Source organism: Bradyrhizobium manausense (assembly GCF_001440035.1).
In the GTDB taxonomy this organism is placed as follows: domain Bacteria; phylum Pseudomonadota; class Alphaproteobacteria; order Rhizobiales; family Xanthobacteraceae; genus Bradyrhizobium; species Bradyrhizobium manausense.
Window position 1 is genome coordinate 309,777 of record NZ_LJYG01000116.1, and the last position, 54,216, is coordinate 363,992.

At 64.0% G+C, this 54,216-nt stretch carries 58 protein-coding genes, 2 tRNA genes and 2 pseudogenes (1 of these 62 cut by a window edge); 20 read left to right on the forward strand and 42 right to left on the reverse strand.

Annotation, left to right across the window (positions count from 1 at the left end; translation table 11 throughout):
- Nucleotides 1–188 precede the first annotated feature (188 nt).
- The 5 genes from AOQ71_RS41645 to AOQ71_RS41665 all read left to right on the forward strand — a co-directional run bounded on the left by AOQ71_RS41645 (nt 189) and on the right by AOQ71_RS41665 (nt 3,846).
- Complete coding sequence (locus AOQ71_RS41645; protein ID WP_057759688.1) at nt 189–1,199, forward strand: aldo/keto reductase; 1,011 nt, start codon at nt 189–191, stop codon at nt 1,197–1,199.
- A gap of 397 nt (nt 1,200–1,596) precedes the next feature.
- A complete protein-coding gene (locus AOQ71_RS41650; RefSeq protein WP_057759954.1) occupies nt 1,597–2,175 on the forward strand; it encodes a hypothetical protein in 579 nt (192 codons plus the stop codon).
- Between the two features lie 246 nt (nt 2,176–2,421).
- Nucleotides 2,422–2,769 carry a DUF3088 domain-containing protein gene (locus AOQ71_RS41655; RefSeq protein WP_057759957.1) on the forward strand — a complete coding sequence of 116 codons (348 nt, stop codon included), beginning with the start codon at nt 2,422–2,424 and terminating at the stop codon, nt 2,767–2,769.
- Nucleotides 2,770–2,851: 82 nt separating this feature from the next.
- Nucleotides 2,852–3,427: a cysteine hydrolase family protein gene (locus AOQ71_RS41660; RefSeq protein WP_057759690.1), complete on the forward strand. Its 576-nt coding sequence runs from the start codon at nt 2,852–2,854 to the stop codon at nt 3,425–3,427.
- A gap of 110 nt (nt 3,428–3,537) precedes the next feature.
- Nucleotides 3,538–3,846, forward strand: coding sequence for a hypothetical protein (locus AOQ71_RS41665; RefSeq protein ID WP_057759693.1), 309 nt, complete (start codon nt 3,538–3,540; stop codon nt 3,844–3,846).
- 34 nt (nt 3,847–3,880) lie between these two features.
- Here the strand turns inward: AOQ71_RS41665 and AOQ71_RS41670 are convergent, their stop codons facing one another.
- The 7 genes from AOQ71_RS41670 to dctA form a co-directional block, all read right to left on the reverse strand.
- Nucleotides 3,881–5,152, reverse strand: coding sequence for a flavin monoamine oxidase family protein (locus AOQ71_RS41670; protein WP_057759696.1), 1,272 nt, complete (start codon nt 5,150–5,152; stop codon nt 3,881–3,883).
- Nucleotides 5,145–5,861, reverse strand: a complete 717-nt coding sequence (locus AOQ71_RS41675; protein ID WP_057759698.1) for a RibD family protein — start codon at nt 5,859–5,861, stop codon at nt 5,145–5,147. The genes AOQ71_RS41670 and AOQ71_RS41675 overlap by 8 nt, the downstream gene beginning before the upstream one ends.
- A gap of 22 nt (nt 5,862–5,883) precedes the next feature.
- Complete coding sequence (locus tag AOQ71_RS41680; RefSeq protein WP_057759701.1) at nt 5,884–6,543, reverse strand: FABP family protein; 660 nt, start codon at nt 6,541–6,543, stop codon at nt 5,884–5,886.
- Nucleotides 6,544–6,700: 157 nt separating this feature from the next.
- Nucleotides 6,701–6,940 carry a hypothetical protein gene (locus tag AOQ71_RS41685; RefSeq protein WP_430648685.1) on the reverse strand — a complete coding sequence of 80 codons (240 nt, stop codon included), beginning with the start codon at nt 6,938–6,940 and terminating at the stop codon, nt 6,701–6,703.
- A gap of 128 nt (nt 6,941–7,068) precedes the next feature.
- Complete coding sequence (locus AOQ71_RS41690) at nt 7,069–7,908, reverse strand: bifunctional allantoicase/(S)-ureidoglycine aminohydrolase (protein WP_057759708.1); 840 nt, start codon at nt 7,906–7,908, stop codon at nt 7,069–7,071.
- Nucleotides 7,909–7,910: 2 nt separating this feature from the next.
- Complete coding sequence (locus AOQ71_RS41695; RefSeq protein WP_057759710.1) at nt 7,911–8,417, reverse strand: ureidoglycolate lyase; 507 nt, start codon at nt 8,415–8,417, stop codon at nt 7,911–7,913.
- A 24-nt stretch (nt 8,418–8,441) separates the two neighbouring features.
- The gene (gene dctA, locus AOQ71_RS41700) at nt 8,442–9,770 is read right to left on the reverse strand and encodes a C4-dicarboxylate transporter DctA (RefSeq protein ID WP_057759714.1); all 1,329 of its coding nucleotides are present in this window, start codon (nt 9,768–9,770) and stop codon (nt 8,442–8,444) included.
- A 219-nt stretch (nt 9,771–9,989) separates the two neighbouring features.
- On the opposite strand from dctA, the gene AOQ71_RS41705 reads away from it, so the two are divergent.
- A complete protein-coding gene (locus AOQ71_RS41705) occupies nt 9,990–10,886 on the forward strand; it encodes a LysR substrate-binding domain-containing protein (RefSeq protein WP_057759717.1) in 897 nt (298 codons plus the stop codon).
- An 87-nt stretch (nt 10,887–10,973) separates the two neighbouring features.
- Here AOQ71_RS41705 and AOQ71_RS41710 read toward each other — a convergent pair whose 3' ends face one another.
- The 6 genes from AOQ71_RS41710 to AOQ71_RS41735 form a co-directional block, all read right to left on the reverse strand.
- Nucleotides 10,974–11,891 (reverse strand): MurR/RpiR family transcriptional regulator, encoded by a 918-nt coding sequence (locus tag AOQ71_RS41710; protein WP_057759720.1) that lies wholly within the window; start codon nt 11,889–11,891, stop codon nt 10,974–10,976.
- A gap of 14 nt (nt 11,892–11,905) precedes the next feature.
- Nucleotides 11,906–12,964 (reverse strand): C45 family autoproteolytic acyltransferase/hydrolase, encoded by a 1,059-nt coding sequence (locus AOQ71_RS41715; protein ID WP_057759723.1) that lies wholly within the window; start codon nt 12,962–12,964, stop codon nt 11,906–11,908.
- Entirely contained in the window at nt 12,954–13,682 is a 729-nt protein-coding gene (gene glnQ / locus AOQ71_RS41720) for a glutamine ABC transporter ATP-binding protein GlnQ (protein ID WP_057759726.1), read from the reverse strand. Before glnQ ends, AOQ71_RS41715 begins: the two co-directional genes overlap by 11 nt.
- On the reverse strand, nt 13,679–14,335 hold the full coding sequence (gene glnP / locus AOQ71_RS41725) for a glutamine ABC transporter permease GlnP (RefSeq protein WP_057759728.1): 657 nt from the start codon (nt 14,333–14,335) through the stop codon (nt 13,679–13,681). The genes glnQ and glnP overlap by 4 nt, the downstream gene beginning before the upstream one ends.
- A 58-nt stretch (nt 14,336–14,393) precedes the next feature.
- On the reverse strand, nt 14,394–15,149 hold the full coding sequence (glnH, locus tag AOQ71_RS41730) for a glutamine ABC transporter substrate-binding protein GlnH (RefSeq protein WP_057759731.1): 756 nt from the start codon (nt 15,147–15,149) through the stop codon (nt 14,394–14,396).
- A 230-nt stretch (nt 15,150–15,379) separates the two neighbouring features.
- Nucleotides 15,380–16,363, reverse strand: a complete 984-nt coding sequence (locus tag AOQ71_RS41735) for a LacI family DNA-binding transcriptional regulator (RefSeq protein WP_057759734.1) — start codon at nt 16,361–16,363, stop codon at nt 15,380–15,382.
- A gap of 331 nt (nt 16,364–16,694) precedes the next feature.
- Here AOQ71_RS41735 and AOQ71_RS41740 point away from each other — a divergent pair, with 331 nt between their 5' ends.
- From AOQ71_RS41740 to AOQ71_RS41760, 6 genes and pseudogenes are all read left to right on the forward strand, one after another.
- Nucleotides 16,695–17,987, forward strand: coding sequence for an ABC transporter substrate-binding protein (locus AOQ71_RS41740; RefSeq protein WP_057759737.1), 1,293 nt, complete (start codon nt 16,695–16,697; stop codon nt 17,985–17,987).
- Nucleotides 17,988–18,022: 35 nt separating this feature from the next.
- On the forward strand, nt 18,023–19,054 hold the full coding sequence (locus AOQ71_RS41745; protein WP_430648686.1) for a carbohydrate ABC transporter permease: 1,032 nt from the start codon (nt 18,023–18,025) through the stop codon (nt 19,052–19,054).
- Between the two features lie 10 nt (nt 19,055–19,064).
- Nucleotides 19,065–20,120, forward strand: a complete 1,056-nt coding sequence (locus AOQ71_RS41750; RefSeq protein WP_057759740.1) for a carbohydrate ABC transporter permease — start codon at nt 19,065–19,067, stop codon at nt 20,118–20,120.
- Between the two features lie 18 nt (nt 20,121–20,138).
- On the forward strand, nt 20,139–20,489 hold a 351-nt coding region (locus AOQ71_RS49505), incomplete at its 3' end, for an ATP-binding cassette domain-containing protein (RefSeq protein WP_245317439.1).
- Between the two features lies 1 nt (nt 20,490).
- Nucleotides 20,491–21,218 (forward strand): annotated as a pseudogene (locus AOQ71_RS41755) (ABC transporter ATP-binding protein); the annotation flags it as partial.
- 21 nt (nt 21,219–21,239) lie between these two features.
- Entirely contained in the window at nt 21,240–23,552 is a 2,313-nt protein-coding gene (locus tag AOQ71_RS41760; RefSeq protein ID WP_057759746.1) for a glycoside hydrolase family 31 protein, read from the forward strand.
- Nucleotides 23,553–23,900: 348 nt separating this feature from the next.
- Here the strand turns inward: AOQ71_RS41760 and AOQ71_RS50525 are convergent, their stop codons facing one another.
- Nucleotides 23,901–24,311 (reverse strand): avidin/streptavidin family protein, encoded by a 411-nt coding sequence (locus tag AOQ71_RS50525; RefSeq protein WP_083514893.1) that lies wholly within the window; start codon nt 24,309–24,311, stop codon nt 23,901–23,903.
- Nucleotides 24,312–24,397: 86 nt separating this feature from the next.
- Nucleotides 24,398–25,138 carry a zinc-binding dehydrogenase gene (locus AOQ71_RS44525; RefSeq protein WP_162268472.1) on the reverse strand — a complete coding sequence of 247 codons (741 nt, stop codon included), beginning with the start codon at nt 25,136–25,138 and terminating at the stop codon, nt 24,398–24,400.
- A gap of 50 nt (nt 25,139–25,188) precedes the next feature.
- Here AOQ71_RS44525 and AOQ71_RS41770 point away from each other — a divergent pair, with 50 nt between their 5' ends.
- The gene (locus AOQ71_RS41770; RefSeq protein ID WP_057759751.1) at nt 25,189–26,010 is read left to right on the forward strand and encodes a class I SAM-dependent methyltransferase; all 822 of its coding nucleotides are present in this window, start codon (nt 25,189–25,191) and stop codon (nt 26,008–26,010) included.
- Between the two features lie 200 nt (nt 26,011–26,210).
- Nucleotides 26,211–26,627, forward strand: coding sequence for a type 1 periplasmic-binding domain-containing protein (locus AOQ71_RS41775; RefSeq protein ID WP_057759754.1), 417 nt, complete (start codon nt 26,211–26,213; stop codon nt 26,625–26,627).
- Between the two features lie 306 nt (nt 26,628–26,933).
- Here the strand turns inward: AOQ71_RS41775 and AOQ71_RS41780 are convergent, their stop codons facing one another.
- Nucleotides 26,934–27,272, reverse strand: a complete 339-nt coding sequence (locus AOQ71_RS41780; RefSeq protein ID WP_057759758.1) for an H-NS histone family protein — start codon at nt 27,270–27,272, stop codon at nt 26,934–26,936.
- A gap of 343 nt (nt 27,273–27,615) precedes the next feature.
- Between AOQ71_RS41780 and AOQ71_RS41785 the strand changes: the two genes are divergently transcribed.
- Nucleotides 27,616–28,347, forward strand: coding sequence for a hypothetical protein (locus AOQ71_RS41785; RefSeq protein ID WP_057759761.1), 732 nt, complete (start codon nt 27,616–27,618; stop codon nt 28,345–28,347).
- Between the two features lie 828 nt (nt 28,348–29,175).
- On the opposite strand, the gene AOQ71_RS41790 is transcribed toward AOQ71_RS41785, so the two are convergent.
- The 15 genes and pseudogenes from AOQ71_RS41790 to AOQ71_RS41860 form a co-directional block, all read right to left on the reverse strand.
- Entirely contained in the window at nt 29,176–29,808 is a 633-nt protein-coding gene (locus AOQ71_RS41790) for a LabA-like NYN domain-containing protein (protein WP_083514896.1), read from the reverse strand.
- A gap of 466 nt (nt 29,809–30,274) precedes the next feature.
- A complete protein-coding gene (locus tag AOQ71_RS41800) occupies nt 30,275–31,390 on the reverse strand; it encodes an ion channel (RefSeq protein ID WP_083514897.1) in 1,116 nt (371 codons plus the stop codon).
- A gap of 68 nt (nt 31,391–31,458) precedes the next feature.
- A pseudogene (locus AOQ71_RS44535) lies at nt 31,459–31,935 on the reverse strand (tyrosine-type recombinase/integrase); the annotation flags it as partial.
- Between the two features lie 10 nt (nt 31,936–31,945).
- Nucleotides 31,946–32,021 (reverse strand) — tRNA-Phe (locus AOQ71_RS41805).
- A gap of 174 nt (nt 32,022–32,195) precedes the next feature.
- Nucleotides 32,196–32,378, reverse strand: coding sequence for a DNA gyrase inhibitor YacG (gene yacG, locus AOQ71_RS41810; RefSeq protein WP_057759772.1), 183 nt, complete (start codon nt 32,376–32,378; stop codon nt 32,196–32,198).
- A 126-nt stretch (nt 32,379–32,504) separates the two neighbouring features.
- A complete protein-coding gene (locus tag AOQ71_RS41815) occupies nt 32,505–33,134 on the reverse strand; it encodes a Maf-like protein (RefSeq protein WP_057759775.1) in 630 nt (209 codons plus the stop codon).
- A gap of 147 nt (nt 33,135–33,281) precedes the next feature.
- A complete protein-coding gene (locus AOQ71_RS41820; protein WP_057759778.1) occupies nt 33,282–33,749 on the reverse strand; it encodes an arsenate-mycothiol transferase ArsC in 468 nt (155 codons plus the stop codon).
- 5 nt (nt 33,750–33,754) lie between these two features.
- The gene (locus tag AOQ71_RS41825; protein ID WP_057759780.1) at nt 33,755–34,252 is read right to left on the reverse strand and encodes a UPF0262 family protein; all 498 of its coding nucleotides are present in this window, start codon (nt 34,250–34,252) and stop codon (nt 33,755–33,757) included.
- Nucleotides 34,249–35,544 (reverse strand): histidinol dehydrogenase, encoded by a 1,296-nt coding sequence (gene hisD / locus AOQ71_RS41830; protein WP_057759782.1) that lies wholly within the window; start codon nt 35,542–35,544, stop codon nt 34,249–34,251. Before hisD ends, AOQ71_RS41825 begins: the two co-directional genes overlap by 4 nt.
- A 159-nt stretch (nt 35,545–35,703) precedes the next feature.
- Nucleotides 35,704–36,153 (reverse strand): DUF2948 family protein, encoded by a 450-nt coding sequence (locus AOQ71_RS41835; RefSeq protein ID WP_057759785.1) that lies wholly within the window; start codon nt 36,151–36,153, stop codon nt 35,704–35,706.
- A gap of 157 nt (nt 36,154–36,310) precedes the next feature.
- Entirely contained in the window at nt 36,311–37,135 is an 825-nt protein-coding gene (locus AOQ71_RS41840) for an alpha/beta fold hydrolase (protein WP_057759788.1), read from the reverse strand.
- 132 nt (nt 37,136–37,267) lie between these two features.
- Nucleotides 37,268–37,777, reverse strand: coding sequence for a hypothetical protein (locus AOQ71_RS41845; protein ID WP_057759790.1), 510 nt, complete (start codon nt 37,775–37,777; stop codon nt 37,268–37,270).
- A 266-nt stretch (nt 37,778–38,043) separates the two neighbouring features.
- Nucleotides 38,044–38,352 (reverse strand): EthD family reductase, encoded by a 309-nt coding sequence (locus tag AOQ71_RS41850; protein WP_057759793.1) that lies wholly within the window; start codon nt 38,350–38,352, stop codon nt 38,044–38,046.
- Between the two features lie 111 nt (nt 38,353–38,463).
- Nucleotides 38,464–40,128: an FAD-dependent oxidoreductase gene (locus tag AOQ71_RS41855; protein WP_057759796.1), complete on the reverse strand. Its 1,665-nt coding sequence runs from the start codon at nt 40,126–40,128 to the stop codon at nt 38,464–38,466.
- Between the two features lie 88 nt (nt 40,129–40,216).
- Nucleotides 40,217–40,399, reverse strand: coding sequence for a hypothetical protein (locus AOQ71_RS41860; protein ID WP_057759799.1), 183 nt, complete (start codon nt 40,397–40,399; stop codon nt 40,217–40,219).
- A 315-nt stretch (nt 40,400–40,714) separates the two neighbouring features.
- On the opposite strand from AOQ71_RS41860, the gene AOQ71_RS41865 reads away from it, so the two are divergent.
- Nucleotides 40,715–40,789: transfer RNA gene (locus AOQ71_RS41865), tRNA-Thr, on the forward strand.
- 1,194 nt (nt 40,790–41,983) lie between these two features.
- On the opposite strand, the gene AOQ71_RS41870 is transcribed toward AOQ71_RS41865, so the two are convergent.
- The 4 genes from AOQ71_RS41870 to AOQ71_RS41885 form a co-directional block, all read right to left on the reverse strand.
- Entirely contained in the window at nt 41,984–42,664 is a 681-nt protein-coding gene (locus AOQ71_RS41870) for an HAD family hydrolase (protein WP_057759802.1), read from the reverse strand.
- Nucleotides 42,661–43,149 (reverse strand): Crp/Fnr family transcriptional regulator, encoded by a 489-nt coding sequence (locus tag AOQ71_RS41875; RefSeq protein ID WP_057759805.1) that lies wholly within the window; start codon nt 43,147–43,149, stop codon nt 42,661–42,663. The genes AOQ71_RS41870 and AOQ71_RS41875 overlap by 4 nt, the downstream gene beginning before the upstream one ends.
- 752 nt (nt 43,150–43,901) lie before the next feature.
- A complete protein-coding gene (locus AOQ71_RS41880) occupies nt 43,902–44,522 on the reverse strand; it encodes a ferric reductase-like transmembrane domain-containing protein (protein ID WP_157083818.1) in 621 nt (206 codons plus the stop codon).
- 5 nt (nt 44,523–44,527) lie between these two features.
- Nucleotides 44,528–45,028 carry a peptidase associated/transthyretin-like domain-containing protein gene (locus AOQ71_RS41885; RefSeq protein WP_057759808.1) on the reverse strand — a complete coding sequence of 167 codons (501 nt, stop codon included), beginning with the start codon at nt 45,026–45,028 and terminating at the stop codon, nt 44,528–44,530.
- 185 nt (nt 45,029–45,213) lie between these two features.
- Between AOQ71_RS41885 and AOQ71_RS41890 the strand changes: the two genes are divergently transcribed.
- The 4 genes from AOQ71_RS41890 (at nt 45,214) to AOQ71_RS41905 (ending at nt 49,004) form a co-directional block, all read left to right on the forward strand.
- Nucleotides 45,214–46,221: an LLM class flavin-dependent oxidoreductase gene (locus tag AOQ71_RS41890; protein ID WP_057759812.1), complete on the forward strand. Its 1,008-nt coding sequence runs from the start codon at nt 45,214–45,216 to the stop codon at nt 46,219–46,221.
- A gap of 131 nt (nt 46,222–46,352) precedes the next feature.
- On the forward strand, nt 46,353–47,648 hold the full coding sequence (locus AOQ71_RS41895; RefSeq protein WP_057759816.1) for an O-acetylhomoserine aminocarboxypropyltransferase: 1,296 nt from the start codon (nt 46,353–46,355) through the stop codon (nt 47,646–47,648).
- Nucleotides 47,649–47,652: 4 nt separating this feature from the next.
- A complete protein-coding gene (locus tag AOQ71_RS41900) occupies nt 47,653–48,435 on the forward strand; it encodes an alpha/beta fold hydrolase (protein ID WP_057759819.1) in 783 nt (260 codons plus the stop codon).
- A 68-nt stretch (nt 48,436–48,503) separates the two neighbouring features.
- On the forward strand, nt 48,504–49,004 hold the full coding sequence (locus AOQ71_RS41905; RefSeq protein ID WP_057759822.1) for a DUF6496 domain-containing protein: 501 nt from the start codon (nt 48,504–48,506) through the stop codon (nt 49,002–49,004).
- 6 nt (nt 49,005–49,010) lie between these two features.
- Here AOQ71_RS41905 and AOQ71_RS41910 read toward each other — a convergent pair whose 3' ends face one another.
- From AOQ71_RS41910 to phnK, 7 genes are all read right to left on the reverse strand, one after another.
- A complete protein-coding gene (locus tag AOQ71_RS41910) occupies nt 49,011–49,964 on the reverse strand; it encodes an aliphatic sulfonate ABC transporter substrate-binding protein (protein ID WP_083514902.1) in 954 nt (317 codons plus the stop codon).
- A gap of 28 nt (nt 49,965–49,992) precedes the next feature.
- Nucleotides 49,993–50,187, reverse strand: a complete 195-nt coding sequence (locus tag AOQ71_RS41915; RefSeq protein ID WP_057759971.1) for a hypothetical protein — start codon at nt 50,185–50,187, stop codon at nt 49,993–49,995.
- A gap of 406 nt (nt 50,188–50,593) precedes the next feature.
- A complete protein-coding gene (locus AOQ71_RS41920; protein ID WP_057759826.1) occupies nt 50,594–51,205 on the reverse strand; it encodes a pyridoxamine 5'-phosphate oxidase family protein in 612 nt (203 codons plus the stop codon).
- A 23-nt stretch (nt 51,206–51,228) separates the two neighbouring features.
- Nucleotides 51,229–51,825: a phosphonate metabolism protein/1,5-bisphosphokinase (PRPP-forming) PhnN gene (gene phnN / locus AOQ71_RS41925; protein WP_057759828.1), complete on the reverse strand. Its 597-nt coding sequence runs from the start codon at nt 51,823–51,825 to the stop codon at nt 51,229–51,231.
- Nucleotides 51,822–52,979, reverse strand: a complete 1,158-nt coding sequence (locus AOQ71_RS41930; RefSeq protein WP_057759833.1) for an alpha-D-ribose 1-methylphosphonate 5-triphosphate diphosphatase — start codon at nt 52,977–52,979, stop codon at nt 51,822–51,824. The genes phnN and AOQ71_RS41930 overlap by 4 nt, the downstream gene beginning before the upstream one ends.
- A 5-nt stretch (nt 52,980–52,984) precedes the next feature.
- Nucleotides 52,985–53,683, reverse strand: coding sequence for a phosphonate C-P lyase system protein PhnL (gene phnL / locus AOQ71_RS41935; RefSeq protein WP_057759836.1), 699 nt, complete (start codon nt 53,681–53,683; stop codon nt 52,985–52,987).
- Between the two features lie 8 nt (nt 53,684–53,691).
- A protein-coding gene (gene phnK, locus AOQ71_RS41940; RefSeq protein ID WP_057759841.1) for a phosphonate C-P lyase system protein PhnK crosses the window boundary here: on the reverse strand, nt 53,692–54,216 show its 3' portion. 273 nt of this gene lie beyond the right edge of the window; the window shows 525 of its 798 coding nt (coding positions 274–798); its start codon lies beyond the right edge, outside the window — the gene reads right to left on this strand; it ends in the stop codon at nt 53,692–53,694.

The window sequence follows — 54,216 nt, forward strand, 5'->3', positions numbered from 1 at the left end:
GATCGCCCGATCAAGTCGGGCGCTGACACCTGATGTGTGGCATGGGTGTGCTCATCTCGTCATTGCGAGCGCAGCGAAGCAATCCAGCATCCCTCAGCGGACGCATCTCTGGCTTGCTTCGCTACGCTCGCAATGACGAGCGCGGCTGGCTATGGTGCCTGACGACAGGACCGTTGAGGAAACAGCGCATGCAGTACCGCCAGCTCGGCCGCTCTGGCCTGAAGGTTTCGCCGATTTGCCTCGGCACCATGATGTTCGGTGGGCCGACGGATGAGGCGACCTCGACGCGCATCATCGCCAAGGCGCATGACGCCGGCATCAACTTCATCGACACGGCGGACGCCTATTCGAAAGGCGGCTCGGAGGAGGTCGTAGGACGCGCGATCGGCAGCAACCGTAACGATTGGGTGCTCGCGACGAAGCTCGCCAACCCCATGGGGGACGATCCCAATCGCGCCGGGCTGTCGCGCCGCTGGGTGTTGCAGGCGGCCGAGGAGAGCTTGACGCGGCTCGGCACCGACCATATCGACATCTACTATCTGCACAAGGAAGACCATGCGACACCGCTGGAGGAGACGGTGCGCGCGATGGGCGATCTGATCCGCGCAGGCAAGATCCGCTATTTCGGCGTTTCCAACTACCGCGCCTGGCGCGTTGCCGAGATCTGCAACATCTGCGACCGGCTCGGCATCGACCGTCCCGTGGTCAGTCAGCCCTATTACAACGCGATGAACCGCATGCCCGAGGTCGAGCATTTTCCGGCCTGCGCTTATTACGGCCTCGGCATCGTGCCCTATAGTCCGCTGGCGCGCGGCGTGCTCACCGGCAAGTACAAGCCCGACGCTGCCCCCGAGAAGGACACGCGCGCCGGCCGCAACGATGCCCGCATGATGCAGACCGAGTGGCGCCCGGAGTCCCTGCAGCTGGCGCAGGAGATCAAGACTCACGCCGAGAAGCAGGGCATCACTGCGGGCCAGTTCGCAGTGGCCTGGGTGTTGAACTCCGCCTTCGTCTCGTCGATCATCGCGGGGCCGCGCACTGAAGAGCAGTGGGACGGCTATATCGGCGCGCTCGACTATCGCTTCACTGCCGAGGACGAGGCGCTGATCGACCGGCTGGTGGTGCCGGGCCATCCCTCGACACCAGGCTACAATGACCCCGCCTATCCGATCGAGGGACGTCGCGCGCGGACGGCGTGAACTTGCGGCGGCAGCGATGCCGTGGCGATGGCGGCGACCGCGCCCCGGAGGTGGTGCGGGAGACGAAGCGGCCGGATGTCGCCACGCTGGCGCTGCTGCGGGGGCGGGATTTTCGGCGAGCTGCCCGAGACTTACCCGGCTTTTGCGCTGACCATGATGCAGGCCGCGTGACGCCTCTCCCCTCCCTGCCACGAAAAAAACATCGGCCTGACGACAAGTGTCCGCCAGAACGGTTGGAGCGATCGGGGGCGAAACGCCGATGGGTGGCGCGGTGGTATTCCAGACGGGCTTTGTCGATCGGCTGGCCGAGCAAACGGGATCGCAACCAATTTGCGATTCGATGGTTAGTGGGCGGAACTCTCGCCCGTCCGTGGCCCCCTGGCAGATGAGCCTGACGATGCGCCTGCCCCGACCGGTTCTGGCTGCAATCCTCGTCTCTCTCGCAAGTCCTTGTTTTGCCGAGCCTTCCACCGCGATCGCGGTGAACAATCCGCCGGCCCAGCAGAATTCTCTTGTCGACATGCTGGCGCTGATGTCGGGCCACTGCAAGACGCTGAAGGTCGACGGGCGTCCCTTTGCCTGCAAGACCGTCGCCTTCGCCCATGACGACAAGGGCCGGGTCAATTTCGCCGTTGCCGTCGACGACCCCAGCGACGAGAACCACGTCGTGTCGTTCTCCGGCGAAAACGGCAAGCGCGCCGACGACAACTCCTACGAGCTGCCGGTCGATCGCATGCTGCTCAATTCCAAGAACCGGCCGAAGGTCGACGGCCTGCCGGTGCCGGCCGCGCAGGCCTCGATCGGCACCTGCCGCCAGACCGGCAATTTCGCGGCCAGGAAGGTGAACGACGTCACCTGCTCGGCGACCGACAGCGAAGGCCGGACATATGAACTGCTGTTCGTCTCCGACGGTAAGCCGGTGAGTGTGCGCCGCATCAGGAAGTCGTCGCATTCGATCCAGGATCCGTTCAAGTAACGAGCCCTCCTCGCACCGCCTGTTGATCGGGGCGCGACGCGCATGCGTCCGTTGAAACTCCGCTTCAGAGGCGCATGGCGGCCGCATCTGGGCCGAGAATGCTGCGACGAGGAAAGTTGCGCTGGATCAAGTGTCGCGGATGGTGCGTTTCAAATCGAATTGAAGGCGCTCACGCCTTGCCGTTGAATGGGCGGCCATGGCATGGAGCTCTCTCGCGACGGCCTCGATTCTCTCTCGGAGCGCCCCATGACGCGTGACCGCCTGTTTTTGCTGCGCCAGGGTTTCGAAGACCCTGCCCTTCCCGGCCGCCATTTCTTTTGCTGGCACTGTGCGCTGATCGAGGGCCTGCTCACCTCCTTTCCGACGCTTGCACAAAAACTGGACGTCGAACGCATCGCGTGGCCGAAGCCTCGGCAGGACGTGATCGCACTGGTCGGCGAGGAGAATCAATGGCTGCCACTGCTGGTCCTCGCCGACGGCACAACCTCGCCTCATCAGACCGGCAGCCGTCAGGGGCGCGCCTTCATCAACGACAAGGATGCCATCCTTGCCGCGCTGTCGGAGCGCCACGGCTTTCCCGAGCCGCATCCGTGAGACCGTCCCGAAACGAGGGATACGGCATTGCCTGAACCGGCGAGCGCCCAGCATAGTCTGCAAAATTGCGGAATCCGTTGCCATGCCCGATCCCCTTCCCGCCCTCATCGTCGTCGACGTCCAGCGCGCGTTCGATGAATGGGAGGCGGCGGGCAAGCGGCGCAACAATCCGGATGCGGTGGCGCGCATCGTTGACCTGCTCGCCGCGTTCAGGGCGAGCGGCGCGCCGATCTTTCATGTCCGCCACGAAGGCACCAAGCCGAACTCGACATTCCTGCCCTCGCGCTCCGGCTACGCCGTCAAGGACGAGGCGCGCGAGCAGGGCGGCGAGCCCGTGATCGTCAAGCGCGTCAACAGCGCGTTCATCGGCACGGATCTGGAGACGCGCCTGCGCGCAAGTGACATCGCCACGCTCGTGATCTGCGGCGCCACCACCAATCATTGCGTGGAGACGACGACACGGATGGCCGGCAATCTCGGTTTCAACGCGCAGCTGGTGCGCGATGCGACCTGGACGTTCGACCGCATCGGCGCTGATGGCGAAACGCATGCGGCCGAATCGATCCATGCGATGACGCTGTCGAATCTGAACGGCGAATTTGCCCGCATCGTGACCACGAACGAGGTGATCGCCTCGCTCAAAGCGGTGCGACAATAAATCTCAGCGCGATTTCGCGACGATCGCATGCGTCGTTTCGACACCCACTCTCGCCGGAACGCGGGTAGCGCCCATCTGTTGTCACGCGATATCTCAACTGGAGTGATGACATGAAATATCTCTTTGTCGCGATGACCATCGGCGCTGCTGCACTCACCGCGTCGGCGGCCAACGCGGCGAGCGGTGGAAAGGCCAGGCCGAACGCGCAACTCGGCCAATCAACCGACATCAGCGCGCAGCACAGACACGGTCATCGCCATCAGCACTGGCGTCCGCATCATTACGGCTATGATCGCCGGCACCATCGCAGTTATGGCTATTACCCGCGGCACCACGGCTATTACGGAGGCGGCCCCTACGGCTATTACGGCGGCCGCGGTCCCGGCGTGACATTCAGCTACGGCGGCAGCCGCTGGTGAGACGCCAGGCCCGCAGAGATGCGGGCCTGCTTTCTCAACATTGCGAAATGATCCCGGCCGTTTCCAGGCCGCTCGCAAGCGCGGCCTCGACCGTTCCCATGTCCCGCCCGCGGTAGAGCGCCTCGCCGGAAAACAAGATCGAGCCATCGGCGCGCGCGAGAATGTCTTGCGCCGCCCGCGTCCGCGGCGTCGCCCAGGAATAGGCGCCGCGGGCAAAGGGATCATTCGCCCAGTTGGTGGCGGCCGCCGCCACGAGGTCCCGCGCGATCTGCTCGCGCGGCAGGTCGAAGATGGCGGCGAGCGAGGCGATGCCGGCATCGATCAGTCCTTGCTGATCGAGATGCGCCAGCCCCGCCGTTCGCGGACCACCCAACCATCCCGTCAGGACGGGATGCTGATCCGGATGGCGCGTCCACCACACCGGAATGGTCTCGTCCGACAGCAGGAAGAGCATGTCGGCAAGCTCTTTGCGCCGTTCGCGCCACCACGCTTGTTTGAACCGCAGCAGGATCTTGATGACGCCGCCGAAGCCGATGTCGTCTGCGGCTGCCGCTTTCGCACGCGCGGCCGCGGGCAGCGCGATCTCGCGCAACAGCGGCAGCGGCACGGTGAGGATCACCCGATCGCAGGCCTGCAACTCACCGCCGGCACAACGGACGATGACCTTGCCTGCCTCCTCCTCGATGGCGGTGACCACGGCTCCGAGGCGGAGGACAACGCCGGACTTGCGGCACTCGGCGAGGAGAAAATCGATCAGGCCGCCATAGCCGCCGTCGAGGCGCGCCTGCATCGCATGTCCGTCGTTCATCCATTCGTCGCGCAGCGCCAGCGTCGAGGCGCGCGCGGGATCGGCGGCATCGTAGCCCTCGACCATGCGTTCGACCGCATGCCGTAGTCGCGCGTACTCCGGCCCGGCAAAATACCGGCGCAGGAACTCGGCGACGGTGAGATCGTCCTTCAAGTCCTTCACTGCCGCATGGAGCTGTTCGTCGTAGGGCTCGCGCGGATTCTCGCGCGAGAATGTCGTGCCGTCGAAGCTCCATTGCGCGCCGCCGATCATGCGAACCGTCAGCCCCGCCTCGCGCGCCAGGCTGCGCGTCACCGGCGCCTCACCATGGACGAACTCTGCACCGCCATCGGCAGCATAACCGAACTCCGACGCCGGCAGCGGATGGATTCGCCCGCCGCAGCGCCCGCGCGCCTCCAGGATCGTGACCCGTCTTCCCCCGCGCGCGAGCTCGCGCGCCGCCATCAGGCCGGCCGCGCCCGCGCCGGCAATGACGATGTGCTCGGACGTATCAGGCATGCTGCAGATGGCGCGCGGGATCGTTCTGGATCAGATAGCGCAGCAATAGGACGCCGCCGCCGAGATCCTGGGTGCTCTCCAGCGTCATCGCGCTGAGCGGCGCGCGCTTGTCGCTGTCGGCCTCGGTCGAATCAAACACGAAGGGCGCGCCCCTGGCGCCGTCGATCGCGGGGCTGAGGATCAAATTGAACTCGTCGATCAGTCCCGCGCGCAGGAACGCGCCATTGGCAACGCCGCCGCCCTCGACCAGCAGACGTCTGACGCCCAGCTCGCGATTGAGGATCTCGACCGTCATTGCGAGGTCGATCTCGGACTTGCCGGCGAAAATGTAGGACACGCCCTCGCCGCGCAGGCCGGCGAGATGCGAATCCGGTACGCTCTCGGTCAGCACCACGACGATCGGATCGCCGCCGATATCGGAGCGGCCCCAGCCGATCTTGCCATGCGCGTCGAGCACGACGCCGTAGGTGTCGGCATCGCGCCGCGCGAACCAGTTTTCGCGCGGGAACTTTTCGCCCGACGTTTCCGGATAGGGCTTGCCCTTGGCGAATTCCGAGCCGGTGACACGGCCGATCACCCAGGCATCGCCGCCGAGCCGGTCATGGATCTTCTCGAACCAGTCGGTGCCGGCGCCCTTCGGACGCCAGCGGCTGGGATGGGTGCGGCCATCGAGGCTCGCATGCATCAGGCAGATGACGTAAGGCTTCATGCACATTCTCCGCGACAGCGTCTCAAGCCGGCCCGTTGCCCTTCTCGCGATCATTCACGATCACCGCGAGCGGGTTGAGTTTTGGCGGCGCGACCAGCAGAAGCGTATTGCTGTCGTGATGATTGAACGGGGCGCCGCGGACGAACAACGCGGTCTGGATCTGATAGCTCCAGCTGCCGTCGTCGTTGAAGGTGATATCGCAGCGGTAAGAGTCGGTGCGGAAGGCTTGTTCCAGGAAGTCGGTCGAGCAGATCCCGTAAGTCGTGTCGCCGCGCTTCGCTGCAACCGAGATAGTCCTGTCGTCCGGCTTGGCATGACCCGAGGCGAGCAGCACCTGCCCGCGCGGGATCGCCAGTGTCTGCATGATCAAGCCGGTCGCCGGCTCCCAGAGCCAATAGCCGACCTGGTCGTGGAAGGTGATGTCTTCCTCAGGTGTATTGATGTGGATGTGATAGCGCAGGCCGTAAAACAGCTGCGGCCCGTTGGCCTGCGGGTCGATCGGGTCCATCCTGACGTGCTCGATGAAGGTCCGCCGCTCCGGTCCCTCCGCCTTCGGATTGATATCGATGCCCTTGTCGGCCTGCCAGGTGCCGGCGAGCCGGCGCAGCGGCCCGAGATTGGCAAGGCTGTCGGGGGAAACGTCCTCGGGCTCGGTGAAGATGTCGGCGGGAAGGGGGAGCATGGCGACCTCGCATCGTTGCGAGCAGCGGTCATAGCACACGAGTGGTGCGAAACACCTGTCATGGAACCGGAAGGCTGCCCCGCGCGCTGTGGGGTCTTGAGTGCATCCCCAAGGGCGAACCTGACGAAGCCTGGGCGGGAAAGGCAGCGAGGCGGCCTCAAGCCGCCTCGTGTGCCGACGCCGCGCGCTGCTCGAGCATGCCGATCGTCGCGACCAGATTGTCACGTCGCGCGCGTAGGCTCGCCGCGAGCGGCGGATAGGTCGGCTGTTGCGGGTCGAACACCCCGGCCTTGGCCTCTTCCTCCAGAATGTCGGTGTTGAGCAGCCGAACGCGCCACCACAAATCGGCGATCAACGCGTCGAGCTTGAGCTCTCCAACTGCACCAGAACGGGACATTGCCTGCATCGCTTGCCTCAACCTGAAACGGCCTCTCCAATGAGGCCTGGCTTTGGTGCGGACTGAGCAAGCGGAGTGCCAGAGACGGGCTGGGGGAGCGCTGACGACAGCGGCCGGCGCACACCACGTCAAATCAGCGGCGCGCCCTGCCGCAGATTCATGTGCCGGTTAACGTCCTTGTAGAGCAGATAGCGGAAGCGACCGGGGCCGCCTGCGTAGCAGGCCTGCGGGCAGAACGCGCGCAACCACATGTAATCGCCGGCCTCCACCTCCACCCAATCGCGATTGAGGCGATAGACCGCCTTGCCTTCGAGGACGTACAGCCCGTGCTCCATCACATGCGTCTCGGTGAAGGGGATCGTTGCTCCCGGTTCGAACGTCACGATGTTGATGTGCATGTCATAGCGCATGTCCGAGGGATCGATGAAGCGTGTGGTGGCCCACCGCCCGCCCGTATCGGGCATCGGCACCAGTGTCATCGAGTCTTCGTTGGTCACGATCGGCTCGGGGTCGGCCAGGCCAGGCACGCGCTGGTACAGCTTGCGGACCCAGTGCAGCTGGGCCGGCGCCTTCCCGCGATTGCGCAGGCTCCAGGCGCATCCCGGCGGCAGAAACGCGAAACCGCCAGCCTTCAGCTCTCGCTCCTTGCCTGCCAGCTTGAGCGTGATTTGCCCGCCCGCGACGAACAGCGCCCCTTCGGCGTCCTTCTCGGGCTCGGGAATTTCGCTACCTCCATTCGGCCCTATGTCCATGAGGTAATGGGAGAACGTCTCGGCGAAGCCGGAGAGCGGCCGCGCCAGCACCCAGACACGGCTGTTGTCCCAATGCGGCAGATGGCTGACGACGATATCGCGTTGCACGCTGTTCGGAATGACGGCGTAGGCGGTCGTAAACACCGCGCGACCGCTGAGGAGATCCGTCTGCGGCGGCAGGCCGCCCTGCGGGACGTGATAGGTGCGCGATGACATCGTCAGGCCTCGTGGCGGTCAGGCATGAGGTCGAGCTGCATGGTCTCGTCCAGCCAATATTCTTCGAGATTGTTGCCGTCGCCCTTGCGGTCGACGACGAGGAACGGGCTTGCGGCCTTGAGCACCAGAAGCGGATGGTGCCAGCAATTGCGCGCATAGTTCACGCCCTGTTTGCCCGTCGCCGCGAACGCCCGATAGCTCTCAGGCTTGCGCGGGTCCGTGCAAACGACGACCAGCCAGTCCGCGCCATTGAGCGGCATGAACAGCTGGCTTCCCAGCGGATGGCGCTCCATCAGGCGGATGGCGATGGGCGCCGGACGCATAGAGGCGAAAAACCAGCTGATATTGGTCTGTCCGCCTTCAGCAGTGACATCGATCTCGGCGAGGTCGTTGAATCGCTCAGCGAAACCCTGGTTGATCGACAGGGAGATCGCCCCGTCTATCTCGATGACCTCGCCGAACGGCGCGAATGCCTGCTTCGTCAGCGGCTCAATCGAAAGCCTTACCATTGCTAACCTCAACCGTTTCGGTACTCAGAGCGTTTGCAGCCCGGCGACGGGAGCAGTCGCACCATGAGGTTCGGCTTGCAAGGTCTGAGGATCGATCTCGCCGTCCAGGATGAGATGCGCCCTGGCGCGATCGAGGTCGCCTTCCCATGCGGCGACAACGACCGTCGCTACGCAGTTGCCGACATAATTGCCGAGCGCGCGAGCAATACCGATGAACCAGTCCACCGACAGGATCAGCACGAGGCCGATCGCCGGGATGGCCGGGATAGCCGACAGCGTCGCGGCGAGAACGACGATCGCCGAACCGGGGACGCCATGAGCACCCTTGGAGGTGAGCAGCGCGACGCCGAGGATTGCCAGAAGATCCCCCAGAGCCAGCGGCGTGTTGGTCGCCTGTGCAATGAACACCGCCGCCAGGGTCAGATAGATCGAGAACGCATCGAGGTTGAACGAGTACCCGGTCGGGATGACGAGGCCGACGGTCGATCGCTTGATTCCGAGCAGCTCGAGCTTGCGCATGGTCTGCGGCAGCACGCTGTCGCCGGCGGCCGTGCCGAGCACGATCATCAGCTCCTCGCGCAAGTACGCCAGCAGCTTGAACAGGCTGAAGCCGGACAGCCGCATGATCGATCCGAGCACGACCACCACGAACAGCACCACCGCCAGGTAGAACAGCCCGACGAGGCCGCCGAGCTGCTTCAGCGAACCGATGCCGTACTTCCCCACGGTGAACGCGATCGCGCCGAACACGCCGATCGGAGCGAGGCGGACGACGAAATTCATCATCTTGAAGATGATCTCGTTGACGCGCTCGATGAAATCGACCACCGGCCTTGCGCGCTCGCCGCACAACGACACCGCGCAGCCGAACATGATCGAGACGATCAGCACCTGCAGCACATCACCGGAGCTGAACGCGCCGACGATCGTTCCCGGGATCAGCTTCATCAGGAACTCGGAGACGCCGCCGCCGGCGACCTGGGCTGCGGTCTGGCTGAAGCCGCTGAGCGCCTTGGCATCGAGCGTCGCGGGATCGATGTTCATTCCGGCGCCGGGCTGGAAGTAATAGGCGAGCGCGATGCCGAACACCAAGGCGACGGTGGTGACGATCTCGAAATAGAGCAGCGCGCGGATCCCGACCCTGCCGACCTTCGAAAGGTCTCCCGCCGCCGAAATTCCGTGCACCACGACGCAGAACACGATGACGGGCACCAGCATCTTGATCAGCTTGATGAAGCCGTCGCCGAGCGGCTTCATCTGCAAGGCCGTATCGGGATGGGCCATGCCGAGCCCGATGCCGAGCGCGAGTGCGACAACGACTTGGAAGAAGAGTGACTTGAAGATATTGGGCATGGCTTTCCTCGGCTGGCGGGATTGGTGTCGGTCTGGCTTGGTCAGCGACTTGAGCCTTTCGCCTTTATTGTCGTTGGCGCCGCGACGCGCTGCGTGCAGGGCTACTGGCCGCTTGCGGGGCGGACGACGGCTGCATCGGTCATTCGTTGACCAGGTGCGACATCAAGTCCAATATATAGAACGACACGATTGATAGGCTTTCGCTATGGATCTTCGCCCATGGATCTTCGCCAGGTCAGGTACTTCATCGCGGTGGCCGAGGAGCGCAGCTTCACCCTCGCCGCACGGCGGCTGAACCTGTCGCAGCCGCCGCTGAGCCAGCATATCCAGGCCCTCGAGGCCGAGCTTGGCACGCCGCTGCTCTACCGGACCAGCCGCAAGGTGGAGCTGACGCAGGCTGGCGAAGCGATGCTGCTGCGCGGACGCGCCATCCTGCAACAGGTCAAGTCAGCGGAAGACGAGGTGCGCTCGATCGGCGCCGGCCTGGTGGGAACGCTGGATCTCGGCGCGACCGGGTCCATCCTGCGCGGTCCTCTCGCCGATCTGCTTGCGGCCTACCGGCAGGTCGCGCCCTTGGTGAAGATGACCGTGCACGAACAGGCACCGGCTCTGCAGATCGCGGCCCTGCTCAGCCGGACCACCAACATTTCTCTCATCCGCGGCGTGCCCAGCGAGCGCGACCTCACCAGCAGACTGGCATGGCGGGAAGAGGTCGTTCTCGCCGTCCCCCGCACTCACCCCTTGGCAAAGCGCAAGCGCGTCGCGCTTTCCGAACTGGCGTCGGAGGATCACGTCGTGCTCAACCCCGACAGCTCCGATTTCGCGCGCTATGTGCAGAGCTGCTGTGTCGATGCCGGCTTCCTGCCAAAGGTGTCCCAGCAGGTCGTCGACGCGCAGTCGATCCCGAGCCTGATCGCAGCCGGCTTCGGCGTCGCGCTCGTGCCGCAGTCGATCGCGCGCTTCACGACCTCGGACATCGCCTTTCGCCCCATCCGCCCCTCCCCGCCCGCCGCCGACGTGTTCCTGGTGTTCAGACAGGACGAGACCTCGATGGTGGTCCACAATTTCATCAAGCTCGCGCTGCGGTATTTGGGGCAGCGGAAGAAGGTGGGGTAGGGCGTAGGGATCAAACGGCGCAGCCGGGATCACAAGCCTTGCACGCTTGCGCAACTCATAAGGCCGGTGGCCTTGATCGCCGCGCCTTCAGCCGACCTCGATGTTCATCTCCGCGATCAGCCGTTCGCGACCCGCCAGCGAGTCGAGCGCCTTGTCACCCAATTCCCTCGCCACAAGGATCAGCAGCGCTTCACAGAATACGACATAGGCGCCCATGCTGTTCGAATAGAAGCTGCTGGCGTGGGGGATGAAAAAAGCATGCGCGGCAGGAGGCACGAGCGGCGACGACCGGGAATCCGTAATCGCGATGACGATCTGGCCGTTGGAAGCGGCGACCCGGGCCACCTCCGCGACGCTGCGCGTATAGGGCGCGCAGCTGGCGACGACGACGACATCGCCCCGATCGAGCTGTGACAATGCCTCGGCGACGCCAAGGCGCGGCGCGTCCAAAAGTGCGACGTCCGAGCGCACCATTCCCAGGCAATAGGTGAGAAAGCTCGCTAGTGAATGGAATTGGCGAACGCCATGGACACGAACACGGCGGGCGCGTGCCAGGAGCCTGGTGGCCCCTTGCAGAGCGGCTGCATCCAACTGTCCGAGAAATCCATCGACATTCGCCGCCGTTTCCCGCGCCAGCTGCGCGAACGCATCGACTTTGGGATTGCCGGCGGATGGCGCGGTCATGAGCCTTCCGGCCTGGCGGCTATAAAAATACTGCTGGTCGTCTGCGATGGCCTTGCGGAAGACCGCCTGGAAATCGCTGAAGCCTTCGAATCCGAGGCGCTTTGCCAGTCTGGTCAGCGTCGACGGGTTGATGCCGAACTGATCGGCAAGCTCCGAGATCGAGCGTACCGCCGACTGTTCCGGCGCTTCCACCAGCTTTGCGAATACGTCATGCGCTTTGGCGCCGAGCGAAAATCCTGCCTCGTCGCGGCCGATCGAGAGCGCGAGCGCCCTGAGATCCTCGATGGTGCGCGGCGGCTTCTCGGCGACTTGCCTTGGCATAACCCTGATCCTGTTTACGCCGCGAAGGGTATCAGCCCATCTCGCATATCGAAGCGAGCCGCTTCGTGCGCTCCATCGTAGACAGACCACTCGACCTTGTCAGCCCCGACCCGGAAGACGGCGCTTGCTAGAGTGTTCTCGACGTCGCTATCGGCCGGATCCGTGCGATAGATCGGCAATTCCGCGTCGGCTGCGTCCCACAGGATGCCAAGCGCGCGTCCTTGCGGTTCCGACTGGAGCATTTGGCCGAGCAACTCCTCGCCGCGCCGTTGTCGCACGCCGGACGAGCCGGTGACGATCTGCGACATGCGCCCGGTGTCGCCATGGATCAGATGATTAGAATGGACACGCGGCGCTTGGACCTGATCGACCGACAGGGCCCGGGCGGTGAACTCGACGCTGAGAAGCCGCTCGTCCCCGGCTTGCGCCAGCGTCAGGTGAAATGCGCCGGCGCGCGGGGCGGATTTGAGCACGGCGAGAGCCGCGTCAAGGTCAGATGCGTCGAGGATGGCGCGGGCGAGCACCATGCGCGGCGTTCCGGCGCCGCCGGCCAGCGGCCTGATGTTATTGACGGTCTGGACCACGCCCTTCGATGTCGCCGCAAATGTGTGTCCGGGCAACGAGCCAGGATACACAAAGGCTGTGAACGGCGTTCCTCCGTCGGGTGCAACGTGAGCAAGGGCGCAGTGGCCGGCAAAGTCGGGGTCGCCATCCTCGTTATGGCCGATCACGTGCGGACAGCCGGGCAATTGCACGGTCGTGCAGCCATCCGGCGCCATTGCCCAGATATCACCGCGGCAGTTCCACAGGAAAACATCGTCGAAGGGCAGTTCCAGCCCGGCGGCGAGGCCCTGTAGCTCAGCCCAGTAACTTGGAAACCGCTCCCGAACGATGGCCGCCATCTCGCCGAGCAAGGGATCGTCGCGGCGCGTGGCAAGTTCGCGCCACGCGGCGGAGATGCGGAAATGGTTCTGCAGGGCCGCTTGGCCGAAGCGCCCAAGGGCGGCTCCGACATCAAATGGCGAGCCTGCAACATGGATGAAGGAAAGCCGGCATCCGGCGTCATATGACATGTTGCAGAAACTCTTTCAGGCGTGGGTTCCGCGGATTTGCCAGCAGCTCCCGTGGCTCGCCATCGACTGCGATCTTGCCGCCTTCCATGAAGATTAGCCTGGTGCCGACCTCGCGGGCAAAGGCCATCTCGTGGGTGACCACGATCATGCTCATGCCTTCCTCGGCCAGCGCCTGCATGACGCGCAGCACTTCATGCCTCAGTTCCGGATCTAGCGCCGACGTCGGCTCGTCGAACAGCATCAGCTTCGGCTTGACGGCAAGGGCGCGGGCGATCGCGACGCGTTGTTGCTGGCCGCCGGAGAGCTCGCTCGGATAGTGGTGCGCGCGGTCGGCGAGGCCGACCTTGGCGAGCATGTCCAGCGCCTGCTTTCGCGCATCCTGATGCGACTCGCCGCGCACGCGGCGCGGACCGAAGGCGACGTTCTCGAGCGCCGTCATTTGCGGAAACAGGTTGAATTGCTGAAAGACCATGCCGGCTTCCTGGCGGATCATGCGGACCATGCGGCCGCCGGCCTTGACGCTGATGCCGTCGACGACGAGATCACCGCCGTTGATTTCCTCCAGCGCGTTGATGCAGCGGAGCAGCGTCGACTTGCCGGAGCCGGACGGACCGATCAGCACGACCTTCTCGCCTGCTTCGATCGACAGGTCGACCTGGTCGAGGATTGTGACCTGGCCAAACCGCTTGGTGACCTTCTTGAACTCGACGATGCTCACAGGATGCGCATCCTTTTTTCGGTCATCCTGAGGATAAGCGTGAGCGCGCCGGTCATGATCAGGTAGAACATCGCCACGGCAGACCAGATTTCGACGGCGCGAAAATTGGCCGCCATGATTTCCTGGCCTTGCCGCGTGAGTTCGCCGACACCGATGACGATGAAGAGCGACGTATCCTTGAGGCTGACGATGAACTGGTTGCCGAGCGCCGGAATCATGCGGCGGAAGGCGAGCGGGCCGATGATGTAGAGAAGCACCTTCCAGAGCGGCAGGCCGAGCGCCAGACCGGCTTCGCGCAATCCACGATGAACGGATAGAAACGAGCCACGCACGATCTCGGCGATATAGGCTCCGGCATTGACGATGATGGCCATGATCGCTGCAGCGAGCGGATAGATGCGAACATTCGCGAGGATCGGCAGCGCGAAATAGATGAACATCACCTGCACGATGATCGGCGTGCCGCGGATGAGCTCGATATAGGCGAGGGCAATGGCGTTGAGGACGGCATTGCCGTAGGCGCGCGCCAGGCCGGCGGCAAAGCCGATCATGAGTCCACCGGCGAGCCCGGCCAGCGCGATCAGCACAGTGAGGCGGGCACCCTTCAGGAGCTCAGGCAAGGCCTGCCAGATAACGGACCACTCAAAATCCATGGGAGCTTTCCTTCAAGGAGAGCGCGCTGGCGTGGCCGGCGCGCACCACGGCATTGGATCAGCTCTTCGGCGGCTCGGCGCCGAACCACTTCTTGTAGATGGCGGTGTAGGTGCCGTCGCCCTTCAGCTTGACGAGCGAGGCGTTGACCTTGGCGATCAGCTCGCTGCCCTTCGGGAAGGCGATGCCGTATTGCTGGGCCATCATCTGCGGGCCGACGGTCTTCACTTTCCCCTGGCCGTTGGTCTTGATGTAGTAGAGGACGTTGGGGGTGTCGTGCATTGCGGCATCCGCGCGTCCGGTCGCGACTTCGAGATAGGCGTTGTCGCTGTTGGGGAAGAGGCGAAGCTCCGTCTCCGTGAAGTGCGCCTTGGCGTAGTCGGTTGCCGAGGTGCCGGTCTTCACGGCAAGGGTCTTGCCGCCAAGATCTTCCGGACCCTTGATCGTGCTGTTCGCCGGCACCATCAGCAGGAATCCGCTATCGTAATAGCCGTCCGAGAAGTCGATGACCTTCTTGCGCTCGTCCTTGATGGTAATGCCGGCCAGCCCGACATCGACCTGCTTGGTCTGGAGCGCCGGAATAATGCCGTTGAAGTCCATCGGCTGCAGCGTGTAGGTCACGCCGATATCCTTGGCGATAGCGGCCCACAGGTCGATGTCGAAGCCGACATACTTGTCGCCCTCCTTGAACTCGAACGGAACGAAGGCCGTGTCCGTTGCGACGATCAGGTCGGCGGCACGAGCAGGCTGGCCGAGGACGAGAGTTGCCGCGAGGGCTGCAGCGGCGGCGGTCAGGCTTGCAAGCGTGAGCTTCATTTCAGCATTCCCCCTTTGTTGACGTTGCCGCGATCCTAACACCGGCGCAGAGGTTACGCAAATTCAGAATGCATTTTTCTCAGGAATGCACATTTTATTTGCGTTTGCTGGACAGACGATCACGGTCAGCCTGTTTCGGAAACCCGGGGCGTCACCTCAGGAGAGAATTGCGGACATCTTTGGCAGTGAAAGAGCGATACAATCCGCCTCGGCGGATGAACGTTCGCGTGTCAGCCGAACTTGTAGGGTAGCAGGCGTTCGCCGAAAGCTTCGCCGCGCCAGATCAATTGCAGGCCCGCGACGATTTCCGCCCCGTAGATGGCGTAGGGGATTTCAATCGACTTCAGCCAGGGTGCAACCCATTGGTTGAGAGGCGTGCCGTCGATGCTGACCAGTTCGCAATCGCCGGGGATTTTCAGGCCGCGTTCAAGCGCGCGCCGGTTCACGCCATAGGCGATCTGGTCGCTCACGCAGAGGATGGCGTCCGGCCTGTCGCGGCCGCCGAAAATTCGCGCGCCGGCATCGTAGCCTATCTGCAGATGCGATCGCCCTTCCCCGTCGGCCCGGATGATCGCGTCGTCGGACCATCCACGTTCCCGCAGTCTGGCCAGGAAGCCCGACACGCGGTCACGCGATGCGGACGAGCCGAGGCGCGGAAAAACAACGGCCGGGGCGCGCCGTCCGAGATCGGCGAAGTGGTCGGCGACGGCGGCGCCGGCTGCGGAATCGTCGATGCCGACGAACGGACCGTTGCCGCTCGGATTGCGGCGGGTCACGAAGACCATCGGGGCGCCGGATGCGGACAACTCGCTCAAGGCGGGGCTGGCGACGGCCGCAACGAGGACATAGCCGCGCACCATCTGGGCCCGCATCGCGTAGAGATATTCGTCCTGAAGTTCGGGTCGGTCGTGCGTATCGCACAGGACCATGACATAGCCGGCCTCGCGCAGTGCGGCCTCGGTCGAGCTCGCGATGGTCGCCATGGCCGGATTGTCGAGATTGGCCGCGATCATCGCCACAAGCTGGCTTTGTCCGCTCTTGAGCGCCCGTCCCACCGGGTTTGGCCGGTAGCCGACCGCCTCGATCGCATCGAGCACCCGCGCCACCGTCGCCGGGGAGGCGCGGCGCATCTCACCGTTGACGATCCGCGATACGGTCGAAACCGAGACGCCGGCCCGGGCCGCGACGGTGGCAAGTGAGACGTCTTCCGGCATCGGCCTCCATGGGGACTGGTCCGGGTGCAACCTATAGCGACAGTTGAGCCTGCTTCCGAGGCCCGCCATGACGATTTAAACCACGTTGACAGTTTGGCAAACGTTTGCCAAGATCGTTTTGCCCTTGGGAACCCCCCTCGGGACGGCCCCCCTGCTGTCCGCCTCAGCGGAGCGGGCGCCCAAGCGTGAAAAAATGGCATCCGCCGCCCAGGGGGCGGACGCCGATGTGGAAGGAAACGTCTGGTGCTGCAGGATCCGTCGGAGAACGGACCCGTTGCGCCTGTCTCACGCGGGCCCAGCAGGGCCGGCGAGTGTGGAGGAAGGAACGATCATGCGTGCCATCACCCCCGTCATCGCGTCTCTTGCGCTGTCCCTTCTGTCCGCCAGCGTCCTCGGCGGGCCCGCCGCGGCCGAAACGACGACTCTCCGAATGGCCTGGTACTCGGACGGCAACGAAGGCGAGGTGATGGCCGACCTGCTCAAGCGCTTCCACGAGCAGAACCAGGACATCGACGTCGTTCTCGATCAGGTGCCCTACAAGGCGGTCAACGAGAATCTGCCGGTGCAGCTGGCCTCAGGCCAGGGCCCCGACATCGCGCGTGTCGTCGATATGGGCGGCTTGTCGCGCTTCGCGCTCGATATGCGTCCCTTCCTCAAGGACCCCGGCTATTGGGAGGCGAATTTCGGCCCCTTCCTCGAATGGATGCGCCCGGCGGGCGACACGCAGGCCATTCCGGGCTTCATGACCCAGCTCACCGTCACCGGCCCCTTCGTCAACAAGACCCTGTTCGAGCAGGCCGGGGTCGCGATGCCGGGCGAGAAGGCGACCTGGGAGGACTGGGCGAAGGCGGTGAAGGAGGTTGCGGGCAAGGTCCAGGCGCCGTTCCCGCTCGCGCTCGACCGCTCGGGCCATCGCTTCTATGCGCTTGCCGTGTCGCAAGGCACGAAGGTTTTCGCCGCGAACGGCGAGCCTGATGTCGTCGACGATGGCTTCAAGCGCGCCGCGCAGCTGGTCTACGACTGGCACAAGTCCGGCGTCATGTCGAAGGAGCTGTGGGGCTCGGTCTCCGGCACGGCCTATCGCGGCGCCAACGACGAATTCAAGAACGCGCAGGTCGTCATGTACCTGTCCGGATCGTGGCAGATCGCCCAGTTCGCAAAGACCGTGGACAACGCCTTCGACTGGGTGGCGGTCCCCAACCCTTGCGGGCCGGGGGGATGCAGCAGCATGCCCGGCGGCGGCGCTCTCATGGCCTTCAAGTCGACCCAGCATCCCAAGGAAGTGGCGCGGCTGATGGATTATCTCGCAAGCGAACCGGTGCTGGCGGAGTTCTGTGCGCGCTCGCTGTTCGTGCCCGGCCATCTCGGGCTCGCCAAGAAAGGCCTCGACTATCCGACCGCGAGCCCCGAAGCCGCCGCGGCACTGAAGATCTTCACCGCAAGCGCCGCCCAGGTTTCGCCACTCGCTTACCGGATCCAGGGCTACATCAACAGCCGGATCATCTTCAACGCCGTCATCAGCCGGCTCGGGCAGGCGGTGTCAGGCGAAACGAGCCTCGAAGACGCCGAGAAGCGCATCACCGCCGATGTCGCGCAGCAGATCGCCGAGCGCAACAAGAAATGACGGCGACCGGATCACAGGATCAAGGGATCGCCGCGATGTCGGACACTCCGTCCGCTGCCCGACTGCAGCCCGGCAGCGCTGCAACAGCGCTTGCGCGCGTCGCGGTCCTGCCCGTGGACCTCGCGCTGCGCCTGTTCGATCCGCCGATGCGATGGCTGCAGCGCGCGATCGGCGTGCGGCGCATGGCCTATGTGTTCCTGCTGCCCAACTTCGCCTTCTTCGGCCTGTTCGTGTTCCTGCCGATCGGCATCAACATCGTGTTCTCGGTGACCGGCGGCGCGGCGCTGTTTCCGTCCGAGCGGCCCTATGTCGGCAGCAACCAGTTCGCCTATCTGTTCGACTGCGGCTCATTTCTCGATCCGGCCAGCTGCCGCGAGGATCACTTCTGGCGTGGCGTCGCCAATACGGCAAAGTTTGTCGTGTTTCAGGTGACCGCGATGGTGCTGTTCTCGCTGATCACCGCGCTGGTCCTCAACATGAAGATCCGCGGGCGCGGCTTTTTCCGCGCGGTGTTTTTCTTCCCGGTCCTGCTGTCGCCCGTCGTCGTTGCACTGATCTGGAAATGGATTCTGCAGCGCGACGGGCTCCTCAACGCGGCCATCACCACGCTCGGCGGCCAGAAGATCCTGTTCTTCGTCGATCCCAGCTGGGCGATGTTCTGGGCGGTGTTCGTATCGGTGTGGGCGCATATGGGGTTCTACACCTTGATCCTGCTCGCCGGCCTGCAGGCGATCCCCGCGGACCTCTACGAGGCGGCGGAGATGGACGCAACGCCGCGCTGGCGCGTGCTGACACGGATCACGCTGCCGCTGCTGTGGCCGAACATGATCGTCGTGATCGTGCTCGCACTCATCAAGGGCGCGCAGACCTTCGACGAGGTCTTCGTGCTGACCGGCGGCGGTCCGGGCACCGCGACACTGATGGTGGTCCAGTACATCTACGAGACCGGCTTCGCCAGCCAGGTGCAGAATTTCGGTCTCGCCGCCGCCGCGTCGGTCGTGCTCGGTCTGGTGCTTTTCATCCTGACGCTCCTGCAATTCGCCGCCGCGCGGCGCAAAGAGATCTGAGGTAGCCGCCATGCGCCTTGGGATTTTGCTTGGTCAACGTCGGGGCGGCCCCGGACGGCCGCTGCATTGGACCGACATCGCAGCCTATGCCTATCTCGCGCTCGGCGTCGTGCTGATGTTCGGGCCAGTAGTGTGGCTGGTGCTGTCATCGTTCAAGACCCAGAGTGCGCTCCTGGAGTTTCCGCCGTCGCTGCTGCCTGTCGCACAGGTCGAAGTGACGGTATCAGGCCAACCCCAGAAGCTGCCGCTGTTCCGCACGACGCTTCCCGACGGCACGGTGCGCGAACTGGCGCAGGTTCGGCGCATCGGGCTCCTCGCCCAGATGGTCGATCCCGCCGATCCCTCGAAACAGTTTCGCGTGGCGATCGACAAGCGCGAACCGGTGCGCCGCGTCGCACTCGCGACCGAGAACTACACCGAGCCGCTGCAGCGCTTCGCCTTCATCCGCTTCCTGTTCAATTCGGTCTTCGTCACGGTGGTCGCCACGCTGATCACGCTGCTCATCAATTCCATGGCCGCCTATGCGCTCGCGATCTACGCGTTTCCCGGCAAGCAGGCGGCGACGCTTGCCGTGATCGGAACGCTGATGATCCCGATGACCATCATCCTGGTGCCGGTCTATCTGGTGGTGACCGAGCTCGGCCTTTCCAATTCGCTCTGGGCGGTGATCCTGCCGGGTGCGGCGACGCCGACGGGCGTGTTCCTGCTCCGGCAATACATGCTGACGCTGCCGAAGGATCTGATCGAGGCGGCGCGGATGGACAAGGCTTCCGAGTGGCAGATCTATTGGCGCATCGTCATGCCGCTGACCCTGCCGGCGCTGGCGGTTCTTTCGATCTTCTCGATCATGTGGCGCTGGAACGAATTCCTGTGGCCGCTCGCGGTCCTGACCAAGACCGAGGTCTACACGCTCCAGATCGGCCTCAATGCCTTTCAGGGCGAGCTGCAGACCCAGTGGCACTACCTCCTTGCGATGACGGTGGTGACGCTCGCCCCCGTCGCTCTCGTCTTCGTGTTCCTGCAGCGCTTCATCACGACGGGCATCGGCTCGACGGGAATGAAATGACCAATCGGGCAATCGATCATGGCTGACCTGAAACTCACCGCCGCGCGAAAATCCTTCGGCAGCATCGACGTGCTGCACGGCATCGATCTCGCCGTGAAGGATGGCGAATTCGTCGTCTTCGTCGGCCCGTCGGGCTGCGGAAAGTCGACGCTGCTGCGCGTCATCGCCGGCCTCGAAAACGTGACGAGCGGCGAGATCCATATCGACGGCGAACGCGTCACCCACCTGCCCGCCTCCGAACGGGGGCTGGCCATGGTGTTCCAGTCTTACGCGCTCTATCCGCATATGAGCGTCCGCAAGAATATGGGCTTTGCGCTCGAGAACATGGGGCTGAAGCCGTCCGAGATCGCGGCGCGGGTCGACCGCGCCNCCGCCATGCTGCGTCTGGCGGACTATCTCGACCGCAAGCCCAAGGCGCTCTCCGGCGGCCAGCGGCAGCGCGTCGCCATCGGCCGGGCCATCGTGCGCGATCCGAAGATTTTTCTGTTCGACGAGCCGCTGTCGAACCTCGACGCCGAACTCCGCGTCGCGACGCGCAAGGAGCTTGCCGCTCTGCATGCCAATATCGGCGGCACGATGATCTATGTCACCCACGACCAGGTCGAAGCCATGACGCTGGCGGATCGCATCGTGGTGCTCAAAGCCGGCCGCATCGAGCAGGTCGGCACGCCGCTCGAACTCTATAACCACCCCTCGAACGCCTTCGTCGCAGGTTTCATCGGCTCTCCCCGCATGAACTTCCTGCCCGGGACCGTGCTGTCCGATGACGGCACGCTGCGCCTCAGCGTTGGCGAACGCGACATCGCGTTGCCTCGCACCGCGTCCGGCCTCGCCACTGGGGCGCGCGTGACGCTCGGCATCCGGCCCGAACATATCGACGTCGTCCCCGATGCGGGCATGCTCGCCGTAACAGTCGATCTGGTCGAGCAGCTTGGCGGCGAGACCTTCATCTATGCCACGGCTCCCGGCCTGCCGCAGATCACGCTGCGCCAGAATGGCCAGTCGCGCTTTGACCGCGGCGATGCCGTCGCGATCCGCTTCGCACCCGACCATTCGCATATCTTCGACGCAACCGGCGCGGCTCTCGCCCGGCCGTGATCGTCTCCGGAGCCTGATCAAATGAAAGCCTTGACCCACGGCCGCTTCCGCGGCCTCGACGGCCACGCCGCGCTGTTCGACCTCGCGACCGGGCCGGCGGCGGCCCCACTCGCCAGCTTGCGTATCGCGATTCTCGAGCGCGACATCGGTCGCGTCACCCTGCGCCGGCCGGAGGGCTATCGGCTCGATCGCGGCTGGGCGATCGCGCCCGATCGAATGGAGCCGCCATTCGAGGGCCGGCCGCGCGACGACATCTCCGGCTTTGCCAATCCGGCCACGACCGCGTCGGAGGACGGCGGCATCGTCACGCTGGCCGCCGCGGGTCTTCGCGCACGCGTGCGGCTCGATCCGTTCGGCATCGCCTGGTACCGCGACGGCGAGGACCAGCCATTCCTGCAGGACCGCCCGACCCAGGCTTATCTCCTGTCGCGCAAGACCAATGCGTTGCTGCACGCGATGGAACGGCATGAAGACGAGCGCCATTACGGCCTCGGCGACAAGGCCGGTCCGCTCGATCGGACCGGCCGGCGCTTTTCGATCGATGCCGTCGATCCCTGCGGCTTCGACGCCGAGCTGTCCGATCCGCTCTACAAGATGCTGCCGTTCTTCATCGTCGACGGCGCACGCGGCGCGCACGGCATCTTCTACGACAACCTCGCGCTTGGCTCGGTCGACCTCGGCTGCACCATCGACAATTACCACGGCCTCTTCCGCTTCTATCGCGCCGAGGATGGCGACCTCGACTATTACGTGCTCGCCGGACCGACCGTATCAGAGGTCACGCGCCGGTTTTCCTGGCTGACCGGCGGACAGGCCTTCGCGCCCCGCTGGACGCTCGGCTTCGCGATGACGACGATGACCATCGCCGACGCGCCGGACGCGGACGCCCGCATCACCGGCTTCATCGAGGATTGCAGGCGCCACGGCATCCGTTGCGACAGCTTTCACTTCGGCTCCGGCTACACCTCGATCGGCAACCGTCGCTACGTCTTCAACTGGAATCGAGACAAATTCCCCGATCCGGCCGCGACGATGGCGCGGCTCAAGGCATCCGGCATGCAGCCGGTCACCAACATCAAGCCCTGCCTGCTCGATGATCATCCCCGACTCAGCGAAGCCAAGGCGCGCGGCATCCTCGTCGCGGACGGCGGGACCGGCGAGCCGGCGGTCGCGCAATTCTGGGATGGTCTCGGCTTCCATGTCGACTTTACCAACCCGAAAGGCCGGCAGTTTTGGGCGGACGGCATCCGCGACGCGCTGCTCGCCTATGGCGTGACGGCGGTCTGGAGCGACAACAACGAGTACGAGATCTGGGATGAGGATGCGGTCTGCAACGGCGACGGCCGTCCGTTCCCGCAGACACTCGCCCGCCCCGCGCAGGCGCTATTGATGCACAAGCTCGCCTACGAGACGCAGGCCGCGCAGGCGCCCGGCAAACGCCCTTATACGATCACGCGCGCCGGCGGCGCCGGCATCGCCCGCTACGGCCAGACCTGGAGCGGCGACAACGAGACCGCCTGGAAGACGCTGCGCTACAATCTCACCCAAGGCCTGAACATGAGCCTGTCAGGGTTTTACAACATCGGCCACGACGTTGGCGGCTTCCATGGTCCTTCGCCGGGGCCGGAACTGCTCTGCCGTTTCGTCGAGTTCTGCGCGCTGTGGCCGCGCATGGTGATGAATTCCTGGAAGTCGAGCGGCATCGTCAACACTCCGTGGATGCATGCGAGCGTGCTCCCGCAAGTCCGATCCGTCATGGAGCTGCGCCACAGCTTGATCCCTTATCTCTATACGCAGATGTGGCGTGCGGCCCTGGAAGACGTGCCGCCGGTGCGGCCGCTGTTGTGGGATTTCGCCTCGGACGCGATTGCTGCGACCGTCGAAGACGCGTTCATGCTTGGCCCCGATCTCCTTGTCGCCCCGGTTCTCGGTGAGGGGGCGACAACGCGCGAAGTCTATCTGCCCGCTCATCCCGGCGGCTGGTACGACTGGCATGACGGGACGCCATTCGAAGGCGGGCGAACCATCACCGTGGCAGCGCCCCTGGGGCGGCTACCGCTATTCGCGCGCGCGGGCTCGATCGTTCCGATTGAAGACGACAGGGGGCTGACCGCCATCGTGTTCGGCGCGCCCGATCGCGGTGGTTCCGGTCTTGTCTATATCGACGATGGCGAGACGTCGGATTGGCGCAAGACAGGCAGGACGATCGAATTCCACCTGCGCCGCGACGATAGTGGCCTCGTGCTCGACGTCAGCGGAGCGGAGCTCTCGGCACCAATCCGCCTCCGCGGCGTCGGCGTGCCGAATCTGCGGCTTGCCGGCACAGTCGAGTGAGCCGCGTCTGGCGCACTTGTCGCGAGATCCGAGGGACGTGGCGCCCGGGGGTAGAGAATCACAGAGATGGTGCGCCATTCAGAACAAAACTGCGAACTCGTATCATTGGAATGACTTTATGATTTTTGACGCAAGAGTATCACGGACATAGGCTCGGATCCGGCCGGTGTCCGTCTTGCCCTTCATCCGTCTTGCCCCTCACCAGGATCGGGATCTTGGTGTCGTCGCAATGGGCTTTCCGATTGGAATCTAACAATTACCTGAGCGGCCCGCTCACACCGGGGCCAGCGAAATCATAACGCTGCGGCCACAGTCGTATTGAGGGAAACGGAGAGCGTACGACAACCGCTACGGCACCCGACGAAAAACGTCGCTTCCTCGCAGAGTTTTCATAAGGCCGGTATTCCTGTCCACATAAGCAAGCTCCCAACCGGTCCTCAGAATATCATTGCCAATCAAGCTTCCGACCCATGCGGTGATAGAGTTGCAGGATTTCATGGCGTTCTTCCACACAACCACGAATCTAACCGCATTCGCGCTGGTCTCGCCAACCAAGTCAAACGGAATACCTTGGCAATCAAATCCAGCCGCATTGTTGGTATATACGCCTCGGAAGGAGCCGGCCGTCGTACCGGGCCATATCCTCATCTCGGAACCACGCGCATTCTTCCAAACCGAAGGAAGCGGTAGCGTTTGCGCAGAAGCACTTGAAAGGCTCAAGCCAACGACAAGCAAGAAGGCTGATATAAATCGAAGCATACAACAAGACCTCGGTTGTCATAGCCAAAAGCACAACCTTTAATATACGATCTCTTTTGTTGCGTCAAACGGATGCATAACGACAACTAGCACGTGACGAGGATTTTGCCTTGACGACCTTCACGAGCATTGTGCGCGAGCGCTTGGCCGATCTTGGCAAGAGGGTAGCAAGCTTCGACAGGGGTGGCTGCTACGCCACATTGAATGAGATTCGAAACAGCACTCATTTCCCGCGCAAGCTCGCCGCGCTCCACGAAATGTACCCAGTCGCGAAGCCGAAAAAAGCGAAGGTCGATATCGGGACGCGTCGTGGTCAATGACACGGGCAGCGGGGTCCCCGACAGCAGTCCATAATGCAAGTGCACGCCATTTACACGCAGCCCCGACGCCAGTCGCGCCCCCTCCTCGCCTCCAACCGCGTCGAACACGATATCCAATCCGGCGCCGCTTGTGACTTCAGCAATGAGAGCCGATAGCCTGTCGCCCGGCTCAACAAGGGTAACACGCAAGTTGAGGTCGGAAAGAAGCTGAAGTGATCTTGGATTTCTCACGATGGCAATCGGACGTATCCCGACCCGATTTGCCAACCTGATCAGAATCCGCCCAATTGCGGATCCGGCTGCGTTTACCGCCACGTGCAAAGCAGGCGACGACAGAAGCGACCTACTCAGCAACAGGGCTGTCAGCGGGTTCACATAGGCGAAGGCGGCCTGTTCATCCGATAGGCCTGCGGGAACGCGAAAACACCACCGGCTGTCCGTCACCTTGAATTTTTGCCAAGCGCCAGCACTACCCAGAGGCCAAACCCGGTCGCCAACATTGAGCAAGGAATATAAGCGCGTGTAACGTAGCCTACGGTTTGTAGGGGATCTACGAAATGGATCCAGTCAGCGACCCAGCCAAGCTGAAGGCAGAGGCGACGTATAACGCGGCAGCGGACCACTTCGATGATGGCCCGCTTGCGTTCTGGGATCGCTATGGTCGGCTCACCGTGCAAAAGCTCTCGCTCGCACCGGGATCGGCGGTGCTTGATGTAGGTTGCGGGAGCGGCGCTTCCGCGATACCAGCCGCGATCGATGTCGGACCGCGGGGGCGAGTTATTGGGATCGACCTTGCAGAACGGCTGCTGACGATCGCGCGCTCGAAAAGCCTCGCGCAACATCTGCACAACGTCGAGTTCCGTCGTGCTGACATGACGGCACTGAGCTACCCGGATGCATCATTCGACGCCGTGATCTCGGTGTTTTCGCTGTTCTTCGTGGCCGATATGGTCGCCGAGATTCGCGAACTGTGGCGCGTGCTGCGGCCCGGCGGAAAGCTCGCCATCACCACCTGGGGGCCAAGAATGTTCGAGCCTGGCTCTGAAGCATTCTGGTCGGCGGTGAAGGAGTTCCGTCCCGATCTCGTCGCAACCGTCAGCCCTTGGGAGCGCATCACCAGGCCGGACGCGCTGCGCCAGCTTCTGTCGGAGAGTGGGATCAGCGGCGCTGAGGTCACCTCCGAAGACGGCAAGCAACGGCTTCAGTCTGTGGAGGATTGGTGGACCATAGTGCTCGGTTCAGGTTACCGCTGGACGGTCGAGCAGATGAGCGAGGGCGAAAGAGCCGGGGTCAAAGCCGCGAACCTGAAGAAGCTGCGGGAGAGCGGTACAACGTCAGTCGAGACAAACGTGATCTGCGCCATCGCGCGGAAGATTTAGCATCGATCCGGCACCGCAACGCGAACCTGGGGTGCCCGCAGGTGACACGCGATTAGCTCACCCAAACGGCTTTTGCGACTGCCAGCAGCGGGCCATGCGCTCCCGACGTAGGATGCGACTATGTGCTGCCGATGACGTAGTTAGATCGATCAAATTCGGTACAATGTGCCTCCGATGGATGATCTGATGCTGGCTCATCGATGAAACGACGGGTGTTTCTTGCGGGCTTGCGGGCCGCGGCTTACGGAGATCTGTCGGCAGCGCTCGCGCAGCGAAGTTTGCGCACGATCGGCATATGGTGGAGCCCGCTCCAAGTGCGCGAGATACTGGCGCCTTATAAGGCCCGCCTTGAGGCACTCGGTCGGGTCGAAGGCCGAAACGTCCAATTCCTGGTTCGCGCTTGGGACGGCGATGCCGGCAGCATGCGCCTGCAGGCAGACGAGTTGGTCGCCGCGCACCCTGATGTCATCGTGGCGCTAAGCAACCCGGCAGTTGCCATCCTGCCGGTTCAGGCAGCCCAAAAATTCGAATTGGTTGTCAATCTCAAGACGGCGAAAGCGTTGGGCCTCACCCTATCTCCAACATTGCTGGGCCGTGCTGATAAGGTCATCGAGTAGCCAAAACAATCGTAGTCTGTTGGCGGGTGGCGCTCGGTCTATCCGGTCCGGAACGCGGAAGCTGAGGTTGCGAAGCTTCAGGGAGCGTCGGCCAGCCATCGTACTCGTCGATCGCGAGCATAAGGCCGCCAAGCTTCGCCTCATCTGTGATAGCCGGCATGCGAGCGGTTGCCGAGGTGGACCGCAATCCCAGCTGCGAGCTCAAGCGCGGAAAGGTCTCGTTTTCTTCCAACCCATCTTTGTATGAGTAACACTACGTGATTTGCTCGTTGGCTTGTTCTTCCCAATATCATCGGGACTGGGCGATCAATTTGCCTGCCGCTTTTGAGCCGCAGCCTGGTCGATTAGGAAATCGTCCAATTTCCGGCCGCTCCGAAGTTGCGGCCGCAGCCACCTGGGCAGCCTGCCGCGTCCCGACCAAGTCTCCGCCGGGTTCTTCGGATTGCGATATTTGGGTCGGACGGGTGGATACGGTCGGCGCTTGCGGTCGAACCGTGTGACCGCATCAGCCAGGCCAATCTTGTGCAGCCGTTCATCCAACCGCGCTTTTTGCAGCAAGAGTTTCTCAGCGAGGCTGGCGACAACTTGTTGATGCAGACTCCAGAGCTCCTCAAGGGAGAGCGAATTGAAATGCTCAGTGTCCATGGCTCAATCCGAATTCTTTGGAGGGAAAGCCCGCGCAGACAATTTGGGAATTAACGAGCAGCCAAATCTCCATTCCTCTTAGTCACACATCCACAGTTAACTCCGGGAGGTAATCGGAGAAAGGCAGGACGGGGGTAATATCATGGCGGCGCATTTTATTTGGTGCGGGGCGACTACAGGCGAGCTGTGATGCAGCGTGTAGCAGCCTAGCGCTAGGGCGAGCGTATTAAATCGAAGATCGAGAGCACAATTAATTCATTGTGCAGCCAGATTTAAGCCGCATGATGGCCCAGGTTAGCGCGAACCGTGATGCTGGCCGGGGGCGCGGCACCGGGAGTTTTCGATGACCGGTTATTTGCGATTGTGCTTCGTCAGCTTGGTTCTTGTTGAAATTCTTTCGACGGCGCCTGCGTCCTCCAGCCCTCTTGCGGACATCTTCAATATCGCTGCACCACAACCTGCTGTGCCCTCCCCGTCGCAAGCGGAATGCGTGGCACGCCCCGGCAGCTCGAGCCCCGCCGGCCAGCATTGGGTCTATCGAATGGACGGGCACCGCAAATGCTGGTTCCTGACCGAGAGTACCGCGAAGGTGAAGGTGAAGACCGTTCCTCGGCGCGTGGCCAAAGATAACACCGCCAGTTTGGACCAGAGCGGGACCGTGCGGCTCCGGCAGAGCGAGGTCGTTGGTGCGCGCGCGGAGTTGCTGAGTTCGGCACCGGCCGAGCCGTCTCAGCCGCCTCACCCTGAAGTCAAGGTAGCTGATGCTAACTCCGATCTCGATAGAGACATCGCTCTGATGTCGGCGGATCTCATCTCTGCGCATGGCCGCCGGCCGACGCCCCTCGTGCCCGGCCAAATCGATGTCGAGCAACTTCTCGCGACCGCGCCGGCAAACGATGTGGTGACTTCGTCCGAGCCTCCGATTATGCCGATGGGCGTACGCCTCGCGGAGGCTGACAACGAGGCGGCGAGCCGGACGGCAACTTGGCTCGGCGTACTGTTGATGATGCTGGGGATGCTCTCCATCTTGAGCACGAGCCGCTGGCTTCGGCATGCGGTGAGGTTGCGCTACTGAAGCCGCTACGCTTGGGCAGAGTACCTGACGCGCTGCCGCGCGACGCAAGAGTTCCAGGCGCCCGTATAACCAAATGGCCACAGGTACAAAGGTTCCGCGCGCATTCGTTGAGTTTGGTGCTGCCTCAGGCGGACATTGACTACGGATGACGACCCCGTTGGGATGGAATTGTCGTCATGCGGTACTGTTCGTGGTGGACAGCAGCCGGCGAGTGATCTGCGCCGCGAAGCTCGATTGCATCGACGAGCAGGCTGCGAGATGTCGAGCCGAGCAAATGTATCGCGAGCACGGCTTTGAGCTTTGGGAAGGCGATCGAATGTCCGGTCAACCCCAACAACAATCCAAGTGCTGACATTCTCGCAGTTAATGGACGTCTCGGTCCAACTCTCGCAACAGTTGATGAAGGAAGTCGCTGGCGTTGTCGTTTAGCGGCTTCAGTTAGCTTCCCTCGACGCAGCTTGCCGGAACCATTTTCGGTTCGGGCTTCACATCACTTTCGGATGCTACTTGCTGGGGCCTTCCTGCGCGTCAAAGCGCACCTGCCGGCAATCGCGAGACGGGTGTCGGGCGGCGCGCGGCGTAACAACAGGCTATGCGAAGCTCGTGGGCAAGCTTTGTAATGTCGGAATCCGAACCGACTGGACGCGACCGAGTCTTGTCTAGTTGGTCCGTTGCTCAGAACCGAACTATATTAGCGATCGGCCCGGCGCAAATGCCGGGCTTATTCGTTGCGCCCGTCTTCGCGGCTCAGCTCCAAGGCGCGAGCACGTGCGCCGGAGGAGCCGGTCATATGGCTTTGGGATCACACGAGCAATCTCGCTTCGTAGCTCAGTCCTCGAGCACGCTATCATTTCCCCTGAGCTCTGGGGTGGCCTCACGCTCACGGACCTGGTGCGAGCGATAGCGCGACTCGCGCTCACGGGGTGCCGGCCGTTCAGACGGATTGCGACCAATCTTGGCTTGGAGTTCGAGAAGGTCGGTGAAGACGTCGGCCTGGCGGCGCAACTCGTCGGCGATCATGGGCGGCTGGCTGGCGATGGTGGAGATCACCGTGACCCGCACGCCCCGGCGCTGGACGGCCTCGACCAGGGGGCGGAAGTCGCCGTCACCCGAGAATAGCACCATCTGATCGATGTGCTCGGCGAGCTCCATGGCGTCTACGGCGAGTTCGATGTCCATGTTGCCTTTGACTTTGCGGCGCCCGGCGGGGTCGACGAACTCCTTGGTGGCCTTGGTGACGACGGTGTAGCCATTGTAGTTTAGCCAATCGACCAGCGGACGGATCGAGGAATATTCCTGATCCTCGATAATGGCAGTGTAGTACAATGCCCGCAGCAGCGTCCCGCGACTTTGAAATTCACTGAGTAGGCGCTTGTAATCTATGTCGAAGTTGAGTGTCTTCGCCGTGGCATAGAGATTGGCTCCGTCGATAAAAAGCGCAATCTTGTTGGGACCTGACATGATGGACGATCTCTGGCCGCAAGTGCCATGCTTCGGGCCCAGCGCGGGTGAACCCGCCAAATGAGACGGCACTTCTAAGGCTTTCATCGAAGCTTGACTTCGCAAAGCTATACATAGGTATGTCCGCCCAGGAGTTGGGGTCAGCACTATCGATTGTTCTCGGTGCACATGGACCTGGACGGAAAGATCGCGCGAGTGAAGGAACTCATCGCGAAGCGTGAGGAGTTGGATACCGAGCTCAATGAGCTTCTTGGTGGCGCGGCTCGCGAGCGCCGCGGTCCCAAATGCTCGATCCGCAATGAGACGGGACATCGGGCAACCACCTGCCCAACAAAGTCGTCCGCGGCACTAACAGCTTAGACTACAAAAAGCCCGCTCCGGCGGGCTCTTTTCTGTCGGATCCGGTGCCTTGCGATGCGATGAGGATCTCCTGTCCCAAAAGGCGAACTGGAAACAGGGCGTTGGTTCAAGCGCGTGTTTGCGCGCGCTGCTTCACGATGGCTGAGGTGACGAGCCCGAAAGCGAATAAGGTAAACATAATCCCTATCGTGATCTGCCCGATCGCGGCGATCCGCGCTGTCGGCGATAGTGGCGCGATGTCGCCAAAACCCGTCGTCGTGAGCGTCGTCAGACTGAAGTAGCTTGCACTCCCGAAATCGAGTCGATGCTCGGTGCTTCGTGCAAAGGCGAAGGCATTCGCGCCAGGTCGATCAATGAGAAGGTAGAGGTAAGCGAAGCCTTCGACAAAAAGCACGTAGGCCAAGACGACAAGTTGGATCGCGTGTGTGAGCGATATCGATCGCGTGTCATGCCCGCCGAGCATCCGGTTGGCGGCCACGATCAGCGCGCCGAACGCAATGCCGATGAGCATCGCAGCGCTGATCCCAGCGTATATCTGCACTATCTCACCGTCCGCCGTGTTTCCCGCAGCCAGAAGGTTGTATGTCAGCGGCTCAGCCAAGGCAATGATAGCCATACCGACGACGATGGTCAGGGTGGCAAGGGGTATGTCGGTGTCGCCATCGGCAGATTTGATGCTTTCAAACCTCCGCTGGGCGAGATCGATCACCAGGTTGACAAGAGCAGGAAGCCCGATGAAACCGATCATCACGACATTCGAAAGTTCCACCACGACCGCCCATCGCGATCCGCTCGTGCACGCGTAGATATCTCCGTAGCCGACCGTGGCAAACGAGATGACGGTGAAATAGAACGATTCGGGGAGACCAAACTGTTTCGGATCAATCGGGTCAGCACCGGAGCAGAACGGAAAGTCCTCTGCCGTCCGCGCGAGAAAAACGTAGAAGTAAGACCACATGGCGATCAGAAGGAAGAAATAGATAACGAGAGTGATCGCCGGCACAGCGAAATTGCCTGGCGGATGTTGTTTTATGCTTTCGAACCACCGCAAGAAAATCCGGATGGCCGGCCGAAGCAGCAGACCCGAGCCAATCGCTGCGATGAGTGAAACGATGGCGGTCGCGGGCGAGGGCGTCACGAGCCAATAGCAGAGCCCGCTCGAAAGCAGCCACGCCGCATTCATTCCGGTCGACTTCAGCAGTGCTCGCGTTGGGCCGTCCATCTCGTTTTCCCCTCTAGCTTTTGGGAGCGTCCAGACGGCCTGGATGGGTCATCTGGAAATCGAGACCGTCATTCGCCTACACGTTCTATCTTCGACGTTTGCGAGTCAGGACGAGCCCTCGGCTTGTGGCATTCAGGACGTCCAATCCTCGTCCCCAAAGCCCGGCTCTGCGGGTCGCGTTGGCTCTGAGAGTGTGCGCGGCACCCTGCCCAGCGCCGCATGAGCACGGTACGCTCTTTGAGATAGAGGGCGCGGTTGTAGACGCGTCGAACATCATCTTCGTCCTGATGCGCCAAAGCAACGTCAATAACCTGTGCGTCAGCGAGAGACCTCTCATTGCAAATGGTGGAGGCTGTTGATCGGAAGCCGTGTGCGGTCATCTCATCCTTGCTGTAGCCCATCCGGCGTAATGCGGAGTTGAGTGCATTTTCCGAAAGTGGCTTCAAATTCGAACCGATGGACGGAAGCAATAAGCCGTTACCAGGTGTGAGGTCCCACACCTCGCCAATAATAGCGAGCGCCTGCTTTGAGAGTGGCACGTACTTGGGTTTGGATTGGTGCCCAGGGGCGGAATCGAACCACCGACACTGCGATTTTCAGTCGCATGCTCTACCAACTGAGCTACCTGGGCGTGCTCCAAGAGAGGGGCCAAAGCCCATCGAGCGGGCGGTTTATAGTGGGCCGAGAGCTGCCTGTCCACCCACGCTTCGCCTTCGGCTTCGCGGGGCGCGGCTCGGCTGTGTACAAGCTCGGGCGGGCTTGCCGTCGCTTGCCGGCCACCACCATAAGATATTGACATTACTTGCTATTCTACATCATCCACCTCGTCATCCCTACCAGGGATGACGTAGGAGCCTTTCAGCCAGCGGTTCAGATCGACGTCGCGGCAGCGCGAGGAGCAGAACGGGCGGGTGGCTTGCGCCTGCGGCTTGCCGCAGATCGGGCAGGTTCTGAGGGGCGAGGCGGGCTTTTTGATTTGGTCGTCCATGGTCGGGATAGCTGTACACGAGGTCGGGGCATTCAAGGGCCCGGCAGCAAACGGGTTTCTCGGGCCGCCGCGCAAAATCCGCGCCGGCCGATCCTACTGTGCATGGGGTTGTTTTCGAGATTCCAGTCAGACCGTGGTGGCGTTGAGCCAGCCGAAGCGGATCGGGAAGCCCTCGCCGCCGAGCAGCGTCGTGGTCTCGTAGAGCGGCAGGCCGACCACGTTGGTGTAGGAGCCAACCATCTTCACGACGAACGAGCCGGCAATACCCTGCACGGCATAGCCGCCGGCTTTGCCGCGCCATTCGCCGGAGCCGATATAGGCCTGGATGTCGTCCTCCGAGAGCCGCTTGAAGCGGACGCGGGTCTCGACCAGGCGCTGGCGGAAGGCCTCGCGTGGCGTTACCAGGCAGATCGCGGTGTAGACGCGGTGGTTGCGGCCCGACAGCAGCCGCAGGCACTGCGCGGCTTCGTCCACCAGGTTCGCCTTGGGCAGGATGCGGCGGCCGACCGCCACCACAGTGTCGGCAGAGAGGATGAAGGCGCCGCGCAGCTCGTCGTCGAGCTGCACGGATTTCAGCGCGGCATCGGCCTTGGCCCGCGCGAGTCGGTTGGCGCAGGCGCGCGGCAGTTCGCCCCGCCGCGGCGTCTCGTCGACGTCGGCCGGCCGGAGCGCATCGGGGTCGATGCCGGCCTGGTTGAGCAGCGACAGGCGCCGCGGCGAACCGGAGGCAAGTACGAATTTGGGGCGGCCGAGCATCAGGTGATTTGGGGGATCAGGCAGAGGTGAATTGCGCGCGGAACCTATCGGAAGGGGGCTGATTTCACAACCCGGAACCCGGACTTTGCTGATTCGAGGTTTCCGACATGCGTGTGCCCTCGGTCTGTGACGCAGGTGTTACGGCCTCTATCCGCTCGCGGCGCCCACTTTCGCGAAACGCCGGCGGATCCGCATCAAGAGCTGGTCACAGACCTCGCGATAGGCGGCGAGCTTCTGGTCGCGGCTGCCCTCCATCGTGGTCGGATCGTGCGTCGGCCAGTATTCGACGTCGGCGGCGAGCGTGCGGGTCAGCTCCAGCGCCTTGTGATGCGCCTCCGGAGACAGCGTGATGATGAGGTCGAAATTCAGCCCCTCCCAGTCCTCCAGCTCCTCGAAAGTCTGCGGCTTGTGGCTGGAGATGTCCTGGCCGAGTTCGGCCATCACGGCGACCGCGAACGGATCGAGCTCGCCCTTCCTGGCTCCGGCGGACTTTACGTAGAGGCCTTGCGGGAACATATGCTGGAGCAGGCTCGCGGCCATCGGCGAGCGCACGCTGTTCATCGCGCAGGCGAACAGCACCGATTGCGGATCGCGTGCGCGTGGCGGACCCGCCATCGCACCTAACCCTTCCAGTGCAGGACAGTGATGAGCGTGAACAGCCGGCGCGAGGTCTCGAAATCGACCCGCACCTTGCCCTTCAGCCGCTCCTGCAGCGTGCGCGATCCCTCGTCATGGATGCCGCGGCGGCCCATGTCGATGGCCTCGATCTTGTCGGGGGTCGCGGTGCGGATCGCCTGGTAGTAGCTGTCGCAGATCATGAAATAGTCCTTCACGATCCGCCGGAACGGCGTCAAGGACAACAGGTGCGCGACCACGGGCGTGCCGTCCTCGCGGCGGATATCGAACATCAGCCGGTTGCCGCTGATGCCGATATGCAGCGTGAACGGGCCCTTCCCTTCGGCGCCGTCGGGCGCGAACAGGTTCTGCTCGATCAGGTCATAGATCGCGATCGCACGCTCATGCTCGATGTCGGGCCCGGAACGGCCGATCGAGTCCTCGTCGAGGGTGACCGCAACGATGCGATTGGTCGAGTCGTCCTGTTCGGGCGGCTTTGTCATGACAGATTGAGGCGCAATCCAATCGAGCGCGAATGGGCGTCCAGCCCCTCCGCTTGTCCGAGCGTCATCGCAGCCGGGCCCAGCGCACGCAGCTGGTCCGGGCCGCATTTCAGGATCGAGGTGCGCTTCATGAAATCGGCGACCCCGAGGCCCGAAGAGAATCGCGCCGAGCGCGCCGTCGGCAGCACGTGGTTGGAGCCGCCGACATAATCGCCGATCGCCTCCGGCGTATGCGCACCGAGAAACACTGCGCCGGCGTTGCGAATTTTTGCGGCGAGCGCGTCGGGGTCGGTGGTCATGATCTCGAGATGCTCGGCGGCGATCGCGTCCGCAAGCGGGATGGCCTCGACGAGAGTTTTCACCATGATGACGGCGCCGAAATCAGCCCAGGACTTGCCGGCAATCGCGGCGCGCGGCAGCGTCTTCAGCTGCGCTTCAACGGCTTTCTCGACATCGGCGGCCAGGCGCGCGGAATCCGTGATCATGATCGACTGCGCGCTGGCATCGTGCTCAGCCTGCGCCAAGAGATCGGCGGCGATCCAGTCGGCATTGCCGGTGTCGTCGGCAATGACAAGCACTTCAGAGGGGCCGGCGATCATGTCGATGCCGACCTTGCCGAACACCAGCCGCTTGGCGGCGGCGACATAGGCATTGCCGGGGCCCACGATCTTGGCGACCGGCGCGATCGTCGCGGTGCCGTAAGCGAGCGCGGCGACAGCCTGCGCGCCGCCGACGCGGTAGATCTCGGTGACACCGCCGAGCGAGGCCGCTGCCAGCACCAGCGGATTGAGCTTGCCGTCCGGCGACGGCACCACCATCACGAGGCGCGACACGCCCGCAACCCTGGCAGGCACCGCATTCATCAGCACCGAGGACGGATAGGCGGCAGTGCCGCCCGGCACGTAGAGGCCGGCGGATTCGATCGCGGTGTAACGCCAGCCGAGCTCGACGCCGAGCGGATCGGTGAAGCGCTCATCCTTCGGCAGCTGGCGGCGGTGATAGGTCTCGATACGGTCGCGCGCGAGCTTGAGCGCATCCAGCGTCGCCGCATCGCAGGCCTTTGTCGCGGCGTCGATCTCGGCGGCCGAGACGCGAAGGCCGGATGCATCCAGCGTCAGCCGGTCGAACTTGGCCGTGGCCTCGAGCAGGGCGGCGTCGCCGCGCCTTGCCACATCGTCGACGATGGCGCGCACGGCGGCCTCGACGTCGGCCGAGACCTCGCGCTTGGCGGCGAGGAAGGCCGCGAATCGCTGGTCAAAATCGGCACTGCTGCGGTCGAGACGAACGGGCATTTTTGGCTTGGCTTCTGCTGGTTTAGGGGGCGCAGTCCGGCTCACCGGCCCCCTGCTCAATGGCGCGGCGGGGAAGCTGCGTCAACCCTTTGCAACCCTTGGCAACCCTTGGCGGGCTCGGCGGCAACCTGGGCTGCTTGCACTGGTATACCGGCCGCCTCACCCCTCCCCCTCGATCGCTACCCCCGTTCCCAGTTCGTCCGCCCCGAGATCGGTCAGCTCGCACTCCAGGCATTCGACGTCGAGGCGGATGGCGCCGCCCTGGGCGAACAGCAGCAATGCACTACCACCAGGCTCCTCGTTGCGGCCGTCCTGGGGATGAAACTCGATGCCGACGAGGTCCAGGATCTTGTCCGGCGAGGCCAGGTCGATGTTGCGCGACTTGCAGGCCAGCACCCGGTCGAAACGAAGCGCCGACACCAGCCGGCGCGGCTCGGTCTCGCCCGCCAGCGTCTGCTCCCAGTCCAGCCGGCTCATGCCGACCACCAGGCGCTTCTCGCCCTGCCGCCAGATGATGTCGGACGGCTGGACGCGGGCGTCCTGCACATGGGTCGAGATCACGGCAAGATCGTCGGCATCGAGCGCGATCAGTTTGAGTGGGGGAGACATCACCGGCACTTCTCCTCGAGGGGCGAACAGGCCTCAACGCGCGCCGGCGCCGAAATATCCAAAAGCTCGTAGCCGGCGCGGCGGCTGCGAGCTCGAAGGATACACCGGTCAGCGTCGCTGAGACATCCCACCCCCGCCCGCAAGCAGAGCGATCCGCTCAGCTCTTGAAGAACGCCAGCAGATCCGCGTTGATGGCCTCGGCTTCCGTCGTCGGCATGCCGTGTGGAAAACCCTTGTAGGTCTTCAGCGTGCCGTTCTTGAGCAGCTTGGCCGACAGCGGCGCGGAATCCGCATAAGGCACGATCTGGTCGTCGTCACCATGCATCACCAGCACCGGCACGTTGATCTTCTTCAGATCCTCGGTGAAATCGGTCTGCGAGAACGCGACGATGCCGTCGTAATGCGCCTTCGCGCCGCCCATCATGCCCTGGCGCCACCAGTTCTGGATCACCGCTTCCGACGGTTTTGCGCCGGGACGGTTGTAGCCATAGAAGGGACCGGCCGCGATGTCGCGATAGAACACCGAGCGGCCGGCGGCGAGCGCGGCCTGGAAGCCGTCGAACACGCTCTTGGGCAGGCCGCCGGGATTGGCCTCGGTCTTCAGCATCAGCGGCGGCACCGCAGAGAGAATCGCGGCCTTCGCCACGCGAGACTCGCCATGGCGGGCGATGTAATGCACGACCTCGCCGCCGCCGGTGGAATGGCCGACATGGAGGGCGTTGTTGAGGTCGAGATGCGCGGTCAGCGCCGCGAGATCGTCGGCGTAGTGATCCATGTCGTGGCCGTCGGCGACCTGTGCCGAGCGGCCGTGGCCGCGGCGGTCATGGGCGATGACGCGATAGCCGCGCGTGACGAAGAACATCATCTGCGCGTCCCAGTCGTCCGACGACAGCGGCCAGCCATGGCTGAACACGATCGGCTGGCCCGAGCCCCAATCCTTGTAGAAAATCTCGACGCCGTCCTTGGTGGTGATGGTGGGCATTGGGGGCTCCTTGAGTGAGTTCAGTCATTCCGGGGCACGCGAAGCGTGAACCTCAGGTGCGCAATCGCGCACCGGGGAATCTCGAGATTCCGGGTTCGTCACTGCGCGACGCCCCGGAATGACGGGATCAAATCAGGCGAACGCCATCGGCCTGTAGCGGCGCCAGGCGCCGATGGTCAGCACCACAAAGAACACCAGCACGATGCCCTGCACCACGGCGAACACGGGGCCCGACGGCGGCGCCGGTGGCACGGCCGGTGCGAGCGCGGCCAAAGCGGGGATCTTCAGGAACGACTGGATGATCAGCACGAAGACGTTGAAGTAGAGCGAGATCATCGCGGTCACGATGTAGATCGGCCGCCAGACGCCCTTGAGGTTCATGCCGTAGAGCGCGATGCAGGCGATCGCGAGCAGCACCAGCGAGATGCCGGCGATGATGTAGGAGGGCAAGAGCTGCTTGAACGGGAACAAAAAGCCCGTGGCATTGGTCAGGATGGTGAAGAGCAGGAAGATCGCGGTGAGGCCCGGCATCGGCTTCGAGCCGAGCAGGCCGAACATCACGACGAGGCCGGCTGCGATGGCGATCAGGCTGATGACGACATGGACCAGTGTGAAGGCTTGCAGGCTCATCCCGAGAACCATGGCATCTCTCCTATCTCTGCGTTGAGATCAGGAGATTGATATTACGCTCCTCATCGAATTGCCACATGCGGCACGATCACACATGCGCATCCAGCCATGCGTGATCGTGCGAATCGACAAACGCATGACTGAATTTTTTGCAGCGCTGTCGCATGCGGCAGCCGTCTGTAGCCCGGATGGAGCGCAGCGACATCCGGATTCTCGCGCCTCACCGATTCTGTCCCGGATTACGCTTCGCTCCATCCGGGCTACGAGATCCAAGTTTTTCACACTTCCTTGGTGTCGAAGATCAGCAAATCGGCGCCGCCGCTGGCGAATTTCGGCACGTCGCTGGCTGCCGCCTTGCCTTGTTCGCTGCCGAACGCTTTCTGGATGTCGCCCACGGTGTCGAAGGTGAGGATGGCAACGAGGTGAATGCCCGAGGGGCCTGCGGGCGAGCCGACCGGCCCGGTGCTGACGGCGTATTTCTTCAGGCCGGGAAGCTTCTTGGCGAGCGGAATGTGGGTCTCGGCATAATGCTTGTCGAAGGCGGCAGCGTCTTTGGGCGTCTTGTAGAGCACGACGAGTTCGGCCATTGAGTCCTCCCGTTGAATATTTGTTCTTCCACGCGCGATTGGTCGCGACGCAGTGAGTGTCTGTGGGACACTGCAAGATGGCAAGCCACATTCGACTTGTCATATCCTTGACTAAAGCGCCGGTTTTGCGGCGTCGCCGAGATAGCCGTGCAGCGAGGCCACCACCTGTGCGCCCTCGCCGATGGCGCCGCCGACGCGCTTGACCGAGCCGGAGCGGACATCGCCGACGGCGTAGACGCCCGGCACCGAGGTCTCGAGCGGCGCCACCGGCCTGCCCTGGTTCTGCTCGGATTGCGCGCCCGTGACGACGAAGCCGCCGCGATCGAGCGTCACGCCGCAGCCATCGAGCCAGCCGGTGGCGGGGTCGGCGCCGACGAACAGAAACAGATTCTTGATATCGGCGGAATCCTCGTCATCGGACAGCCGGCTCTTCCAGCGGATCCGCCGCAGCAGCGAGGCCTCGTCGCCTTCGAGCGCCGTGATCTCGGTGTTGAACAGCAATTCGATGTTCGGCGTCGCCTCGATGCGCTCGATGAGATAGCGCGACATGCTGGCGCCAAGGCCGCCGCCGCGGATGATCATCAGCACCTTCCGGGCGTGGCCCGAGAGAAACACCGCCGCCTGTCCCGCTGAATTGCCGGCGCCGACCAGCGCCACCTCCTCGCCGGCGCACAGTTTTGCTTCGACCGGAGAGGCCCAGTACCAGACACCGCGGCCCTCGAACTTGTCGAGATTGGCGATATCAGGCCGGCGATAGCGCGCGCCGCTGGCGACCACCACCGAGCGCGACCGCAGGGGATCGCTGCCGTCGAGCGCCACGGCGAACGCGCCGTCCTTGCGCGTGCAGTCGAGCGACTTTGCGGTGACGGGGATCATGATGTCGGCGCCGAATTTTTGCGCCTGGTTGAAGGCGCGCGCGGTCAGCGCCAGGCCGGAAATCCCGGTCGGAAAGCCCAGATAGTTTTCGATGCGGGCGCTGGCGCCGGCCTGGCCGCCGAAGGCTCTGATGTCGAGCACGGCGACCGATAGCCCCTCCGACGCCGCATACACGGCGGTCGCAAGCCCCGCCGGGCCGCAGCCGACGATCGCGACGTCGTAGATGCGGTCATTGCGCGGGCCGCCGATCATGCCGATGGCGCGCGCAAGCTCGGTTTCGCCGGGGTTGCGCAGCACCGCGCCTTCAGGCGTGACGACCAGCGGCCAATCCTCCGGCTTGGGCGAATAGCGCGCGATCACCTCGGCAGCGTCGCGATCCTTGTCGGGATCGAGCAGATGATGCGGCTGGCCGTTGCGGGTGAGAAAGCCCTGCAAGCGCACCACGCCGGCCGAGTGCGAGGGACCGATCAGCACGATGCCGCCGACGCCGGCCTGGAGCAGATTGACCCGGCGCAGGATCAGCGCGCGCATGATGCGCTCGCCGAGCTCGGCTTCCGCAACCAGCAGTGCGCGCAGCCGCTCCGGCGGCAACAGCAGCGTCTCGACCTCGCCCTCGGCGCGGCCGTCGACCAGCGCCGGGCGGCCGGAGAGCTGGCCGAGCTCGGCCAGAAACTGGCCGGGCCCCTGGTCGATCACCGGCGTCACATTGCCGAGTCCATCGCGCTGGCTGATGGCGACATCGCCCTTCAGCACGACGAACATGCCCGGCCCCGGCTTGCCGGTCTCGAACAGCAGTTCGCCGTCCTTATAGGTGCGAAGCTCGCCGAAATTCCTGAGACGTTCGATCTCGGCAGGCGTCAGCGTCGGAAACGTCTGCTCGGGGCGGGTGAAACGCGCCATCTGCGCGTCGCGATCGGTTCGTTGTGATTCGTCTTGCCCCGTGGCCACTGCATGCACTCCAAAAATTTTCAGCCGCTCGCTTTCCGTCTCAGGTCTCGCCGGCGGTGCCCTCATCTAGGGACCCATCGCCATCTTGCGAGGGGTCGGCGCTTGCGGCGCGCTCGCGCGCCTGCGCCTTGCGCCGCTTCAGGTTCTCCCGCAGCGCCGACTTGAGGCGATCGTCCCGCGATGAGCGGTCTTGTCTCGTCGTCTTGTCGTTCTGGTCAGCCATCGCGGGTCCATACAGCGGGTCCGCAGTAACATGCCCTGCGATTGCGGCAGCTCAAGAGGCCCTGATGGTCCCAATCGTGCGAAATCCAAAATGGGTCGAATCCGTCGCACCGGCCAACTGGCCAGTTGGCGGGGCCGGAACCGAAATCGGCCGAAAAGTCGGTCGTTTCGAGCCGAAACAGCCGTAATAACCCCGATATCGGCCCGATTTTCTCGTTTGGATGGGTCTTGCAAGCTTGCACAGCGGGGAGGCCTGTGGCAGATATCGGCCCGCTTGGTAGGCCCCCCGTAGCGGCCGATTCTGATCCCAGCACATGCTGCCGTAGCTCAGTGGTAGAGCACTCCATTGGTAATGGAGAGGTCGACAGTTCAATCCTGTCTGGCAGCACCATTTTTTCATCTTTGAAAATGAGCGTGACCAAGCATTCTCGCGGCACGAAACGCCCGAGTTTTGCGCGTCTGCATTGCCCTCCTTCTTTGAAGAGGGCGCAGGGAAGACCGGGTGCCGACGGGCACCCGCGGTCCGCTGCGCGAAAGTGTAGCGCAAGGAGACCGCACAGCAGCATACAGGTGACGCCGAACACGCGGCCTTCCCTGCGCGATGGTTGGACGGCTTATGCCGCGCTCTCCCCGGCGACGAATTCTTGTTGTCACCGTCGCCTCACGGAATTCACCGACACCGCGCCGGTTGACGCCAGTGCCGCCTCCGCAAAGGCTTGACCGTAGCGACGACGGCCAGGACCACACGGTTTTGCCGTACGCAGCGCTCCGTCTCCGCCCTGCGGGCTTCGCCGGACCAGCCGGCTTGGCCCGAGAGCGTCGTCAGAGACAGGCGCCGTTCGTACGACACGGCTTGTGCCGGGCTCACGGGGTTCGGCTCAATCCTCCGCCCGCCCTGCCCTCACATCCGCGCCGGCGCTTGCTGCGTCCACCGCTTCCCCGGCCCACGTTCGCGACGACGTACGATCGCCCCTCTCCATCGGGTCGGGATGCCGGGAGAATGCCGCAAAACCGAATTTCGGTAAAGTGGAATATTTTTGCGAAAGGGGATTGACGGGGTTTGGTAGAAAGCGGGGTGTTTTGCCCGGCGGGTTGGTCCTCCCGGATTGCGCTTCGCTGCATCCGGGCTACGAACACGATGGGCTTCGCTGCGCTCTACCCATCCCACTCACCGCGTGTTCGACCGCCCAAGTAAGGTTAATTGTTCCTTTCGATTGTCGGTAAAATTTTATCTATTATCCTCCCGGCCATTCAAGACGAACCAGGGGCTTCCGACAGTGTTTGCGTTTTGCCTGATCGTGACTGGGACTGCGTTACTTCTCGCCGGCCTGGTGGCCTTCGGCCTTCATAGAAATTCGCTGCACTCATTGGCGTTGCTGTAGCCGCCTAGCGAGCCATCCCGCAGGCTGAGGCGACATGCGTAGCCCCGATGGAGCGCAAGCGTAATCCGGGGTCATCGGGCGCAGACACATACGTCCCGGATTGCGCTTCGCTCCATCCGGGCTACGACTCCTTGGCGTTGCCGTAACGGCGAGCTGCTTCGCAGATTGCGAAAGCCATCAGGTTTCGCAAGGGCTCAACCATCCTACGCACTACCCTCGCTCTCCACGGGATCAGCGAGCAACGCAGGCAGATCGCCCATGCGGTGAAAGACGTCGTCGCAGATCGCGGCCAACTCCTGCGCGGCGCCCGGATGACCTCCGGCAAAACCCAGGACTTTCATTCCCGCGGCCTTTGCTGCGCGGGCTCCGGCCAACGAATCCTCAACGACGACGCAGGCCGAGGGATGAGCACCCATCGTTTGCGCGGCATGCAGGAACAGGCCGGGATCCGGCTTCCACGAGCCGACCTCGTAGGCACTGAAAATGCGGCCCTGGAAGTGCGCAAGAAGCCGCGTCAATCCGAGCGCATGCGTGAGCTTCGACATCGGCCCGTTGGACGCCACGCAGACCGGAACTTTGATCTCAGCCAGCGCGTCATGAATTCCTTCGACGGGCTTCAGTTCGGCATCAAAGGCGAGCGCCGTTGCCTGTCGAACGTCGGCAACGAAAGTCTCCCGGACGCCGCGGCCGAGACGACGCTCGATCTCGCTCACGCAATCGGCCATCTTCACCCCCCGGAATGACCGGATGGCGTCCTCGACGCTGATCGCGACGCCCTCCTCGGCTGCGACGCGGGCGAAGACCGTGAGGGCGATGATCTCGCTATCGACCAGAACGCCGTCAGAATCGAAAATAATGAGCTCGGGAGTTAAGCGTATATTCATCTCGCGGAGGTGTCCTCATCGCCCAATTGACGCCTCGTGATGCGATTGTCGGCGCGCCTTAGCCGCCGGCACAGCTCGCGATTGATGTTTTGCAGGACGATGACATAGGCGTGGATGTCGGCCTTGTAGCAGGCGTAGAGCTTTTGCGCTGAAAGCTCGTACAGCACGGTCTCGCTCTCCGCAACCACCGTGGCGGAACGGTTCTGCATTTCGATCAGCGTCATCTCGCCGAAGAAATCACCACGCTCCAGGACGGAGATCGGAATGGCGCCTCCCGAATCCGCCCGTTTGCTGACCGCCAGCCGGCCGGACTTGACGATGAACATCGAACGGCCCTGCTCCCCCTCCGCCACCACGGTCGCGCCGGCATCGAAGCGGCATTCCACCAGCATCGAGATCAGCAGGTCGAGACTCGCATCGGTGAGACCGCCGAAGAACGGCGTCGCGAGCAGGAACGCTTTCAGATCGGGAGAGCTGGCCGTCATGGCGCGAGGATAAGTCTCCTCATCAGATGCGGCAAGATGGCAGCGGCTACGAACTCAACTCACCGCCGCGCAGCACCCGCTTTCGCTCGCATCGGTGAGGCCGCCGAAGCGGCGTAGCCCGGATGGAGCGGAGCGCAATCCGGGGCCGTCAGCCGCGGATACAGTGATCCCGGATTACGCTTACGCTCCATCCGGGCTACGAACTCAACTCACCGCCGCGTCGGTGAGACCGCCGAAGCGGCGTAGCCCGGATGGAGCGGAGCGTAATCCGGGGCCGTCAGCCGCGGATACAGTGGTCCCGGATTATGCTTCGCTCCATCCGGGCTACGAACTCAACTCACCGCCGCGCAGCGCCCGCTTTCGCTCGCATCGGTGAGGCCGCCGAAGCGGCGTAGCCCGGATGGAGCGGAGCGCAATCCGGGGCCGTCAGCCGCGGATACAGTGATCCCGGATTACGCTTCGCTCCATCCGGGCTACGAACTCAATTCGCCGCCGCGCAGCGCCCGCTTTCGCTCGCATCGGTGAGGCCGCCGAAGCGGCGTAGCCCGGATGGAGCGGAGCGCAATCCGGGGCCGTCAGCCGCGGATACAGTGATCCCGGATTACGCTTACGCTCCATCCGGGCTACGAACTCAACTCACCGCCGCGTCGGTGAGGCCGCCGAAGCGACGTAGCCCGGATGGAGCGGAGCGCAATCCGGGGCCGTCAGCCGCGGATACAGTGATCCCGGATTACGCTTACGCTCCATCCGGGCTACGTACTCAATTCGCCGCCGCGCAGCACCCGCTTTCGCCACAAGTCGACCATGACCTTGCCGGTTGCCGCGAGCACGAGCGCACACAGCGCCGCCTTCGAGATGGTCTCCATCGTCCCCTCGATCAGCAGGCAATGGACCACGCCGCACACGACGATGACGATCGCGAGCGGGATATGGACGATGCGCCAGGTTCGCAGCCGCAGGCCCAGCCGCCGACGCAAGCCCGCCAGCAGCGCAACGGCGAAGATCGCCCACATGGCGATCACGCCAAAGGGAGAGAACGGCGTCGGCGACGAGAAAGTCAGCGCGTCGATCATGTCGGGCGGGCTGGTGAACCAGAGGCCGCCGACGTGGATCACCCCCGCGAAGGCCAGCACGCCGCCGATCCAGTGATGGACGCGCCGGTTGCGATACGCCGACAGTCCCGGCAGAACTCCGCCGATCAGCAGCGGCTGGACCAGCACCAGGGCGAGGGCGATGATCCCCGCGAAGCCGGCGAGGATGTAGACCGGGCCGCGCCATGCCAGCTGCTCGCTCGTCGCGGCGAGTGCGATCGGCACGCCAACGGCCACAGCGAGGGCGGGCCAGATCAGAAATCTTCCGCCCTTCACCTGCAACCCGGTCAGGCCGGCTGAAGCACGAAGTGCGCCTCGAGGCTGGTGTCCTTTGCGCTGCGCATGATCGGCCGCAGGAAGACGGTCTTGAACTCGCCGCTGTCATAGGCGAGGTGACCATGCGGCTGGCCGAAGATCGGAATGATCTGCGGCATTTCGAGCCGGAAGGCTCCGTCCTTGTCGGTGAGCGTGGCGCCGTGGCTCTGCGGCTCGTGCTCCTGTCCTTCGACCGTGTGCGCCCAGATCTGGATACGCTGCCCGGCGAGCGGTGCGCCATCGCCGGCGCGGCGCACGGTGCCGCTCATCCAGAAGCCGCCCTTGCCGATGCGCTCCACGATCGGCGCGCCCTTGCGGTAGTTGTTGGCGCCGCCGGTCATCGACTCCGTCGGCGCGAGGCCTTCCGCGCGGGCAGGCAGCAGCCCGGATGCGCCGGCGGCCAGGACGCCCGACGCCAGCACGGAGCCGCCGCCGATGAGCAGGTTGCGGCGGTTGAGTACGACAAGGGTCATGTCTGTCCTCCTGGCAACGGTGGCGCGGCACAGAGGGTACACCAACAGGCACGAAACGCCCAGCTGAGACGACGGGCGTCATGGGCCGCCATAACTGGGTTGTGAAGGAGGCTCTACCCATCCCGCGCCGCGACACTACATGTCGCTCTCTCAGACGCGCGGTTCCCACACTTCGGTAGTCCCCCATGATCCCCTTCTCTGTGCTCGACCTCGCGCCCATCAAGCAGGGTTCCGACGCCGCGCAGGCGTTTCGCAATTCGCTCGATCTGGCGCAGCACGCCGAACAATGGGGCTTCAAGCGGTTCTGGCTCGCCGAGCATCACAACATGACGGGGATTGCCAGCGCGGCGACCTCTGTGGTGATCGCTCACGTCGCGGGTGGCACGAAAACGATCCGCGTCGGCTCCGGCGGGGTGATGTTGCCGAACCATTCGCCGCTGGTGATCGCCGAGCAGTTCGGCACGCTGGAATCGCTTTATCCCGGCCGGATCGATCTTGGCCTCGGCCGCGCGCCGGGCACCGACCAGCTCACCGCGCGGGCGATGCGGCGCGACCTTGCGACGGCGGCCGAAAACTTTCCGCATGACGTGCTGGAATTGCAGGCGCTGCTCGGCGACCCCAAGCCGAACCAGGTGATCCGCGCCGTGCCTGGCATGGGCACCAAGGTGCCGCTGTGGATCCTCGGCTCCAGCATGTTCGGCGCCCAGCTCGCGGCCATGCTCGGGCTGCCGTTCGCGTTCGCCTCGCATTTCGCGCCGCAGATGCTGATGCCGGCGCTGCGCGAATATCGCGCGCGGTTCGAGCCGTCGGCGCAGCTCGAAAAACCCTATGCCATCGTCGCCGTGAACGTGTTCGCTGCCGACAGCGATGCCGAGGCGCAGCGGATGTTCAGCTCGCTGCAGCAGCAGTTCATCAATTTGCGCCGCGGCACGCCCGGACCTTTGCCGCCGCCGGTGGACGACATGGATGCGCTGTGGTCGCCGGCCGAGAAAGCCGGCGTCGCGCAGTCGCTGGCGATTTCCGCCGTCGGCTCGCCCGCGGTGGTCGAGGAGAAGCTGAAGGCGCTGATCGCCGATACCGCGGCGGACGAGTTGATCACCACCGGGCAGATCTACGATCACGCCGCACGGCTGCGCTCGTTCGAGATCGCGGCCGAAGTGCGGGACCGGATTGCGAGGCAGCCGGCAGTGTGAGGGGCACTTCGCCTCTCCCCGTTCGCGGGGCGAGGGAGCGCACCGCCGGTGCGGCGCTGTCAACGGGCTAACGCGCGACGTCATTTTGTGGCACAACGGCCGCCATCGCCGACCGACCTTTGAGGCCACCCATGCCCGCGCCAAAACCGCCTGCCTTCGAGACCCTGAGCCTGCATGCGGGCCAACATCCGGATCCCGCGACCGGCGCCCGTGCGGTGCCGATCTACCAGACCACGTCCTACGTGTTCCAGGACTCCGACCATGCGGCGGCGCTGTTCAATCTGGAGCGCGCCGGCCACATCTACACGCGCATCTCCAACCCGACCACCGGCGTGCTGGAAGAACGGCTTGCCGCGCTGGAAGGTGGTGTCGGCGCGATCTGTACCGCGAGCGGCATGGCGGCGATGCATCTCGCCATCGCGACGCTGCTCAACGCGGGCGACCACATCGTGGCGTCGAGCTCGCTCTATGGCGGCACCATCAACCTTTTGGCGCATACGCTGCCGCGCTTCGGCATCACCACGAGTTTCGTGAAGCCGCGCGATCTCGACGCGTTCCGCTCCGCGATCAAGCCGAACACCAAGCTCGTGATCGGCGAGACCATCGGCAATCCCGGCCTCGAAGTTCTGGACATTCCCAAGGTCGCGGCAATCGCGCATGAGGCCAAGATCCCGCTGCTGATCGACAACACCTTTGCCACGCCCTATCTCAGCCGCCCGATCGAGCTAGGGGCCGACATCGTCATGCATTCGGCCACCAAATGGATCGGCGGCCATGGCATCGCGATCGGCGGCGCCATCGTCGACGGCGGCCGCTTCGACTGGCGGGCATCAGGCAAATTCGGCGTGCTGACCGAGCCCTATGGCGGCTATCACGGCATCGTCTTCGACGAGCAGTTCGGCACCGCGGCCTTCATCATGCGCGCGCGCACGGAAGGATTGCGCGATTTCGGCGCCTGCCTGTCGCCGACCAACGCGTTCCAGCTGCTGCAGGGCGTCGAGACGCTGGGCGTGCGCATGGACCGCCACATGCAGAATACGCTATCCGTGCTGGAGGCGCTGAAGTCCAACAAGGCCGTCGACTGGGTGCTGCATCCTGCGCTGGAGAATCACCCGGACTATCAGCTCGCCAAGACGCTGCTGCCGCGCGGCGCCGGCTCGATCATCTCCTTCGGCATCAAGGGCGGCCGGGCTGCGGGCCGCAAGTTCATCGAAAGCTTGCGCATGATCAGCCATCTCGCCAATGTCGGCGACGCCAAGACGCTGGTGATCCACCCGGCCTCGACCACACATCAGCAGATGGACGCCGAGCAGCTCAGAGCTGCCGGCATCGGCGAGGAGCTGGTGCGGCTCTCGGTCGGCATCGAGAGTGCCTCCGACATCATCGACGATCTTGCGCAGGCGCTGCGCATCTCGCAGAAGGTTTGACACCATGAAGCTTTCCGTCAACGGCGCCGAAATATTTGCCGCGACCGGCGGCCGCGAATTCGACAAATCCCTGCCGACGGTGGTCTTCCTGCATGGCGCCGGCTTCGACCATTCGACCTGGGCACTGCATACGCGCTGGTTCGCCCATCACGGTTTTGGTGTGCTGGCGCCTGACCTGCCCGGTCACGGCCGCTCGGCGGGACCCTCGCTCGAAAGCATTGCTGACATGGCCGACTGGACCGCGGCGCTGCTCGATGCGGCGGGAGCTGCGAAAGCCCATCTGATCGGCCACTCCATGGGATCGCTGATCTCGCTGGAGACGGCCGCGCGTCATCCCGACAAGGTCTCGGCGCTGAGCCTGATCGGAACGGCGGCGACCATGACTGTTGGGCCAGACCTGCTCAAGGCCGCCGAGGCCAATTCGCAGGATGCCAACGACATGGTCTCGATCTGGGGTCTCGGCTTCAAGGCCGGGCTCGGCGGCAGCCTCGCGCCGGGCCTGTGGATGCATGGCGGCGCGCAGGCTGTGCTGCAAGCTTGCGAGCCGGGCGTGCTGTTCAGGGATTTGTCGGCCTGCAATGCTTATGCGAACGCGCTTGCCGCGGCCGCGACCGTCAAGGTTCCGACCACGCTGATTCTTGGCGAGCGGGACATGATGACCCCCGCCAAGGCAGGCAAGGCGCTTGCGGCGGCGATCCCGCATGCGAAGACCGTCGTCGTGCCGGGTGCGGGCCATATGATCATGGCGGAGCGTCCGGATGAGCTGCTCGCGGCATTGAAAGGCTGATCGGATCAATTGCCGCGTCGGCGCGTTGCTGTCGAACATCCCTGCGATCCAAAAAGGGAACTCGACGCATGCCAAGACAGGAAATCATTCGCAAAGCCAAGCAGGACAAGCGCGCCGGCAAATCGGCCAGCACGCAGGCCGGCGAATTCGTCAAGGACGAGATCGACAAGATCAGGAAAGGCAAGCACGGCGCACGCTCGACGAAGCAGGCCATAGCCATCGGCCTGTCCGAGGCGCGCCGCGCCGGGGTTGATCTGCCGCCGCCGCGCAAAGGCGCAAAGAAGTCGACGCGCAGAAGCGCAAAATATGCCTACGAGGTCGGTCAGGGCAAACGCACGCCGAAGCGCCGGCCGAAAGTGTCGCGCGCCGTCGAGAAGGTCCTGAAGAAGGAGCCACGCTCGACCGCATCGCGGAGCGCGCTGTCGAAGCAGGGCAAGAGCGCCGCGAACCGGCGGTCCGCTGCGTCCCGCTCGGCGGCTGCGCGCAAAGCGAGCCGAACCAAGGGCGCCAAGGTCCGCTCCGCCGCCGCAAGGAAGGCGGCGCGCACCAGGGCGCGCCGCCGCAGCTGATCCGCCTCAGGAGCCCGGCGTCCACTTCCAGACGATGTCGAAGACGGTGACCGGCTTCGGAATCAGGCCGAGCTTGGCAAAGCGGTCGGCCACGGCCTGCTGAGTTGCGATCACCTCCGCATCAAGCGGCACGACCCGGAAGTTGGAGCGATGCACGAAACGCCTAACGGCCTCGATATCGACGCCGGTTGCCTCCGCCTGTGCCCTGGCGACCTCCTCGTGGTGCTCGTTGGCCCAGACGCCTTCGGAAGCGAAGGTCGTGTTGAGCTTCGCGACCAGCGATGGGTATTTTTGGACGAAATCCGAGTTCGCGATGTAGAACGCGTTCGGCTTGTGCACGTCCTTGTCGAAAGCGATGACGCGCGCGTTCTCCTTCAATTCGGCGAGCGCCAGATACGGATCCCAGATCGACCAGGCATCGACCGAGCCCTTGACGAAGGCCGCGGTCGCGTCGGCCGGCGCGAGCGGCGCCGCCGTGATGTCGGACCAGGACAGGCCGGCCTTTTCGAGCGCGGCGACCAGCAGATTATGCGCGCTCGATCCCTTGCCGAAGGCGACGCGCTTGCCCTTGAGATCGGCCAGCGTCTTGATGGCCGAGTCTTTCGGCACAATGATCGCCTGGGTGTTGCCTTCTGATTTCACCGCAGCGACGTAGCGGATCCTGGCGCCGCCGGCCTGCGCGAAGATCGGCGGCGCATCGCCGACATAACCGAAATCGACGCTGCCGACATTGATGGCTTCCAGCAGCGGTGGACCGAACTGGAAGTCGATCCACTTGATCTCGATGCCGAGCGGCTTGAAGGCGTTCTCCAGCGTCTGGCGCTGGCGCACGGCGGGGAAGAAACCGCCCTTCTGCGTGCCGATGCGGATTTCCGCCGGCTTGTCCTCGGCGTGCACGGGCGAACCCGCCGCACTTGCCAGCAACAGAGCGCCGGCGATGATGTGTCGTCGCGTGATCATTTGCAAAGTCCTTTCGGTCTGCTGGTGCTCAGATTGAGACAAGATGCCGGCGCTCCGCGAACACGGCGCGTGCGGCGCGTTCGGCATCCCGGGCCGAGCGGAACTGGCGGCCCTCGAGGCGGTCGAACAGGCGTTCTGAGGAGAAGAAGCGGAAACCGCGCTCGTCGCTGGCGATGATGCCGGCGGTGCGGTCGTGAACTTCGATGATATAGGCTTTGGGCATGGCTGCTCGTTCGCCGAACGGGTCGGCGTTCCTGTCAAGAGATTGCGAATCGGGATTTTTTGGCTCGGCGATCAGCAGCAACAACAGGCGCCGGTCGCGGCCGAGACGCAGCGACGCATCATGCGCTTGCGCATGTCGCTTCTCACTCGCTGGTCATTCGATGTCATCAGGCAGCCTTCGGCTCGACGATGCAGTTTCGATGTTTCGAATATCGAGGGATTGACCCGATCGGTCAATGAAATGGCTATCCATATTTGCCGCGGTCGCGTGCGCGCGCTTCTCTGCGCACAAGCCGCCGCAGCCGAAATCATCTCGCGATGATGTCAACACGCAGGGGTCCATAGCGTGGTACCGTTGCCCGCCGTCGTGGTCGCCGCCGATGTCTCGCAGAATTCGTGGAGAGAGCTCACCACATCGTCGCGGCGGCGCGCTCCGGCCAGAGGCGGTCATACTCCGCGCCGCCGACCTTGTTCTCGCTCATCTCGGCAAGGATCTGCCCCGGCGTCGGCAAGGTCTTCGGGTCGACGCGCTTGTCGGGATTCCAGAGGTCTGCGCGGACGATGGCGCGGGCGCATTGAAAGTAGATCTCGTCCACATGCATCACCATGACGCTGCGCGGCGCCTTGCCTTCAACCTTGAACGAAGAGAGCAGCTCCGGATCAACAGAGAGATGCGCGCGGCCGTTGGCACGGACGGCGTTGCCGGAGCCTGGGATCAGGAACATCAGCGACACGCGGGGGTCACGCACGATGTTGCGCAAGGAATCGATCCGGTTGTTGCCGCGACGATCCGGCAGCATCAGCGTCTTGGGATCGTGGATACGAACGAAGCCGGGAAGATCGCCGCGCGGCGAGCAGTCGATGCCTTCGGGACCGATGGTGGCGAGAGCCGCGAACGGCGCCTTCTCGATAAAGATGCGGTAGAGCGGAGTGACGTGGTCGGCGACTTTCACGGTCGAGGCGTCGTTGGTGGCGCCGTAGATGGCCTCTAGCTCCTCGACCGTCTTGATCACCGTCATTCCATTTTCTCCAGTTCTGCCAGCTATTCGCGCCAGCCTTCATTCCTGATCACGCGCACGAGCTGGCGGCTGTGATCATCGGCGCTGCCGGCATTGAAGATGGTAACATCGGCCTGCGCCGCCATGTCATCGACGTTGCGCGCGAGCCGGTCGGCGATGTTGCCGTCGCTGTTCCGCGCCCGCGCGGCGAGCCGCCGCGCCAGCAGGTCCGGCGGCGCCGTGATCGCGACCACGACGACATTGGCATAGGCCTGGCGCAAGGCTGATATCGCAGTGCGTGAGACATTGACGACGACAGCGCGCCCGGCGCGGATGTCGTCGTTGATCTCCAGCGGCAGCGCATAGGAATGCCCGTGCGCGTCCCAATGCACGGCGAAATCGCCGTGCTCGCGCGCGCGGGCGAATTCGTCCGGGCTCATTGCGATATTGTCCTCGTCGGCCGAGGCGGCACGCGTCACGACACGCCGCGGGAAGACGATATCGTGATCATCGGCGCAGGCTGCCTGCGCCAGCCGCAACAGCGTGTCCTTGCCGGCGCCGCTCGGCCCGACCACGAGCACGAGGCGGCCGGGGCCAATCGCCGCCGCCTTGCCCTGCGCCGTGGCCGTGGTCTCGCTCATGCGACGCGGCCCCCTTCGCGCCAGACGCTGCGCACCACGGGAACGCTGCCGGCGACATGGACGCGGATCAGATCGGCCCGCTTGCCGATTGCGATCTCGCCGCGGTCGGTGAGGCCGACCGCATCAGCCGGCGCCTTGGTCACGGTGCGCACCGCCGCCGGCAGGCTGATCGACGGCGCATGCGCGGGCAATTGCAGCGCGCCCATCAAGAGGCTGGACGGGATGTAGTCGGACGACAGGATATCGAGCAGGCCTTCACGGGCAAGATCGACCGCGGCGATGTTGCCGGAATGCGAGCCGCCGCGCACCACGTTGGGCGCGCCCATCAGGATGTCGATGCCGGCCTGGTGCAGGCCGCGCGCGGCCTCGAGCGTGGTCGGGAATTCCGCCACCGCGACGCCGTCACGCACGGCGTCGGCGACGTTTTCCTCGGTGGTGTCGTCATGGCTCGCCAGCGGAATCCTGTACTGATGCGCCAGCGCCACGATCTCGCGCATGTTGGCCGCGGCGTATTTCTTCTGATAATCGAAACGCCTTGCGAACAGCTCGTCGAGCTCGGCGTCGGTCATGCCCCCGCCCTTGCCGCGATAATAGTCGCGCAGCTTCACTTCATCGCGGAACTGGCGCTGGCCGGGAGTATGGTCCATCAGCGACATCAGCTTGACGTCGGGCCGGTCGATCAGCTCCCTGGCTTCCTCGACCACGCTCGGCATCGGGATTTCGCAGCGCAGATGCAGGAAGTGGTCGGCGCGCAGCAGGTTCGAGTCGCGCGCGGTCGTGATGGCCGCAGCGAGCACGCCGGCGCGGCCATCGACCTCCTCGGCGCCGTCCTCGCGCCAGACACGGAGCGAGTCGAACACGGTGGTGATGCCTGAGGTCGCAAGCTGGCCGTCATAGGAGATCACGGCCGCGACGGGATTCCAGAATACCTTTGGGCGCGGCACGTAATGCGCTTCGAGATGATCGGTGTGCAGCTCGATCAGGCCGGGCATGATCAGATCGCCGCCGGCATCCTCCGCACCCGCGGGCGCCCTGCCCTCACCGATCCCGGCGATGCGTCCGTCGGCAAGCGCAAGCCAGCCCTGTTCGATCACCCGGTCCGCCAGCACGATCCTGGCGTTGGCAATCACTGTGTCCTTCGGCTTCATTTCCATGTCCTTCAGGCCGCGGCGGCAAAGCTGGTGACGTCGACGATGCGGTCGGCAATCAAATGCCTGACTTCGTCGTCATGGACAATGGCGACCATGGCCACGCCCTGGCGCTTCTTCTCGGCGACCAGCGCGACCACGACAGCGCGGTTGGCAGCGTCGAGCGAAGCGGTCGGCTCGTCCAGCAGCAGGATCGGCAGGTCCGAGATGAAGCCGCGCGCGATGTTGACGCGCTGCTGCTCGCCGCCGGAGAAGGTCGCGGGCGGCAGCCGCCAGAGCCTTTCAGGAATGTTGAGGCGATGCAGCAGCTCACCGGCGCGCGCTTGCGCATCGGCGCGAGTCACGCCGCCTGCGATCAGCGGCTCGGCGACGACATCGATAGTGGCCACACGAGGCACAGCGCGCAGGAACTGGCTGACATAGCCGATGGTGGCGCGGCGGACGTTGAGCACTTGCCGTGGCTCGGCGGTGGCGAGATCGATCACCTCGCCGCGATGGCGGATGCCGATGCGACCGGAATCGCAGCGGTAATTGCCGAAGATCATCTTCAGGATCGAGGATTTGCCGGCGCCTGACGGGCCGGACAGCACGACACACTCGCCCGGCTGGACCTGAAAGGTCACGCCGCGCACGACAGGCAGCTCGATGCCGCCTTGCAGGTGCATCGTAAAGGTCTTGCCGGCATCGGCGATATCGATCATGGCGGTCATCGGAGAGCTCATGGCGGCAGAATCGAGGAGACGAGGAGCTGGGTATAGGGCTCACGCGGATCGTCGAGCACCTGGTCGGTGAGACCTGTCTCGACGACGCGGCCGCCCTTCATCACCATCACGCGATGCGAGAGGAGACGCGCCACCGCGAGATCATGGGTGACGATGACGACCGCGAGATGCAATTCGGCGACGAGATTGCGCAGGAGATCGAGCAGGCGCGCCTGCACGGAGACATCCAGACCGCCGGTCGGCTCATCCATGAACACCAGCCGCGGCCCGGTGACGAGGTTGCGCGCGATCTGGAGGCGCTGGCGCATGCCGCCGGAATAGGTCCGCGGCGCATCGTCGATACGCGCGACGTCGATCTCGACCCGGGTGAGCCAATCGGAAGCACTTTCGCGAATCCGGCTATAATGGTTCCAGCCCACGGCCATCAATCGCTCGCCGACATTGGCGCCGGCCGAGACCGCCATGCGCAGGCCCTGCGCGGGGTCCTGATGCACAAAGCCCCAATCGGTGCGGAACAAGAG

What these genes read in the sequence shown, in the direction of transcription:
- AOQ71_RS41645 (WP_057759688.1), top strand. Translation starts at nt 189, where the DNA reads ATGCAGTACCGCCAGCTCGGCCGCTCTGGCCTGAAGGTTTCGCCGATT.
- AOQ71_RS41650 (WP_057759954.1), top strand. Translation starts at nt 1,597, where the DNA reads ATGCGCCTGCCCCGACCGGTTCTGGCTGCAATCCTCGTCTCTCTCGCA.
- AOQ71_RS41655 (WP_057759957.1), top strand. Translation starts at nt 2,422, where the DNA reads ATGACGCGTGACCGCCTGTTTTTGCTGCGCCAGGGTTTCGAAGACCCT.
- AOQ71_RS41660 (WP_057759690.1), top strand. Translation starts at nt 2,852, where the DNA reads ATGCCCGATCCCCTTCCCGCCCTCATCGTCGTCGACGTCCAGCGCGCG.
- AOQ71_RS41665 (WP_057759693.1), top strand. Translation starts at nt 3,538, where the DNA reads ATGAAATATCTCTTTGTCGCGATGACCATCGGCGCTGCTGCACTCACC.
- AOQ71_RS41670 (WP_057759696.1), bottom strand. Translation starts at nt 5,152, where the DNA reads ATGCCTGATACGTCCGAGCACATCGTCATTGCCGGCGCGGGCGCGGCC.
- AOQ71_RS41675 (WP_057759698.1), bottom strand. Translation starts at nt 5,861, where the DNA reads ATGAAGCCTTACGTCATCTGCCTGATGCATGCGAGCCTCGATGGCCGC.
- AOQ71_RS41680 (WP_057759701.1), bottom strand. Translation starts at nt 6,543, where the DNA reads ATGCTCCCCCTTCCCGCCGACATCTTCACCGAGCCCGAGGACGTTTCC.
- AOQ71_RS41685 (WP_430648685.1), bottom strand. Translation starts at nt 6,940, where the DNA reads ATGTCCCGTTCTGGTGCAGTTGGAGAGCTCAAGCTCGACGCGTTGATC.
- AOQ71_RS41690 (WP_057759708.1), bottom strand. Translation starts at nt 7,908, where the DNA reads ATGTCATCGCGCACCTATCACGTCCCGCAGGGCGGCCTGCCGCCGCAG.
- AOQ71_RS41695 (WP_057759710.1), bottom strand. Translation starts at nt 8,417, where the DNA reads ATGGTAAGGCTTTCGATTGAGCCGCTGACGAAGCAGGCATTCGCGCCG.
- dctA (WP_057759714.1), bottom strand. Translation starts at nt 9,770, where the DNA reads ATGCCCAATATCTTCAAGTCACTCTTCTTCCAAGTCGTTGTCGCACTC.
- AOQ71_RS41705 (WP_057759717.1), top strand. Translation starts at nt 9,990, where the DNA reads ATGGATCTTCGCCAGGTCAGGTACTTCATCGCGGTGGCCGAGGAGCGC.
- AOQ71_RS41710 (WP_057759720.1), bottom strand. Translation starts at nt 11,891, where the DNA reads ATGCCAAGGCAAGTCGCCGAGAAGCCGCCGCGCACCATCGAGGATCTC.
- AOQ71_RS41715 (WP_057759723.1), bottom strand. Translation starts at nt 12,964, where the DNA reads ATGTCATATGACGCCGGATGCCGGCTTTCCTTCATCCATGTTGCAGGC.
- glnP (WP_057759728.1), bottom strand. Translation starts at nt 14,335, where the DNA reads ATGGATTTTGAGTGGTCCGTTATCTGGCAGGCCTTGCCTGAGCTCCTG.
- glnH (WP_057759731.1), bottom strand. Translation starts at nt 15,149, where the DNA reads ATGAAGCTCACGCTTGCAAGCCTGACCGCCGCCGCTGCAGCCCTCGCG.
- AOQ71_RS41735 (WP_057759734.1), bottom strand. Translation starts at nt 16,363, where the DNA reads ATGCCGGAAGACGTCTCACTTGCCACCGTCGCGGCCCGGGCCGGCGTC.
- AOQ71_RS41740 (WP_057759737.1), top strand. Translation starts at nt 16,695, where the DNA reads ATGCGTGCCATCACCCCCGTCATCGCGTCTCTTGCGCTGTCCCTTCTG.
- AOQ71_RS41745 (WP_430648686.1), top strand. Translation starts at nt 18,023, where the DNA reads ATGTCGGACACTCCGTCCGCTGCCCGACTGCAGCCCGGCAGCGCTGCA.
- AOQ71_RS41750 (WP_057759740.1), top strand. Translation starts at nt 19,065, where the DNA reads ATGCGCCTTGGGATTTTGCTTGGTCAACGTCGGGGCGGCCCCGGACGG.
- AOQ71_RS41760 (WP_057759746.1), top strand. Translation starts at nt 21,240, where the DNA reads ATGAAAGCCTTGACCCACGGCCGCTTCCGCGGCCTCGACGGCCACGCC.
- AOQ71_RS50525 (WP_083514893.1), bottom strand. Translation starts at nt 24,311, where the DNA reads ATGCTTCGATTTATATCAGCCTTCTTGCTTGTCGTTGGCTTGAGCCTT.
- AOQ71_RS41770 (WP_057759751.1), top strand. Translation starts at nt 25,189, where the DNA reads ATGGATCCAGTCAGCGACCCAGCCAAGCTGAAGGCAGAGGCGACGTAT.
- AOQ71_RS41775 (WP_057759754.1), top strand. Translation starts at nt 26,211, where the DNA reads ATGAAACGACGGGTGTTTCTTGCGGGCTTGCGGGCCGCGGCTTACGGA.
- AOQ71_RS41780 (WP_057759758.1), bottom strand. Translation starts at nt 27,272, where the DNA reads ATGGACACTGAGCATTTCAATTCGCTCTCCCTTGAGGAGCTCTGGAGT.
- AOQ71_RS41785 (WP_057759761.1), top strand. Translation starts at nt 27,616, where the DNA reads ATGACCGGTTATTTGCGATTGTGCTTCGTCAGCTTGGTTCTTGTTGAA.
- AOQ71_RS41790 (WP_083514896.1), bottom strand. Translation starts at nt 29,808, where the DNA reads ATGTCAGGTCCCAACAAGATTGCGCTTTTTATCGACGGAGCCAATCTC.
- AOQ71_RS41800 (WP_083514897.1), bottom strand. Translation starts at nt 31,390, where the DNA reads ATGGACGGCCCAACGCGAGCACTGCTGAAGTCGACCGGAATGAATGCG.
- yacG (WP_057759772.1), bottom strand. Translation starts at nt 32,378, where the DNA reads ATGGACGACCAAATCAAAAAGCCCGCCTCGCCCCTCAGAACCTGCCCG.
- AOQ71_RS41815 (WP_057759775.1), bottom strand. Translation starts at nt 33,134, where the DNA reads ATGCTCGGCCGCCCCAAATTCGTACTTGCCTCCGGTTCGCCGCGGCGC.
- AOQ71_RS41820 (WP_057759778.1), bottom strand. Translation starts at nt 33,749, where the DNA reads ATGGCGGGTCCGCCACGCGCACGCGATCCGCAATCGGTGCTGTTCGCC.
- AOQ71_RS41825 (WP_057759780.1), bottom strand. Translation starts at nt 34,252, where the DNA reads ATGACAAAGCCGCCCGAACAGGACGACTCGACCAATCGCATCGTTGCG.
- hisD (WP_057759782.1), bottom strand. Translation starts at nt 35,544, where the DNA reads ATGCCCGTTCGTCTCGACCGCAGCAGTGCCGATTTTGACCAGCGATTC.
- AOQ71_RS41835 (WP_057759785.1), bottom strand. Translation starts at nt 36,153, where the DNA reads ATGTCTCCCCCACTCAAACTGATCGCGCTCGATGCCGACGATCTTGCC.
- AOQ71_RS41840 (WP_057759788.1), bottom strand. Translation starts at nt 37,135, where the DNA reads ATGCCCACCATCACCACCAAGGACGGCGTCGAGATTTTCTACAAGGAT.
- AOQ71_RS41845 (WP_057759790.1), bottom strand. Translation starts at nt 37,777, where the DNA reads ATGGTTCTCGGGATGAGCCTGCAAGCCTTCACACTGGTCCATGTCGTC.
- AOQ71_RS41850 (WP_057759793.1), bottom strand. Translation starts at nt 38,352, where the DNA reads ATGGCCGAACTCGTCGTGCTCTACAAGACGCCCAAAGACGCTGCCGCC.
- AOQ71_RS41855 (WP_057759796.1), bottom strand. Translation starts at nt 40,128, where the DNA reads ATGGCGCGTTTCACCCGCCCCGAGCAGACGTTTCCGACGCTGACGCCT.
- AOQ71_RS41860 (WP_057759799.1), bottom strand. Translation starts at nt 40,399, where the DNA reads ATGGCTGACCAGAACGACAAGACGACGAGACAAGACCGCTCATCGCGG.
- AOQ71_RS41870 (WP_057759802.1), bottom strand. Translation starts at nt 42,664, where the DNA reads ATGAATATACGCTTAACTCCCGAGCTCATTATTTTCGATTCTGACGGC.
- AOQ71_RS41875 (WP_057759805.1), bottom strand. Translation starts at nt 43,149, where the DNA reads ATGACGGCCAGCTCTCCCGATCTGAAAGCGTTCCTGCTCGCGACGCCG.
- AOQ71_RS41885 (WP_057759808.1), bottom strand. Translation starts at nt 45,028, where the DNA reads ATGACCCTTGTCGTACTCAACCGCCGCAACCTGCTCATCGGCGGCGGC.
- AOQ71_RS41890 (WP_057759812.1), top strand. Translation starts at nt 45,214, where the DNA reads ATGATCCCCTTCTCTGTGCTCGACCTCGCGCCCATCAAGCAGGGTTCC.
- AOQ71_RS41895 (WP_057759816.1), top strand. Translation starts at nt 46,353, where the DNA reads ATGCCCGCGCCAAAACCGCCTGCCTTCGAGACCCTGAGCCTGCATGCG.
- AOQ71_RS41900 (WP_057759819.1), top strand. Translation starts at nt 47,653, where the DNA reads ATGAAGCTTTCCGTCAACGGCGCCGAAATATTTGCCGCGACCGGCGGC.
- AOQ71_RS41905 (WP_057759822.1), top strand. Translation starts at nt 48,504, where the DNA reads ATGCCAAGACAGGAAATCATTCGCAAAGCCAAGCAGGACAAGCGCGCC.
- AOQ71_RS41910 (WP_083514902.1), bottom strand. Translation starts at nt 49,964, where the DNA reads ATGATCACGCGACGACACATCATCGCCGGCGCTCTGTTGCTGGCAAGT.
- AOQ71_RS41915 (WP_057759971.1), bottom strand. Translation starts at nt 50,187, where the DNA reads ATGCCCAAAGCCTATATCATCGAAGTTCACGACCGCACCGCCGGCATC.
- AOQ71_RS41920 (WP_057759826.1), bottom strand. Translation starts at nt 51,205, where the DNA reads ATGACGGTGATCAAGACGGTCGAGGAGCTAGAGGCCATCTACGGCGCC.
- phnN (WP_057759828.1), bottom strand. Translation starts at nt 51,825, where the DNA reads ATGAGCGAGACCACGGCCACGGCGCAGGGCAAGGCGGCGGCGATTGGC.
- AOQ71_RS41930 (WP_057759833.1), bottom strand. Translation starts at nt 52,979, where the DNA reads ATGGAAATGAAGCCGAAGGACACAGTGATTGCCAACGCCAGGATCGTG.
- phnL (WP_057759836.1), bottom strand. Translation starts at nt 53,683, where the DNA reads ATGACCGCCATGATCGATATCGCCGATGCCGGCAAGACCTTTACGATG.